This is a genomic window from Mesorhizobium sp. M0618 (genome assembly GCF_040320765.1).
Classification (GTDB): Bacteria; Pseudomonadota; Alphaproteobacteria; order Rhizobiales; family Rhizobiaceae; genus Mesorhizobium.
This window is the reverse complement of sequence record NZ_JAMYQH010000037.1, coordinates 1-57,671: the sequence shown is the minus strand read 5'-3', so window position 1 is coordinate 57,671 and position 57,671 is coordinate 1. Positions and strand designations below refer to the sequence as shown.

Below are 57,671 nucleotides of genomic sequence, written 5' to 3'. Positions count from 1 at the left end.
CCGACGAGGTCCTCCAGAGGAACATCGATTCAATACCTCAAGGTCGCGTGGCGACGCCGAAGGATATCGCAAGTCTGACGCTTTTCCTCGCGAGCGAGGAAGCCAGGCACATCACGGGGGTTGCTGTTCCAATAGATGGCGGCTTCACGGCAGGATAGGAGGAATTCTTGGGTAGTCGGCTATCAGGCAAAGTCGCCATCGTCACCGGTGGCAATCGAGGCATAGGGCGTGCAATTGCTGAGAGGCTCGCTGATGAAGACGCCATGGTTGTCGTCGGCGATTTTCTTGACAAGCGCTCCGCCGAGTCCGGCGGCGTCGAGAGGCTGACCTTTATGTCTCTTGACGTCAAAAAAGAGGTCTCAATACGCACATTCGTGGACGAGGTCCTGCAGAAGTTCGGCAGGATCGACATCCTGGTCAACAATGCCGGCGTAGTCATGCATAAGTCCATTGACGAACAGAGTGCCGAGGATTGGGACAGGCTTATGGCGGTCAACCTCCGCGGCCCGTTTTTGATGGCCAAGTATGTGGTCCCGGAAATGAGGCGTATCGGCTCGGGCACGATCGTCAACATCGGGTCGGTCGAGGGCTATATGGTCAACCCATGGCATACTGCCTACGCGGCCACCAAGGCCGGCGTGCACGGCCTTACGCTGGGACTGGCAGTTGACCTCGGGCCGGATGGTATTCGGTGCAATACCGTTTGCCCCGGTTGGATCGATACCGAGCTGAATCGGGCCTATGTCGAGATGCACCCGGACCGAAGCTTGATCGAGCGGGAATTGGGGCAACTTCACCCGGTGGGAAGGATTGGCGCTCCAAAGGAGATAGCCAATGCGGTCCTATGGCTGGCGAGTGAGGATTCCAGTTTCGTCAGCGGTGAAATGATCTCCGTCGACGGCGCGCGAACCAAGAAGATATCACTGCCCGCCATCTTGGACGAGGAGTATCGGGCCAAGCTGACGAAGGCATAGTGCCTCGGTCCGAAACCTGCACCCTGACGACTTCACCGTAGTAGATGAAGTCGCTTCCCGATGCTTCCATACGTCGCTCCCTCCGCCGCCTTCCCATCAAGCCGAAAGAGTTGTGGGTCAGATTCTTCGATTCTTCACCCATTCGAAATGGCTCTACCACGCCTCCTGCGTGTTTGGACCGGGACACCGCGAACAAGTGTGCGAGGACATCGCGCACAGTTTTGCATGCTATCGCCCCAAGGCATTGAGGTCGATGGTTTCTATTTTCTGTTGTCTGAACCAGGCGTCGAAGACGCGTCTGTGGCGGTTGGCCTGAAGGCGACGGACCTTCCTGCGAAGGCCCTGCACAAACGCATGGTGCGGCCAAGAATGGAGACGAAGCCATGATGCTGCACGCGACGCAGAAGATCGCCCTTGGCGTATTCGAATGGCTCGACAGTTTCGTGATACTGCCGCGGCGAGGCTTGGTAACGGTCGAGCGGGCCCGCCGCGGCCCATATTGTACATGACTAATTCGCCTGCGGCAAAAGCTCTAAGTTCCTTACCCAATGCTGTCTTCAGAACCGGAAGGCGACCGATCACCTATCGGAAAGACGACAGAGTCACGTCGGATTCCGTACATTTGTCTCACCATCATGCACGGCTAAAGCAAGCCGAAGTTTTATCAGCAGAGCTATCCTCCTGTTTTGAGCGGATGTTTTCGTTTGGCACGGTACATGCTTGGCTTTCTGCAACGGTGCCAAGAAGCGTGGTGATATTAATTGGGGGTAAAAAATGGATTTAGGGCTTGACGGCAAGGTGGCAATGCTCGCGGCCGCCTCCAGCGGCTTAGGTTTGGCCACAGCTGAGGAGTTAGCCAACGAAGGCTGCCGCCTGTCCATCTGTGGGCGGGATCCGGGGCGGCTAGAAAGAGCAGCGGATCGGTTGCGCAGCAAAGGCGCCGAAGTGCTGGCGCGCGCGACCGATGTAACTGACTACGCGGATGCAGCAGCTTGGGTCGCCGAAACAGCAGAGCATTTTCGGTGTATCGACATCTTGGTGACGAATTGCGGCGGCGTTTCTGCCGGGCCACCCTCGGCCATGACGCCTAAGGATTTCGACGATGCGTTTGACCGAGTGCTTTTACCTTCGATAAATTTGGTTACGGCTGCCTTGCCGTATCTGCGGCGCTCGCGGGCGGGGCGAATATTGATGCTCGCTTCAGAGGCTATTGTACGGACCCCAGTACATTTCGCGCTGTCGGGTGTCGCACGAGCAGGGCTAGTGCCCTACTGCCACACGCTCGTACAAGAATTGTCGGGGGAGAGCATCACCGTAAACGTACTCGCTCCTGGAGCACACAGCACCGCGATTCACGAAGCCAATCGCCTCGGCGACCACGCCGAAGCCATCCGTGCGCTCGAGGATAGGACCCCGGCCCGACGCCTCGGTGATCCCTCGGAATTCGCAGCAGTTGCTGCATTCTTGGCCAGCGCCCGCGCGGCCTATGTCAGCGGCGCCCTGATCGTCATCGATGGTGGGCTGAGTGCAACCGTCTGAACAATTCGTCGCACTGGAGCCGTCGCGTGAACGAAGCCAACGCAAACAGAACCGTCATCGATCTCGGCCGTTCAATCGCACATGCGTGTATTCGCGATCATCCTGAGCAGGAGCTCACTTTCCCGTCTGGTCTTCTGACGCTTGAAAATTACTCCGCCAACCGGCCGACGCCGCGCCTGACAGTGCGCGATCAATTCAAGGTAGTCGATCTTTCACAGCGCGCCTCGGGTTACTGGTATGAAATGAATTCCAAAGAGGTGGTTGACGCGGCTGAGGGAGTCGACGCGCGTCCTGAGTTTCAGCGCGCCTTTGGTTATGCCGAAACGGTTGATCTCTATCTCACGCGCGCCTGGATTGGCCTGCACGAGGCAATGTTCCGCGATATGGAAGCGCTAAGTACATTTATTGCCACACGGCTGGTGCCGCGGCACTTTACAGCTGAGGACCACGCCCTTCTGAGCGGGCCTTATGGACTCCTCAACATGTCCAGCATTGCTAACGTGGAGCGGGTCTCGGGGGATCCGGGTATCTGCGCTCTCGAGGCCTGCAACGCGGTAGAACAGCAGGAGGCGACCGCGAGAGGTATGATCCTCAACCCTCGCAGTGCTGTCCGAAAGCTTGAACCAAGTGGAGTTCACATCACTCGTACACGGCTTGTGCCGGAAAACCAATGCATTGAGGGCGACTTTGACCTTGGCACGCGTCTTTTCGGGGCAGGTCGCGCCACGGTGAAGATTGGAGAAGCCGGCAAAGCGACGGATGGTGGCCGAATTTACCGGCTTGAAGCTTCATTCAAGGAGCGCCTTGTCGTCAGCCTGCCGATGGCGGTTGTGAAGTTCGAGATGAGCCAGACTGGGACGACGGAGGAGCATCGCAATGTCTTCTTCTCCTATGGTGTGCTCATTGCGGGTGGCGCGTTCATCGCGCTTCAGGACAATGCGTTGATGCTACAGCTGGCGGCAATTTGCTCCGGTCTGGCCTCCTATGCAGTCTGTGGCTTAATCCCGGCCTACATCAGCAAGACGGCCAGGCCTGAAAACGCCACGAGTATATTCGCGATCGCCAACATCTCTCTAGGGTTTGGCGTAACATTTGGGAATTCACGGGCGGCTATCTTCAAAACAGCGTTGGGCCTTTCCAAGGTGTTTACTTTACTGTCGCAAGCATCGCCGCTCTTGCGATCTGCATCACGCTAATATTGCCTGCACAACGATGACCATGACTTGAACTAAGGCCAGAATCATAGCTGGATTGGGTAATATATCATGTCTGATACAACGCATAATTCTGCAATTGGCGCAGAAGGATACCAGGAGCTCTTCGGAGTTGATGGTAAGGTAGTCTGCATTTCAGGCTCGAGCCGCGGTCTAGGGAAGTCGCTCGCCACCTGCTTTGGACGGTTGGGTGCCAAGATAGTCCTTTCCTCGCACAATATTGAAGAGCTGACCGAAGCAGAGGCCGAACTTGCGGGCCAAGGGATCAACGTGACGGCTATCCGCGCTGATGTGCGGTCGCACGACGATTGCAAGGCACTAATCAGTAGCACGGTCGACCGGTTTGGGCAGATCGATGTGATGGTCTGCAACGCAGGTACCGACATCATTAAGCCAGCGCATTCATATGAAGAGCTGGAATGGGACGAAATTCTCGATACCAATCTGCGTGGCTACTACTATTGTGCCAAGTTTGCCGCCCAAGCAATGCTGGATCAAAGCGGCGGCAGCATCATCATGACTTCTTCGGTCGCCAGTTCGCTCGGCATACCGGGCCTGACTGTCTATGCTGCGAGCAAGGGTGGCGTCAATCAACTGACTCGCACCATGGCGGTAGAATGGGCCAACAAGGGTATTCGTGTAAACGCAGTCGCACCTGGATTCATCAACAACTTCATGGATGGGGTGCATCCTAATCTCGATAGCCCTTATCAGCGCCGCGCAATGGAACTCACTCCGATGCGACGCCGCGGCAATTTGTCCGAATATTTCGGGCCTTATATTTTCCTCGCGAGCCCAGCTGCATCGTTCGTAACAGGCGAGATTCTCTATGTCGATGGGGGCTACGCCGCGAGCTGATGCAGGATGCTTCGATGTTGTGGCGGTATTTGGAGGAGGCTAGGCAATGTTAGACACAATGCCAGACGAAATGAACTTCCTAGATTGCACCTTGCGCGACGGTGGCTACTACACAAATTGGGATTTCGCGCCGGAACTGGTGTCGGACTATGTCGCTACTATCAACACTCTCCCAGTGCGCATGGTCGAGCTGGGGCTCGCCGGAAAGCCTGAGAGCCACGGATATTTCGCCAGTGTGACGAGCTCTAAGGCCGAACAGGTGGCTGCTGGTCTCCTGGTCAAGGCATGCGTGATGATCGATGCCAAGGATGTGATTGCGAGCGAACTGCCTATACCCCTTGCCGTGCTCCGCCTGACAGAAGGACTAGTGCCAGGGCATATCACGACCGTCCGCGTGGCGGCGCATTACAGCAACTTGGCTGCTTGCCGGAACATTTGCGCTGAGTTGTCTCACAGGGGCTTCCGTGTGTTTTTGAATCTCATGCAGATCGATGCAGCAAATGCTGCAGAAGTTGAGATGTGCCTAAAGGAGGTAAAGCAGATCGACACCATCGACGTGCTTTATATTGCCGATTCCTTTGGCTCTATGAAGCCGACTCGCGTTCAGGAATTTATCGGCCGGTTTGCGGATCGAATTGAGCCTGACATTGGATTCCACGGCCATGACAACCGCGGATATGCACTGGTCAATTCAGTGGCCGCCGCGATGGCGGGAGCGACCTGGATAGACTGCACCATGGGCGGCATGGGCCGCGGGGCAGGAAATACGGCTAGTGAGCAGCTCCTACCGATTCTCACTCGCCTCGAAACATCCAAGGAACGGGCACTCCTCGAGCACGTCCTGCGTCACTTCGGTCCGCTTCGCAAACGGTATGGCTGGGGTAGCAGCGCGGCATATCAATTCGCGGGCTCAAACTTTATCCATCCGTCCTATGTTCAAAAGCTACGTGAAGGCGGGGCATTGTCTGACGCCGCGATTATCAGGCGCCTTTCGGACCTCCGCGCCGATGAACGGATGAGTTTTGCCAATGAAAAGCTGTCGGCGCTGATGGCGCAGGATATCGCCTGATCGCAGATATCTCCGTTGAGGTGCCCCTTTTTCCCAATTTGGAGGAAGCCATGACTCTCCCAAATGCGGTCGTGAAACCATCGGTCCTCCCGTCGGATCCGCGGTTTGCGTCAGGCCCTTGCCGTAAACATCCTGGTTGGAGCGTGCACCCAACTATGCTGCGCCATGTTGGACGAAGTCACCGGAGCTCCGAGGGAGCAGAAAGGCTAGGAGGGGTAATCAGGCGCATGGCCTCTTTGCTGGAGCTGCCTGATAGCTGGCTCTGCGGTATCGTGCCCGGTTCGGGCACTGGGGCCTGCAGCATGGCCTTGCAAAATCTACTCGGCCCTTTTCCAGTCGAGACATTCTTGTCAGACAGCTTCTCGCAGTATTGGGCAAATGAGATCGACACGTTGGCGCTTGCCCCCCAAAGCCGGCACATTTGTGCTTACGGAGATTTTCCGAGCACTAGCGGGATCGACCCCAATCACGACATCGTTCTAGTGCTAAACGGCACCAGCAGCGGCGTTTGTCCACCGGATCTTGACTGGATTCTTCCTGACCGTGCCGGGCTTGTGATCGCAGATGCCGTCTCGGCAGCATTTACCAGGCACATCGACTTCGATCGGATCGATGTTCTGTGCTGGTCGTGGCAGAAGGCGCTTGGCGGCGAAGGCGGCCACGGCATGATCGCGCTCTCGCCTCGAGCCCAGGCACGGCTGAAAGCCAGCGGCCGTAAGCCCGTAGCCAGGCTCATGAGACTGCACAACCCCGACGGATCTGTGAACAAAGCGTTCTTTGTCGGCCGGACGATCTCGACCCCCAGCATGTTCGCCGTCGAGGATATCCACTCTGCGCTCGACTGGGCCGAAGCGTGCGGCGGACTACCCGCGCTTCTGAACAGGGTTGCCAATAACTATGCTGTGATGGCCGACTGGGTAAACTCTACTCCTTGGATTGATTGGACTTGCACTAATCCGGCAGCACGCTCCACCTGTTCAATTACTCTTCGGCTTGTACGAGAGCAGCTCGCTGCCGGCGCGAAAGAGGATGACGGTAAAATCATTGCGGGGATGATCCGTCTGCTAGAAGCCGAAGACGCGGCTTTTGACATCTGGAGCTACGGTGACGCGCCACCGGGATTCCGGATATGGGCGGGGCCTACGGTTGAGGCAGATGACTTGTCGATTTTATGCGAGTGGCTGGCGTGGGCTTACAGCGAGACGTGCGAGGCCAGCATACCCCCGACGCAATAAGTGTGCGTGACAGAGAGCTTGTTCAGGGATGATGTCATGACCAATGATACTCAACAGAGGCGGCTGATCTACTCGAACATACTGCAAGTGTGTCCTTTCGTGTCCAACTGCCGGCAGGAGATTCTGCCCCAGCGCGCAAATGGGCCAGGAGTTGTCAGGATGCAACGCAGCGTTGACCCCACAGGACATGGCCTTTTCGCGATAAGGTCCGTCCGCAAGGGCGAAATCATTGGACGGTTCGGTGGCCGCCTTGTTCCAGCCGATTCTATCGATGCCTATGTGGCGAAGGTGGGCAGGTTCGGCCATCAGGCTCACCCGCGCTTGTACGTTTGCCCCGAAAACGCTGATGAGATCTCACGGATCGGAGCAATCAATCATAGCTGTGAACCGACTGTCGGCCTATCTGATGCACTCACGCTTGTGGCGATGCAACATATCGTTGCGAGCAAGGAGGGGCCCGTCGAGCTCCTGATTACGCAATGACCGGATCTCCGGCAGGCGGCTTTTCCGGCTGTAAGTGTGGCGCCCGACACTGCCGCGGCAAGATCACACGCGACGACTGGCGCATCAGACCGTTGCAAGAGGCTTATCAAGGCTACTTTGCGCCGTTCAAGACGCGTGCGGTTCAGCCAGGGACGGAGTCGGCCTGTGCTCTGACCACGGCCCTCGACAGCCCACCAACGCTCGAGCGTCCTCCTCAGACACTGGCAGATTGCTATGACGCGATACTTTTCGACGCGATGGGGGTCCTGATCAGCGAAAATGAAGCGCTCCCCGGTGCTGCTGATATCTTGGCCCGGCTTAATATGTCCGGTCAGCCATACTACATCGTGACGAATATCAGCAGTGGATCGGATGAAACGATATTCGCACGTCTCCGCTGCGCGGGACTTCCGATTCCGGCGGTCGACCGTATCGTGTCCGCGGGAGGTGTTGCGCGACATAGCGTGCTCGAAGAGCTGGCGGCCGGGCGGCTAGTTTCGTATGTGGGCAGTGCACACGCTGCGCACGAGATCTTCGGCAAGCATCCAAATCTTCATTGCGCTGACACGGCCGAGACATTCGACACACTCGTAGTGCTCGATGATGAAGGTTTCGATTTTAAACGGGCTGCCGATCACATCCTGTCCACCTTTCAACGCAAACTGGTCGAGACGGGCGAAATGCCCGATATCATAGCGGTGAACGCGGACATCATTTATCCTAGCAAGAACGGCTCACTCGTCTTTGGACCAAGCATAATAGGGCCAATGCTTCAGGCAGGACTAGCGCCATTCGGAGCCCCTCCAATCTCAGTAGAGTTTATGGGCAAGCCAGGAAGAGCGATTTTCGAAGAGTGCGTCGCCCGGGCCGGTACCGACCGTCTTTTGATGATCGGCGATCAGGTTGATACTGATATCAAGGGCGCAAAGGCGGCCGGGCTCGACGCACTTCTGGTAACCACTGGCCTCAACAACCGCGGCGAGTTGCGTCAAGACGAGAACGGCGCTCCCGATTATGTCGCAAAGAACCTCGATCAGATCTTCGACGGCAGTTTGTTTCCACACCTTTAATCGGCGAAGCATTCCAGTACAACAGATCAGGTTTGGGCAGCTCGGAGCGAGAATCGCGGAGCGGACAAGGCAGGTCTTGGCGGCAGCGGTTGAACGCGGCAGCACGAGGGAAATGGCGATAATCGTTTCGACTATTTATTTCGGCGGTAGGGTTGTACTGATGAGAGATGTGCCACGACTAACCGAAGCATTTGTAAAACCTGACCCTGCGTTCGGTGTCTTCCTAGCCAGCCTTCTTGCCGTTCTGGCCTCGGGCTCTCCTCATTTCAGTCGTCGTTCCGCGGCGTCGCCCTAAGAGAGAAAAACTATGGGGCAAGTCGTGCCCATACTGAGCGGAACAGGAGAAAGGACGATGCCCCAACAGATGTGCCTGCGTGACGTCGGAATGCCAGGCGCTGCCCATGGCGAACAATAGCCGAGGGACACTTGGCCTTGGCCAAGCTATTTCGAACGCTGGACCCTGCTTCCGGTGGATGGAGCCGTAAGGTTCTTAGCGATTGGACGGAGATTGGGACAGGTTATGTGGGAGTCCGAGAGCTTCCAAAGTAATGGGCGTGCAGCCTCAACAAAAACGAGCAGATCCTTGGCACGATATGATCGCCGGCCTTGACCAGCACCTCGGCGACCGTCCCGTCGCGCTCGGCATGAGCGCCGTCTCCATCTTCATCGCTTCGATGGAAAGCAGCACATCACCGGCCTTCACAGCCTGACCGGCGGCAACCGAAAGCGCCGAGACGACGCCCGGCATCGGCGAGCACGGATTAAGTTGCCGTTTGGTCGATACGGCAATGATCGCTTCAGAGCCCCAAAGAACCAGCCATGCGCTGACGCCATTAGGCAGGCCGCTTTTGTGGACTGCCTTGCCGAAATGATCGGACCCGGCAGCGAGCACTCCAGCACCATGACCGCAAGGCCGGTATCGGAATGGCCGGCACGTTCGACCGCATCAAGTTGTACCGCTGGCACGGCAACGTCTATAGAGCGCGCGGTGAAATCGGCGATCTGCATCTCGACGCCGAGGCCGCAGACACCGTTTATCTGAGGGCATCAGTCGCACCGCTTGAGCCAAATCTCACTTTTTCTCCCTTTGTTTTATTTAGGATGCCCTCGATCTAAATAAGTATACTCCGAATAAGAATTGTCCGTGTAGAATTACTTAATATAATATAGCCATAATTATCCCTAATAGCGCTGTGCAAATTGCCAAAGAAAATACGATTCCGCGAATGCCGTTCTTCAAATCGTTTGCTCTTTTGTTGCCTGATGTCACTGATCATATTGCCTTTTCGAGTTCTGGGAGTATGAGGAAGAAGTCGCCGATGAGGACGTAGTCGGCGACCTCGAAGATCGGCGCCTCCCGTCCCTGTTGAAGGCGACAATGACCTTCCGATCCTTCTTGCCGGCAGGATGCTGGATGGCGCCGGATACGCCGCAGGCGATGTAGAGGGCGCCACCTTGCGGTCCGTGCCCTGTAATCACCCTCTTGGCGTCGGTCGACTGCACCGTCTGTATTGCGTTGCCGGGATAGATCGGACGCTTGAACGTGTCGGGCGTGACCACCTCGATGATCGCCGACAGCTGCATCACGTCGAGCAGGGCCGCGAGTCGCGGCATCACGTCTTGCCGAAGGTCGTCGCCGGCGCGATGGCCGTGTCGTAGCCGCCGGCGAGCGAAACGATGGTTGCCGCCAGCGGTTCGGCCAGCCGGTATTCCAGCTCGGCGGCTTCCGCGAGCAACACCTTGCGCACGCCCGCGAGTTTCGCGGCGGCGTCCGCGGCAGCCCTGGCGCCGTTACCGGCGACCAGCACGTCCACGTCCGCGCCGATCTTCGATGCCGCCGACAGCGCCTTGGCGGCCTGATCCGACAGAGTCTGGGTATCGTATTCGGCGATGAGGAGAATTGCCATTCTTCGCTTCCTTCAAATTCCTTGTGCCCGTGATCCTGTCCCGAAAGTCTGCACCTTTCGGGGGCACGGGCTTACAATACTCCGGCCTCGTTCTTGAGCTTGTCGACCAGTTTGGCGACGCTCTTCACCTTGACTCCCGCCTTGGGGCCGCCGGTGCTCAGGAGGTCAGCCTTTCAACCCATCGCCTCTCCGAAAGCATTCCCTCCAATGTTGAAAAATCTGGCTTGGTATTAATCAAGCCAGACGTTGCGTAGGCTGATTAAAGCTTTGCCGGCGGGGCGATGAGCCCGGCACCATCCAACAGCAGCTTTTGCTTCAAGATGCTCGTGGCCAGTAAAGCGCGGTAACGATCGACAACGCGTTCGCGATGAGCGGCATCATTGATCGCACTGAGCGCGCCGATCACAGAGGTAATCGCTTCGCTCGCGGTCCGAAGTTCCGCAAGCAATTCGGTATTTTCGGCCAGTCGAGCGACGTCGCTACGTGTAACCTGGGCGATTCCGACCGGCGATTTAGATCCATTGGAGATGTATCCGCCCGGAAGATCACCCTTGAGGTTGGTGACCAAACGATAGCGTATCGCATCGACCAGCTGGTCGACAGCCTGCTTGGTGCCGGCGACCCGGGTCGGCGGCCGCATGCGGGAGAAGCTCCAGCTTGTCGGCATGCTTCGGCAGCAGCGAAAGATAGGGCTTCATCGGGCCGGTCACGCCTTCGGCACCCTTGAAGATATCCGCGTCGATGGCGGCATGCCGGACCTTGCCCGACGAGAGCACTTCGTCGAGCGCGGCAACGTCAACGAGTTCGCCGCGATCGTAGTTGAGAAGCACGGCTCGATCGTTGAGCGCGGTGAGGACGCTGCGATCGATCAGCCCGGCATTTGAGAAGGCGCCCGTGGCCAGATCCTGCCGGCCGAGGCCGAGATGCACGGAGAGTACATCCGCGCCGCTGGCGGCGGCGACAGGCGTTTCCGCATAGTCGTAACCTTCGGCAAGGATATTGTCGCGATGCGCCGGACGGGCATAAATCACAACATTCATATGGAAGGCTTTGGCGATCCGGCCTAGTTCCCGGCCGATATCGCCATAGCCGAGGATCGCTATCCGTTTGCCTTCGAGCTTTTCGGTCGGATATTCTGCAAGGTTCTTGCCGGTGTCGAAGTCGCCTTTCACGACCCTGTCGTGCAGCGCGTCGACCGGAAGGTCGGGCATGACCTTGAGCAGAGCTTTGATAGCCATCTGCGCCGTCGCGCGGCTGTTGATGCCGGGGGTGTTCATGAGTGGTGCTTCTCCGTGCTCCCCGTTTGTCCCGCCCCATGAGGTGGACCCCATGTTGCCGGTTCCAGTGCCGATGCGCACGCCGCCGAGACGGAACTTTGCGCCGGCGGGAATGAAGGTGGCGGCGGCGATGACCGCATCGTATCGGCCGTCGCCGGCTTCGGCGAGAATTTCATCGGCGGTACTGAGGTGCGGCTGGTAGAAGAAATGAATCCGGCCGTCGTCGGCCGTATTCGCCGCCTTGATCGAGGTCTCGTGGAAAACCCCGCCCTTCTCGCCGATATAGGCGGCAAGCTCGCTATGATCGAGGCGCCCATCAGCACCGAAGCGCAGGCCGATGGCGTCGGCAATCAGCACTTTGACAGTCCCTTCACGCACGCCTTCGCCGGCATCGGCGCTGGACAGGGCATAGTCGACCTTGCTCCCGTGCCGTTCCAGCTCTTCCTCCAGCACTACGATCTTGGCGCGGAGATAGGCGTATTTCAGGTTTTCGAGCAGCGCCGTGATGTCGGACGGCTCACGAATGCCGCCGACCCAGGCGCGATAATCGCCGGGCATCCCGGGGAAGGCGTTGACATAGCGGGCGGCATCGAGACCCCTCTCGTGCTCGCCGTTCGGATGGGTGATGCCCTCGTAGCCGAGCAACTGCTTCGAGCGCGCGATAATGCGGGCGTGCAGGTCCGACGATGAGATGGCACCGTCATTGACCTTCAGGAGCGTGACGGCGGCGCCGCGTCGCTCTTCCTCGCTGACGACGAGGCTGAACAATGGGTTGCGGTCGACCCATTCGTTGACGACCTCGCGATTGGCGGCCGAGCGCTTGTTGAGCTCGATAACGGAACCGATACGCCGCTCGGTCTGCAAGAGGCCGAACGTCGTTTCGGCAAAGGCGAGTGCGCTGTAGGTGTTGATGACGCCGCCGAGCATCCGATCTTCCTGCGCGTCGTAGAACGGGCCGGCATCGACGGACCGCTTGCTGCTGAGCGGCTGTTTGGGATCGAGCGGCGGCGCGATTTTCAGCTGGCGCGGAATGGCCCAGCATGGATTGCTCTGGTTGCGCTCGATGAGGGCGAGGGCCGCCGGCGTGAAGGCAGCGACGAAATAGCCGGAGACGCCGCCGATCGCCTTCTGGAACGGCATGAAGAGGCAGCACTTGGCCATGACTGCCCGTACAGTCTCGGGCGACCATGGCATCGCACCGAGCATGGAGGTGGCGTCAAAGACGGCGTGCCGGTTTTCCGGATCACCGTCCAGCCAGGTCAAGAGTTCGTGGATTTCCTCGTTGGTGTAGGAGTTCGCGCCCGTCGTCTCGTGACCGACGCCGACGAAGACAGAAATGCCGAGGTCGGCAAGAGTCTTGGCAGATGGGATCTCGCCTTCCTTCCGAGCGAAATGGATGCGGCTCTCGTCGCCCTTCTCGGCAAAGCGGTGCATTTTGATGAGCTGGGTCGCCCACGACTGGCGGAAGAAGCCCGAGGTGTCGGCATCGCCTGCCTTCGGGGCGCGGCGTGTCGACGTAAACGCGCTGGTTCGGGTCATTCGCGTTCAGGAGATGCTGGACGCAGACCGTATAACCGCTATGGCCGCCACCAAGGCCCACGGCGATGCGGTTCGACTTCGGGAACTCGAAGTAGCGATGGATCGCCCGCATCATGTCCAGAAGGATCTTGTCGGCCGGATAACCGCGATGCATGCTCCGCGACAGTTCCGCCGTGGTGAACGCTCCGACGTCTTTTCCGGTGTCGTCGAATTTGCGATAGGTGCTCTCGATCCAGCGATCAAACTCGTAGCGGCGCAGCCGGCTGTCGACCTCGTCGGTCGTCGCGTCGGTTATAGGTCCCACGCCAAAGAATGGGTTCAATGGGATGGAAGGCGCGCCAACCCTCGTCTCTTCGAGTGCAGACTCGCGATGAGCAAGCAATTGGCTGTCTGAAATCAATGAAGATCCTCCTTATCGGCCTGGGCAGCGAAGCAGTGCCGAGCCGTGGGACATATAGTGTTGAAATCAATTGTCGCGTGGGCTACGAGATCGAACTATCCGATATCGCCCCTCCCGGACCGTTAGGTAAACCGCTCAAGCCTGACTACCGGTAAAATGCCCCGCTTACACCCCCACTCGATTAACTCCTTGAAACGTCGGGACGCGACCCATTTGTGCCGCTTGCCGAGCGACGGCGCAGGCAATCTCTAGCGCGTCTAGCGGCATAGGCACCAGCTCCATCAGATCTGTTGCATGTGTTTCCAGGAATCCGGCCGCCGCGGCGGACGAAATGGACATCAGCATCGGCGGCTGGAAGGCGAACAGTTGGCAGGGACGAAAGCCGCGCGCGCTCCTCCCCAAAGCTGCTCGGCTCATAAGTGGCTGCTATCTTCTGCGCGAGATCCGGGATCGAAAATGCGATAGCTCCCGACAACTCGTAGCAGCGGCCGGCATGGCTAGCCGGATCGCCCAGCACAGCAAGCGCCGCTTCGGCCAGATCCGCTCTTGCGACTGCGGAAATCCGACCCTCGCCAAATGGCGTGGCAATCACCCCGCCGCGCGGCGCGGCGAGAGCGCCAATCAGTTCTGCATAGAGACCGTTGCGAAGGATGGTCCAGCACATGCGGCTTGCCCGAAGCTAGCGCTCGGTCCAGCGATGAGCCAGGGCAAAGCCGAGATGATCGCTAGCACAGGTGACTCGTATAAACGACGTGCTTCACCCGCTGCGCGCGGGCAGCAGCCAGAACGACACCATGCCGACGCATCACGCTATCGTCTTCGGCAGAGCCGGCCGAAGTCAGCAACATGGTCTCAACCCCGGCGAAGTCAAGCGCTTCAGGTCTGTCGAAGTCTATGTGCCGGTCAGCAGTGGCTGCTCTGCTGCCGGTGAGAATCGCAATGCACTTCTGCCGCGCCCGTGCCACGATCTGCGATGCCAACTGGCCCGAGGCTCCGGTGATGAGGATCATGGCACTTCCTTTCATGGATGTGTGGTGCTCAAGGCGCTCCAAGGTTATCGATGAAGACTCAGATCATTTTTCGTTGGCCCGCCGGAGACCCGCTCCGACGTCTTCAGCTTCTGCTAACAGACGATGTCGCAGTCGGTTTCGCTGAGCCAGCCTGCTGGTCTTCCGGCTGAGCTTTCGGGCGGTTGTCGCGGCAGAAGCGGCTCAGGCAAATCCGCAGCCATTAAGTAAAGCCACGGCCACCACGCGCAAGAACGTTCGCGGGCGCAAGGCATTCAGGACGACCTTTCCAGCACTACCGCGCGTCCCGGGCGCACTTTAAGACGAATTCGCCCTTTGCCCCAACATCTCCTCACCGGAAATAGATTAACCCGCAGGTCGCAGAGATAGCCGGCCCCATCACATCCTGGACCAAAGCTTGCCGCCGGTCGCCCAGTTGTTAGGCTCATACTCATCGAACACCACATGGATTTGTTCTGGCCTTAAGTTCATCTTGTCACAGAACAGCTTTGTGATCTCAGCCACCAATTGTGCTTTCTTATCGTCATCAGACTTGAACGTTTCGATATGGATTACGGGCATGGCTTGCTCCTTCGTTGCTCTCTGCCGAGCAGGTTGATAACAGAACATTGCCTCGACGATCTCCAAACCAAGGCCGGGCCCGGTGGAAGCGAGATTTGACCGTCTGTGATGCGAATTGCGCTCTATCATGATCACGTCGAGAGCGTCCTCGATCGTGTCCATCGGACATGACGTTCGCGCCTTCATTGACAAAAGCGTCGCTCAGTTGGAACGCAACGGTGCCGTTATCCCCCGCGATCAAGATTTTGCGATACATGAGCTCTTGTCCCCCCCCCTCGTTCCTCCGAGGTCCAGAAGCCGATTAGTTTAATCTCCGTATTTTCGAAAAGCGGCACGCTATCCCGAGCAACCGCTCGCCTCCTGTCCTTCATTTCCTCGGTCGGTCCGTAGTGCCGCAGTCGTAGATCATTGGCGTAGCCTTGCCTTCGTGAGTTTTGCCGCATGGCCGTTGATTCACGCGATTGGGAGTCGAACCAGGTCCTAACTCAGGAGACGTTCGTCAAAAGGATAGTTCGAAAGCAACTCGTAGCCGTCGGACGTAAGGAGCAATTGCTCCTCAAGCTTCACTCCGTCTCGTTCGCCGACGGCGCCAATATAGCTTTCAACACATATTACCATGCCTGCTTCGAGTGTCGCGTCGTACGCTACCGCACCACGGAATGATGGTTTGACTTGCGGATATTCATCGCACATCCCAACTCCGTGGATAACGCAGGGGTAAGCCTGCTCCCGAAATTCGTCGGGCACTGGCCAAGCTGAAGCTTGCAGATCCTTCATGCTGACGCCTGGTCGGATAAGCTTCATGTTGGTCTGCAATTCGTCATACGCCAGTTGGTACAGTTGGCGCTGGCGCGCACTAGGCGGGTTCTTTCCGTAGTAGAATGTCCGTGAAACATCACAGAAATACCCAAATGGCCCGACCATATCGGTGTCAAATCCCACCAGGTCTCCCTCCTCGATGACTCGTTGGGTGGCTTCCTGGAGCCACGGATTAATTCGCGGCCCGGAAGCTAACATTCGTCCCTCATGCCAGCCGCCCTGGTTGGCGAGGTTGGTGTAGTTGAGAAGTCCCCAAAGCTGCACTTCCGTTACGCCTGGCCCCATGCTCTCCTGCATGTGCGCAATGCCGTGCTCGGCGACGGCGCAGGCCCAGCGAATACACGCTATCTCGTCATCCGATTTAATGACCCGCGCCCCTTCCACGATGTCCACCGCATCAATTACCTCTAGACCGCGCTGCAGCAAAGCCTGGGTTATGCTCGGGTTCACATACTCCACCGCCACTTTGCGATTGGCGGTACCGATTTCGCTTAGGAACCCAACGATGTCGTCGGCGAGGAGCCTGGCGCCGTCCGCCACTTCGTTGCCTCCTTCAAAAAACGAAATAGGCCTTCCGTGCCTTACACGGTCTGCAGAGCACGCGTTGCCAATACCCTGATGAAGGGTGATTGGCCCATCAAGAGGCAAAAAGAGGTATGTGACGGGAATATGCGACTGAAACAAAGGGTATGCATTGTAGTCCACCGCATAGCGAATGGTAATGGGGCTCACCAGGACACACATTGCGACATCAGCTTGGCGCATTGCCGCTCTTAACCGCTCTTTCCGGTATCCATCGAGCCTTTTAAAGTCGATATCCGGCATTGGTCGAAACTGCCGCAAGTCGCTCCAGTTGTCGTGGAGTACGAGTTCATCCGGACCTCGTGATCCCAATTTGGAATTCGTCATAGAGCCCTCGTACTCGTTGCAGCTATGCTGCTGATTAGCCCCGCAGAAATGCTACGGTCGTGAGCTATAGGCAGCGGCGCACCGCACTTCAAATGAGTATTAGTTGGCCGGCCGCATAACCAGGAGTCATGACCATGTCCAAGGGGCGTAAAAGGCTGCGCGAGGCCGTTATCGATGTCCAGCGCCATAACTTCAGGCTTGCCATCGAATAACTCCTTGGACGCTTCCAAACCGGCGGTATGAAGGCCAAGATCATTAGGCACGGCTGCCGGACATACCCGCTCCGACGTCTTCGACGCCTGCAAGCAGACAATGTCGTCGTCGGTTTCACTGAGCCACTTCAGGAGCACGGGAAGCCGGCCATTGACGCCATTCACATTGAAGGTTGCGATGCGCCTCATTTCGACCGTTTCATCTTTGGATCGGCCAAACGAGATCGCCCGACCGACCGCTCGGTGCTTGAGGTGGCCGGGTCAAGAACGTCCGCGACGGCATCCTTCTTCGCGCGAGGAAGGAGCGTCATGACGAGAATGAAGGCCGAAAGCACCAGGCACACTCCGTTGGTGATGATAAGGGGCCATTCGTTCTTCAGAATTCCGAAGATCAGCCAGAACGCAAGTCCCAGCACGTAGATGCCGTACATCGGTGCTGAAATGCTGCTCGTGTCCCGGGTTTTGATGATCTTCCAGACTTGCGGGGTAAAGCTGGTCATCGAGCATAGAGCTGCGAAGTAGCCAATAACCGTGACCCAATCCATGTGCGAGATTGCCTGCTGGATTTTCCGTTTAACCCTTTCGCGTTGTTGTCGGCAAGGGCGGCTCAGGCAAGTCGACGGCCCCCAAGTAAAAAGCGCTCAACGGCACTGCGACATTCCGCTCGGCGTGACTTCGTTCCCCTCCGCGCGCGCAAGGCATCCTGAGCCATCCGAGCCTGACGAAACGGATGTGTTATCCTTTATTGAGCCCTAGTACGTCGTGCTTGCAATGCCTGCCAAGCTGCGATGTAGGAATACTAGACGGCGCCTGATCGAACTTCAAATGAGTATTAGTAGTGGGCCGGATAACCAAGGGTCATGACCATGTTTACGGATCAGTTTCACCTCGGTCGGAGCCGGCCCCAACGCCATATCTGTCTCTGATCTCTCCTGAGGCCTGGCTGCCATGGAATCGCCATCGACGTCCAACGCGGTCATGACTTCAGCTTGTCCGCCGCATGACTTTTTGGACGCTTGCGAACAGGCCGTATGCCGGCATAGATCACCAAGCAGGCCGCCGGAATTAACCGCCAAGCCTCATCACTTTTACTGGGCAATTTAAACTATGACGGATTCCAAGAAGGTGGTTATCGTTACTGGCGCGACGTCGGGAATAGGGGAGGCCGTTGTAGAGGCCTTCGCCGCGACAGGGGCGTCACTCGTCTTGGTCGGCCGGGATCGGGAGCGGGGCAAAAGAGCCTTGGAGTCGGTTCAGAAACTCGATTGTCCGGCCGAATTGATGCTCGGCGATGTCGCTGACTCGGCCTTCGCCGACCACGTGGTTAATTCCAGCGTAGAGCGGTTCGGAAAGGTCGACGTCCTGGTGAATAGCGCCGGGATCATCCGGCGTGGAAGCGCCGTCGATACCACGGATGACGATTGGCGCCAGACTTTCGACGCCAATGTCAGCGGTGTGTTCTACTTCAGCCGCGCCGCGGTGAAGGCCATGAGGAAAAGCGGCGGCGGCAGCATTGTCAACATAGCCTCGAATGTGGGGTTGGTTGGCTGTCCCGGGCTGGCTGCCTATTGCGCGTCGAAGGGCGCCGTCGTTCTGTTGACACGAGCCATGGCGCTCGATCACGCCAAAGAGCAAATCAGCATCAATGCGGTCTGCCCTGGCGCCGTGGATACGCCCATGCTTGTGTCGGCCCACAGCCAGCCGGTTACTGCCGACGAGGTCCTCCAGAGGAACATCGATTCAATACCTCAAGGTCGCGTGGCGACGCCGAAGGATATCGCAAGTCTGACGCTTTTCCTCGCGAGCGAGGAAGCCAGGCACATCACGGGGGTTGCTGTTCCAATAGATGGCGGCTTCACGGCAGGATAGGAGGAATTCTTGGGTAGTCGGCTATCAGGCAAAGTCGCCATCGTCACCGGTGGCAATCGAGGCATAGGGCGTGCAATTGCTGAGAGGCTCGCTGATGAAGACGCCATGGTTGTCGTCGGCGATTTTCTTGACAAGCGCTCCGCCGAGTCCGGCGGCGTCGAGAGGCTGACCTTTATGTCTCTTGACGTCAAAAAAGAGGTCTCAATACGCACATTCGTGGACGAGGTCCTGCAGAAGTTCGGCAGGATCGACATCCTGGTCAACAATGCCGGCGTAGTCATGCATAAGTCCATTGACGAACAGAGTGCCGAGGATTGGGACAGGCTTATGGCGGTCAACCTCCGCGGCCCGTTTTTGATGGCCAAGTATGTGGTCCCGGAAATGAGGCGTATCGGCTCGGGCACGATCGTCAACATCGGGTCGGTCGAGGGCTATATGGTCAACCCATGGCATACTGCCTACGCGGCCACCAAGGCCGGCGTGCACGGCCTTACGCTGGGACTGGCAGTTGACCTCGGGCCGGATGGTATTCGGTGCAATACCGTTTGCCCCGGTTGGATCGATACCGAGCTGAATCGGGCCTATGTCGAGATGCACCCGGACCGAAGCTTGATCGAGCGGGAATTGGGGCAACTTCACCCGGTGGGAAGGATTGGCGCTCCAAAGGAGATAGCCAATGCGGTCCTATGGCTGGCGAGTGAGGATTCCAGTTTCGTCAGCGGTGAAATGATCTCCGTCGACGGCGCGCGAACCAAGAAGATATCACTGCCCGCCATCTTGGACGAGGAGTATCGGGCCAAGCTGACGAAGCCGCAGCCATAGTGGTGCGTTGGCGACTTCGAACGGGTTGCGACAGGGGCGCTAGCTCGCCAGGATCATCCTGGCCCGCCCTTGAGCCGCACGATGGTGTCGACCCTCGCGCTCTTGCAGGCGCAGGTCGCTCCGCATCGGCTGTGGCGTGAAACAGACAGACGTCAGCCGAACCGCCATCAATGAGAGCCAAGACTAAGCCAAAGCCGCTGTTCCTCGGGATCGACACCGGCGGCACCTACACCGATGCCGTGCTGTGGTCTGAAACCGAAGGCCCGCAGCACGGGCCGAACAAGGGCAAGGTGCTGGCCAAAGCCAAGGCGCTGACCACCAGGCACGATCTCGCCGTAGGCATTTCCGGAGCGGTCGACGCTGTGCTGCAGAAGGCCCGCACCGATCCAGCCGCTATAAAACTGGTGTCGATGTCAACGACGCTGGCCACAAATGCGCTGGTCGAGGGCCAGGGCGGTCGGGTGGCGCTGGTCATGATCGGCTTCTCCGAGGCCGATCTCGCCCGCGACGGGCTCAAGGCGGCGCTTGGCACCGATCCGGTGGTGTTCTGCCCCGGTGGCCACGATGTCCACGGCAACACCGCTGGGCTCGACCTGTCCGGTCTCGAAGCGGCCTTGCCGGAACTCGGCGCGTCGGTATCGGGTTTTGCCGTCTGCTCCTATTTCGCCACCCGCAATCCGGCGCATGAGGTGGCCGCCCTCAAGCTGATCCGCGAGAAGACCGGTCTGCCGGTCACCGCCAGCTACGAGTTGTCGGCCAAGCTTGGCGGTCCGCGCCGGGCGCTGACGACGCTGCTGAACGCCAGGCTGATCTCGATGATCGACCGGCTGGTGGCGGCGACCGAAGGCTTTCTCAAGCGGCGCAAAATCGCAGCACCCCTGATGGTGGTGCGCGGGGACGGCGCGCTGGTCTCGGCGGCGTTTGCCCGCCAACGGCCGATCGAGACCATCCTCTCCGGCCCGGCCGCCAGCCTGGTCGGCGCCCGCCACATGACCGGGCTCGACAACGCCGTCGTGTCCGACATTGGCGGCACCACCACCGATGTCGCCGTGCTCGACAAGGGCCGGCCGCGGCTCGACGTGGAAGGGGCCACCGTCGGCGGCTTCCGCACCATGGTCGAGGCCGTCGCCATGCGCACTTTCGGCCTTGGCGGCGATTCGGAAGTGAAGCTGGAGGACGGCGCGCTCATCCCGAATATTTTGCTCGGGCCACGCCGGCTCGTGCCGCTGGCGCTGGCCGGCATGGCGCATGGCGGAGCGGTGACCGTCGAACTGGAACGTCAGCTGCGCGCGCCCAACCCCGGCCGCATGGACGGCCGCTTCGCGGTGCGCACCGGCGTGCCGGACAGGCTTGCCGCCGGCCTCACCGCTCCGGAAGCGCGGCTCTACGAGGCGATCGGTGCTGTGGCCGTCGCTCTCGACAAACTGCTCACCTCGAATGCCCAGAATGCGACGCTCGACCGGCTGGTGTCGCGCGGGCTGGTGCATGTCGCCGGGTTCACGCCGTCAGACGCCGCCCATGTGCTGGGCAAGCAGGCGAACTGGGATCCGATCGCGGCTCGTCTCGGCGCAGAACTGTTCGCCCGCAAGCGTGACGGTCGCGGCCAGCCCATAGCTCCTTCGCCGGAAGCACTGTCGGAACGGGTGCTGGTAACCCTGACGCGCTGGTCGGCCGAATACATCTTGGAGACTGCCTTTGCCGAAGACGGGCTCGACGGCGCGGCGACGGTGGCCCACGCGCTGGTGCAGCGTGCCGTCGACGGCCATCCCGGCATCGCCCGCCTGGGCGTCGCGCTCGACCGTCCGGTCATCGGCCTCGGCGCCTCGGCGCCGCTGCACTATGCCGGCCTAGCCGAACTGGTCGGCAATGACTGCGTGGTGCCGGAGGATACCGACGTCGCCAATGCGCTCGGCGCCGTTGTCGGCCAAGTGCGGGTGTCGGCCGAAGCACAGGTCAGCCAACCCAAGGAAGGGCTGTTCCGGCTTGCTTCTGGCGGAAAGGTTCGCGATTTCCTCGATGAGGCTGCGGCGATCGCAGCGGCCGAGGCCGATGTCCGCGCCATCGTTGCAGAGCGCGCCAGGGATGCAGGCACCGACAGCGCCGAGATCGACGTCACCACCGAATTCCGCGTCTCCACGGTCGAAAGCCAGCGCTTATTCATCGAGGCACATGTGGTGGCGGTCGCCTCGGGAAGGCCAAGGATTGCGGTTTAGACGTAACCATTCGGCCAGGGCCGCGGTGGCTATGATTTCGGGCGACGGTTTTCTGCGGTGTGGTTTCGGCGGTGCGTGACCCACAGCCCTGCGCTCGTCGAGGATATGCCGAAGGTGGTCGATGCCGACTTCGGTGAAGACGACGATAGGTCGCGTAGAGCGTGGAGCATTCTGACTGAATTGAATGGATTGCCATCGAAGTAGCGACCACGTGCTGTGAGAAAATCTAGGTTTGAATATCACGCCGGGGGAAGATTGTTTGTCTACAGAGCGATACAGCGGCTTGGGACTTCCACTGTCATTGCTCATTCTTGATGGCTGAAACGGATGATGGATATGGTTGCCGGCGAACCGAATGACGTGCGATTGAAAAATGTCGACGGCCAGTGGATTGTCCAGGTCGTCGAAAATGGCAAAGTGGCTCGACATTTAATTCAACGCTCAACCCGTTGCCGAGAGCTACGCCGAACTCCAGCGAATGAGGCTCGGCCTGCCCGGAAAGCCACTAATTTGGGGAGGAGAACCCGGTGGATGAGCGCCCCAAGAGGCTTCGTGAAATACCAGACTTCACCATCAACGATGTTTTTGACCTACGCCGAGTACTCTGACCGCGGTATTGTCATTACCCTAGTTGATACACACGGAGTTCGCCTCCGGTCTCCACCTCACAGTCGTGACCTTAGAATTGCTTTGCGAGCGAATTGCCAACGCGCTGGAGCGCCAGTACGGCGAATAGCGACCTAAAGCCACTGCTTTCGTGGATCGACAATCTCCGTGATCACGCTATGCGGCGCCTCCTCGACTCTCGTTGGCCTACGGCGGACGCCCTGATTCCGCCTGGCCAGCGCTATCAGGCAACCGCCCAAGCAGCGCCGATAACCTCATGCGATGCCAATTCTCGCGTGCCGCCGTTAACGGTCGCGTTCGTCGAATGGCGTCGCCGCCGGCTCACCTTGCTACGGCGATCGCCGTAGCTCACATCTTGGTGATGCGCGGTGGAATGGTCCACGCTCAGACCGCGCTCGGCCACCGTCTCTCCAGATCGCGCAGGCTGAGATTGTAATGACGCAAAGTAGGCCGCCATTTATCTTCCACTAGCCTAGCTAGACCAATGAACCGACGGTTCGTATCGCGTTCAGACCGTAAGAGCGACGTTTACGAACCTGCGCCGCAAAGCGCACTAAACTGTTCGCGATGTCTTCCCACACACCCTCTTCGGGTTGACCGGGGGAGCTAGGGCTCACTTTTTGATATTGGCGTGCACCCAACAAAACGGTAGACGAACTGACCGCAACAATCCTTTAGTTTGGCCTTTGATCTAGCCGAGGCCGGGTCCGACCCAAGCCGGCGTCGTCGAGCGACACTGCTGCGGCGAGAGGCCGTTGAAAGTTCTGAAGCACTTTGCGAAGTGTGAAGGGGATAAAAACCCGCAGGCCATTGCGATATCGATGATGGGCATACTCGTGCCTTCGATCAGCCGCTTGGCATGGGCGACGCGGATCCTGAGGTAATGGCGGACCGGCGGCATGTGCACGTGTGCTGCAAACAACCGTTCCAGTTGGCGCCGCGACAGGCCGGCCCGTTGCGCAACTTCTGACATGGTCAGCGGGTACTCCACATGCTCTTCCATGAGCCGCATAGCCATCAGAAGTTTATCGCTTGCGCCGGCAAAGGCGAGACCCGACGGCCCGGTCTGGCGGTTGGAACCTGAGCGCTGACCCTCAACGGTGGCGTAGCGGCAAACCTCTTGTGCGGTTGACCCGCCGACATGGCCGGCGATCAGATCGACGGCCAGGTCGAAGGCCGCCAGTTCCCCCGCGCATGTCGAAAACTGCCCATCCTTGACAAAGAGAGCGTCGCGGATCTGCGGCTGGCGGAACACTTCTGAGAAGGCAGCCAGCCGGGACCAGTGAATCGTGCAGCGTGTGCCTGCCAGTAGACCGGTCTGCGCGAGAAGCCAGGACGCTGTTCCAACCGCGGATATCGGAACCCCGCGGCGTGCGATCGTGCGCAAGAAATTATTGAATTGTGGTGTCAGCCGTCGGCCCACCGGCTCGCCCGCGAAAACTGCGAGATGATGTGGCCCCCGGCCGCCTAAGCAGGAATTCAGTTCGTCTACCGTCACGTCAACGGCAACTGAAAGGCCGCTCGCCCCCTCGACAGGTCGTGCGTCGGATCCGGCGATCCGCCATCGGAACAGGGCCAGCTTGGATACCGTATTGGCGATGCGGAAAGGTTCGATGAAGGCGTGAAGCGCCAAGTGCGAGAATCCTGGCAATACCAGAACCACCAGCTCAATTGGCCGGCCGCCCTTTGCCGGATCGTCCGGCGTGCACAATGACTTCATGGCATTCATATTGGGAGGTGCGTTCATCAGGATTCGTCCATACCTTTCGCCAGGGGCTGACCGAGCTGTTGTCGAACCCGGAAAAGCCTGGGGGCGATTTCGGCTATTGCTGGGCGAGCGTTCGAGGATAGGTTTATCCGCCCTCCCGACCTGATCGACGATCTAGGCGAGGGTGGCGTCCACTGATGCTCGCTGTGTGGACGCCGCTCATCCGCAGTGTTACCCTAGCGCCTAAAGTACGGCGTCACCGATCACGAGTTCCCGACGTTTCATAAAGTCAAGAAGCTCTTCGTCGATTGCTTCGTCTATGGGTGGTGCTTCATATTCCTTCAGGGCCCGCACAGCTGCATCGCGCCCCCGAACGTTGGCGTCCTTAGCCCCGGCGACGGACCATTGCTCGAAGCTGTCGTGGTTCATCAAGTCAGGTACGAAAAAGGCCTGCTCGAAATTCTTCAGTGTATGTTCGGTACCAAGATAGTGACTGCCTGGCTCACTTTGTCGGATCGCATCGAGCGTTTCATCCATCTCGCGCATCACTATGCCTTGTCCAAACTTATAGAACATCACCATCTGCTCAGCATCGAGCATGAACTTGCTGTAGCTCTGGGTCAGGGCTGCCTCGAGGTAACCGGTGGACGAAAGCACAAAGTTCGCACCGGCGATAAGTGCGCCGTACATATTGCGGGCGGCCTCATAGCCTGCCTGGGCATCGACGAGCTTTGAACTTGTGTTGCTGCCACTACAGCGCCAAGGCAGTTTGTAGTGTCTGGCCAGTTGCCCCACCAACAAATTCATGTGGCAGATCTCGGGTGTCCCTGCCATTGGCGCACCACTTTTCATTGAGACGGTCGCCAACCACTGCCCATAAATGCAAGGCGCGCCCGGCCGGACCAGCTGTGCAAAGGCAACGCCAGCAAGTGCTTCGGCATTAAGCTGCGCGACTGCAGCCACAGTGCTGGCCGGGGTGCTGGCGCCACCAAGCACGAACGGGGCGAAAATCATGGCCTGGTTGTTTGCGGAGTAGACCTTGACCGCATCGAGCATGGTCTCGTCCCAAACGAGTGGCGAATTGCAGTTGGCAAGGGACACCATCACAGTGTTGTTGTTAACGAACTCGTCTCCGAAGACAATCTTGGCCATAGCGACCGTGTCTTCTGCCCTCTCGCATGAGGTCACCGCTCCCATAAATGGCTTGTCGGAGTACCGTATCAAACTGTAGTTCATGTGCAGGTGACGCTTCGGGACCGCAATATCCATCGGCTCGCAAAGAACTCCACCCGTCATATGCATTGCGGGGGCTTGGTAGGCGAGTTTTGCAAAATTGACGAAATCCTCAATTGTCGCACTCCGCCGCTTGCCCTCAAGGTCAAGGACATTCGGCGAACCGTACGCTGGGGTGAAGATGGTCTTTCGACCGCCGAGAGTCACGGTCTTGGCAGGATTCCGAGCGTGAACCGTGATGGTTTCAGGGGCCTTTGCCACAAGTTCCATTAGTTGATTTCTGTCGATCCTAACGCGTTGACCGGTTACGTCGGTACCGGCTGCTCGCCAAAGTTCGATGGCCTCCGCATCCCGGAATTCGATGCCTATCTCTTCAAGTATTTGCATCGAAATGTTGTGAAGCCTAAGCAACTCATCCGGGCTCAGCAAATCCATATAAGGCAGGCCCCGTTCCAGCGACGGCAAGTAAGTCACCGTTCGGTCAGAACGTAGCTTTTGCCGAGCGTCTCGGCCTCCAGATCTTGCCGCCATTTTAATAATCCCTGATTTTAAGCGAGAATATAGGGCAAAACAAACTCTGCAACTAACAATAAAAAGGAATGTAACTTATGAACTGAGGTTATGACCGTAACTCCAGCCAGCCCAAAGCCGCTCCTGAATGCCGAGCAAAGCAAGGATGCGCGACAATGCCGAGGTCGAGACCCGCGCTGTTGATGCAGGTTAGCGACCTGCTTTCATCTCGACCTGACAAGGCGTATAGCCACTCACCCCCCCAACATGCGGGCGCTCACTCCCAGCGCCAGACTCAAAGCCACATTGTCGGGGACCGTGCGGCGGGGCGAGGAGCGAACTCCTTAATAGACGGCCTTGGCTCCAGCGACTTCGAGTGTGGTCCCGGCGATGAATCGAGCCGCGTCCGAGCTCAGGAAATACACCGCATCAGCAATATTCTCCGGTTCGCCAAGTCGGCCGAGAGGATTTGACTTGCTGAGCTCGACTACCGCCGTGTCGGGATCAAACCCACGATGGATAAAGCCTGAGCGAAGCATAGGTGTATCTATCTCTCCGGGGCACACGGCATTGACCCTTATTCCATCCCCCGCATGGTCGCGGCCGAGGCACTTTGAAAATGTGGCTACGGCGGCTTTACTCGCGCAGTAAGCTGCGTGACTAGGCCCAGGGTAGATGCCCCAAGTTGAGGAGATGTTCACAATCGACCCGCCACCATTCTCCTTCATGAAGGCTATTGCCCGTCGGCAGGTGTAGAAAATTGCTTTCAGATTGATATCGAAGGTTATTTCCCAATCCTCGTCGCTCGTTTCGAGGATTGTACCGCGGGTGATGATGCCTGCATTGTTAACGAGGGCGTCCAGCCGACCGGTAAGGCTTATAGCGGTATCGATGAGATCCTCGCAATACGCCTTGCTTCTCAGATCTCCAACCTTGGCCAGAGCATTTTCCCCAGTTCGGTTGAGTTCGCCAGCCGTGTCAATCAAGCGCTTCGCGTTGGCGTCACCGGCGATTACAAAATATCCGTTAGCCACGAACCTTTTACAGATTGCTTGGCCCATTCCGCCAGCAGCTCCAGTTACGACTACGGTCTTCTTTTCAGGGTGCTTCATTGTTCAACCAACCAATTTCGGAGTTCGCGGCTCATAATTCTTTTAACTGTCTGCTGAGTATCTCGCAATAACGTGTAGGGGAGAAACTCGTCCACAAATAACAACAACTAGCCAAGTGCTTATAAGCGTAGTTTATTATAAACGCTTTAGTTACCTAAAGCCTGTCATGTACACCGCGCAAAAGCAAGGACGCGGTCACGATGCCCACATCAACTCCGTCTCCATTCACAACCACTAGCGGCATATTCCCGTGTCGATTTGACAAATCGAGCATTTCCTTGATCGGAGCATCAAGGTTGAGTCGCGGGGCGTCTGCTAAGGCCAAGCCCTTTCCGGCACTGGCAAATTCGGCGAGGGGCAACATCACCGACTCGGCTTTCAGAAGCTTCAATCGGCTGCTTCCCTGGACGAATTTTTCGACGTACGGGTCTTTGGGATTTCCGAGAATTTCATCCGCCGTGCCGATCTGAAGCATCCTTCCGTCTTTCATGACACCGATTTGGTGTCCCAGCCGAACTGCCTCATCCAAGTCGTGGGTGATGAAAAGCGTAGTTTTCCCCAACTTCGACGAAAGCTCTTTGAACTGGTCCTGTAATTCGCGTCGAATGAGCGGATCCAGCGCTGAAAACGGCTCATCCATCAACAAAATGGCGGGATCAGCAGCTAGAGCTCGGGCAAGCCCAACTCTCTGCTTCATTCCACCAGAAAGTTGGTCAGGGTACCGATCACCCCAACCCGCAAGTTGGACGAGCTCCAACTTCTCCTCCGCAACCTCATAGCGTTGTCGGACGCTTGCGTTTCGTAGCTCCAGACTCAGGGCGACATTGTCGCGGACCGTTCGATGGGGAAGAAGCGCTACATTCTGGAAAACCATCCCCATTGATCGGGCACGCAGCTCCCGCATCTCATTTTCGGACTTCAGATTGATATCCTCGCCGCCAACAATGATCTGGCCGGAGCTGGGTTTGATCAAACGATTCACATGTCGGACCAGCGTTGACTTTCCGCTGCCGGACAGTCCCATGACACAGAAGATCTCACCGGCCTCGACTTTAAGGGAGACACCGGCGACCGCCGCTACGCACCCATGTTTCTCCAGGAGTGCGGCCTTCGAAAGATCATCGCGTTGGACACTCGCAAGGTCGAAATTCGAACTCGTCCCGAAGACCTTCCAAACATCCCTAAATTCTATGGCGTGCGCTTTCAAAAGGTAGCTCCACTGTTGAGAGGTGTCGCCCGGCAGCGTAAAGCTTACCGGGCGAGCATGCTTTCCGCAGCCCGGCGTTACTTGGCGGCCTTCTTTGCTTCAGCTATCCACGTATTCCACTGATCGAGGTGGGCCTTCTTCCAGGCCTCGGCATGACCGTGGATGTCCTCGTTGGACTTTTCACCTTTGTGAATGAGAAGGTTCTCGACGTTGATATCTTGAATTGGGACCTCGACTTGCTCGAACCACTTATTGGCGACGGGGTTTTTCTCGAGGAAGGGTGTGTTGGCAATCACGTGCTGAGTGTTCACGGAAAATCCCAGGTTCCCAATGCCTGGAACAGTCGTGTTCGCGCCAGCCTGTTCGTCGGGCAACGCCGTGAAAGGAACCGTCAGCCAGACAACATCTTTTCCATGGACCAAAACCCCTTGTAGCCAGTTGGGTGTCCAGCTGTAATACAAGGCTGGACTGCCGGACTGAACCCGCTGGATGACGTCGGGAAGCAGAGCAAAATACTCACCCTGCTTATGCGTGACGGCATCCCGAAGGCCATATGCATCAAGGTTATGTTCAATGATGCGTTCGCATCCCCAGCCCGGATCACAGCCATACAGGTCTGCTTTACCGTCCCCATCCACATCGAACAGCTTGGCAATCTTCGGGTCCTTCAACTGATCGATCGTCTTTATGCCGTACTTATCAGCTGTGGCCTTGTCGATGGAGTATCCCTGGATTGAGTTCTTTACGAGCGTCCCAACCCGACGAAGCTTGGCATCGCCGCCAGCCTTCTCGGCAAACGCAATATGCAAGGGGTACCAGTGGGGCGTATAGTAGTCCGCGTCACCGTTCCCTACCGCTATATGGGCAAGTGGAACCTGGGTTGCGGCAGGTTCGTTAACTGTATAGCCCAGATCCTCGAGGCCTAGCTTAACGACGTAGGCTTCGAATAATTCTTCCGCCTGGCCAAGATATAGGGGCCTGACGGTCACGCCTTTTCCCGGAAGGTCCTCCGCTGCCGCGTATCCAGGAGACATGGCCAAAGTGCCAAGCACCGCGACAGCGGCGGCAACCCCCCAAAAATGCCCATTTATTCTAAACCGATCGCTCATAATCGCTCCCATTCTTGTTAGCTAGACGTTCGTTCCCGGCCACTTTCCAATCCTCCACGCTCCGCCGGAGAGGCCTGGAAGGTCTTGACGATACCGGTGAAGAGCGCGGCTGGACCCCGCTTGTGCCAGGCAATGTCGGCGTAGCGTCCGCGCTGAGACATCGCGGATTGAGTCAGGCGATCTAGAATGATTGCGAGAATGACGATGCCCATTCCGCCAGTCGCAGCCAGCCCGATGTCGAGGCGACCGATGCCACGCAAAACCATTTGGCCGAGTCCCCCAACCGCGATCATGGAGGCAACGACAACCATTGATAGTGACATCATCAACGTCTGGTTGACACCTGCCACTATGCTCGGAAGAGCCAGCGGCAGCTGAGCCTTGAACAGGATCTGACTGTTGGTAGCTCCAAAGGCACGCATGGCCTCGACGACTTCTTCGGAAACCTGCTGGATACCTAGTGTTGTCAGCCTGATAACGGGCGGAAGTGCAAAAACGATCGTGACAATCACGCCAGGCACGTTGCCGATACCAAACAACATGACCACGGGAACAAGATAGACGAATGATGGAATGGTCTGCATTGTGTCGAGGATTGGCCGGCAAATGGCAGCCGCTCGGTCACTTCGAGCAGCAATGATCCCCACGGGAATGCCAACAACCGTGCAGAAAAGAACGGCGGTAAAAACGAGAGACAGTGTCGTCATCGTTTCACCCCAAATGCCAAGAAAGCCAATGATCAGCAGCAGACCAGCGACTTGAGCTGCAAGCCGCCACCCGGCGATCTGCCAAGCTACCAATCCGAAGCATAAGATTATAACGACCGGCGGGATGCCATTGAGTGCGCTGTCAAATGCCCTCAGGAGCTGGTCAATGGGCCATTTCAAGCTCTGAAACAACGGGCGGTAATGTTCGACAACCCAACCCAACCCATTGTCGACCCATTTATCAAACGGTATGTGCCAGCTTTTGAACGGGTCTAAAACGTCTTCGAGCTTCACAAAACTTCCTTTCAGTCAGGGACCTATTGAGCGATAACCACGGAGCTCTGATGCGAGCCCGACTGTGTGTCATAGGTCAGCTGCCGTCGCATACATCTCCTGCCTACGGAATTAGTCTCTCCGTCGGACGGGGCCTTCAGTACGGCTTGAGAGGCTGCCGCGTCTTATGTCCAGGAACGCTAGCGGCGGGGGGGCTGCAAAACAACCGTATAAAAAGTGATGCAGCGCGGGACTAAATGTTATCAGGCGGATGTCAGGCCTGGATGGCGGGTGATATCTCGCTGTGTTCAACTAGTGCTGACTTGATATTTTCCGCAGCTGGCGTTGGAGGGACCGGATTGAGATCTGCGACCTGTGTAATCAGCCAATTGCGGAAGATCTGGACGTCGTCTCGCTCAATTGCGGTATCCGGAATGACCAAATGATGTTTTCGGCCGGTTAGATAGCTTTCACCCATAGGCCTTATCAAGGTGCCTTCATTGAGGTAATCACTTACCAAATGACGGAAGCCCAGCCCGATGCCGTAGCCCTTGATCACTGACTGGATCATCGTTGGGTAACTAGTGAACGTGATGGCGCGTTTGAAGTCGGACGAAACGCCGAACTGTCCAAGCCAGTGGGCCCAATTGAAGGGTGACCAAGGATAGGCGGACCAATGCTGATCGTCCATATCCAAGAGGACCTCGTTTACCAGGTCCTCCGGAGTGAGAATACCCGGGGAGTGTGTCTGATATGATTTACTGCAAACCGGGAAGACTTCCTCGCCGAAGAGCTCGGTGGCTGTGAACCCTGGGCGCGCCAGATACCCCATGACCACGGACACATCAAAACCGTCCGTCGCCGGCGCCGGGCTACGTTCGAGGGAGACCAAGTGCAGGTCGACCTCTGGGTTGTTTGCAACGAAATCTCCAATCCGATGGCTCGTAAACAGCGTTGCGAACGACATCGGCATGCCGACGGTCAACCGTCGGGCTTTCTGCCCTCTCTTCACGCTGTCAAAAGCCGCTGCAATATGCGCCAGGCTGAGGGTCGCAGCTTCAAATAACTCCTCGCCGGCGGAAGACAATGACACCTTCTGGTTTCCTCGGTTGAAAAGCTGGGTGTCGAGGTGGTCCTCCAGCGTCAAGATATGGCGGCTCACTGCCGCTTGTGTGACCGAAAGCTCATTGGCAGCCTTGGTAAAACTCAAATGCCGTGCGGCAGCTTCAAATGCGCGTAGCGCGCTCAACGGAAGCCGTCGATAATTTGACATGAGTCACCGTTACTCCAGCCCTGAGAAGAAGTAAAACCAGTGGCGCACCCGGATCATTTGGCCGAACCCACCGTGTATTTCGGAAAAATCGTCTTCGTAAACGCCCATGGCGAAAGCGCAAGTAAGCGCGACAAGCTATTCGTCAGGCCCAACGCCAGCCTAGAGCCTAACAAAGAGTTTGTCTACAATATGTCTCTTCCCTAGCACCGCCGCAACCCGTAATCGCCGATGAGCGTCATGCCGTCTTCACCGAGTTTCATCAACCGTATCGGCCCGAGAGGGCCCGCATGCTGAAAAGCTCATTGCTCGACACTCTGCGAAGTAAACTCCGAACGCCTCAAGACAGACGGTGGTTGACCGTAAGTCCTTCGGAAGACCCTCGCGAAGTGAGAGGCGTTCTCGAAGCCGGCCCCAATAGCGACCTCGATCAAAGGAGTGTCGACTTTCCTGAGGAAGTTGCTTTGCGCGCTCGAGCCGCACCCGTCGGTAGACAAGCGCGGGAGAGCTGTTCAACTCCCTGAAAAACAGGCGCTCGAGTTGTCGTCGGGAAACCCCCAATGCTGCGGCCAGCCTGGAAACCGACAGTGTGTTCTCGACGTTCTGCTCCATCAGGATCAGCGCAGCGCGGAGCCTTGGGTCGTGCGTCTCTACCGTCAGCGGCCGACGCGGTTGTACCCACTCGGCGTTCCGCACCTTGTCGATCTGCAGCACTTCGAGCGCGTTCCGCTCCGCTGCGTTCCCGATGTGCCGTCGCACCAATTCCGCCGCCAGATCGGCAGTGCTGCTGCCGCCCGCATGATCCCCGCGTGGTATCCAGGTTATAGATTCTGTCCGCCCGAACCCGCAGATCGGGAAAGCGCTCCCGGAAGTCGACGTAGTGAAGCCAGCTGACGCAGGTCTCGTGCGCCGCCATAAGACCTGCCTCAGCCAAAATGAACGTCCCGGTGCAGATACCGATCAATCGCGCCCCTTTGAATGCAGCATCCCGAGGATACCGCAGGGTTTCGTTGTCGACTGCCTGACCGTTGGTTAACCGTCCCCCGACAACTACGATGTAGTCAAACTCCATCGGGTCGAGGAATAACGACGTCGGCGAGACCTGGACGCCGCAGCTCGACGTGACAAGATGCCGGGTGTTCGACAGTACCTCCCAGTCAGCGTTGATCCGTCCTGATCTGTCGGTTTCATCGCTGGCAAGTCTAAGCGTGTCGATAAACATGGCGAAGGCGGTCAACGTGAAGGAGCGGGCCAGGATGAACCCGACCTTCAGCCGAACCGTCCGGGCCTGTCTGCGCCGTGGTGATGAGTGAAACACGATCATGCCTTCAGTCCGGTGGAGACCCGGGGAGTTGCCGTCCCCAAAGTCGCAGCACCGTGGTGATATCGTTTACCTATCTTGACTCATGATGTTTGTCTACAATATGTCTATCATCGTAAATTGAGGAACCGCAATGATCCTGAATGAACCTGCTGCCTCGACGGACCGCAAGGGCATTCTTGCTCAAACACTGGTGCATCGCATCCTCACGATGCAGCTTGAGCCGGGGGCGGTCCTCGACGAAGTCGCTCTCAGCGAGGAATTCGGCCTGTCCCGTCCGCCAGTCCGGGAACTCATGCGACAGATGGCGGGCGAGGGCTACGTCGATCTTGAGACCAACCGGGCGGCGCGCGTGTCCATCATGTCCTACCAGACGCTTCGCGATTTCCTGATCGTCGCTCCGATGATCTATGTTGGAACGACGAAGCTCGCAGCTGTCAACCACAAGGCTGGGGACCTCGAAATCCTCAAGCAGACTCAACAGAAGTTCCGGCAGTCCATTGCCGACGCCCACGTCGAAAACAGGGTGATCTTCAATCACCAGTTCCATCTGAACATCGGCAAGATGGCGCACAACCAGTATCTGCTTCCCAGTCTCAAGAAGCTTCTCATCGATCACGCCCGGATCGGGAAGATCTTCTATCGCCAAAACGGCGGCCCTCGGATCCAGAAGGACCAGGAAACCGCTGCGCGGCAGCACGATCAAATGATCGAGGCCATCGAAGCCCGCGATGCCGAGCGGGCGGGCGAACTGGTGCGCGCCCATCTCGAAGTTTTCCGAAGCGACGTGGCGCTCTACGCCGTGCCAAACGGCATGCAGGGCGAACTCGACGGGTAATCGTTGTCGGTGTCACTTGGGACACCAAGGAGAACAGAAATGCTCAACAAAGTCGACTACAAAACGCAGGCGAGTACACTCAAACTGCCGAACAGGATGATCGTGGATGGGGTGCAGATTGCGGCCCTATCGGGCAGAACCTTTGCAACCCTTAACCCGGCTACTGGTAAGGTTCTGGCGGAGCTGCCCGCTGGTTCGGCGGCCGATGTCGACAAGGCCGTCGCTGTCGCCCGGCAGGCGTTTGAGGACGGTCGGTGGTCCAAGCTGGCCCCGGCGAACCGGAAGAAAGTCCTTCTCAGGCTGGCGTCCGTCATCGAGGAAAACGCGCTCGAGCTGGCGCTGATGGAGAGCTTGGATAGCGGCAAGACCATCAGCGACTGCATCAACATCGATGTGCCCGAGACTATCAACAGCCTCAGGTGGCATGCCGAAGCAGTCGACAAAATATATGACCAGGTGTCACCTGCGAACGACGCCTCTCTCGGCCTGATCGTGCGCGAGCCCATCGGCGTCGTCGGCATCGTGCTCCCCTGGAACTTCCCTCTTCTGATGCTCGCGTGGAAGATCGGCCCTGCCCTGGCAGCAGGGTGCACGATCGTCGTCAAACCCGCTGAAGAGACGTCGCTCACCACCTTGCGGGTCGCAGAGCTCGCTCTCGATGCCGGGCTGCCGCCTGGGGTTTTCAACGTCGTGACCGGTGATGGTCCGGACGTCGGCGAACCGATCGGTCGCCATCCCGACATCGACGCGATTTCCTTCACAGGCTCCACCGACACTGGCCGTCGCTTCCTGAAGTACTCCTCCGAGAGCAATTTGAAGGAAGTGGTCCTTGAGATGGGTGGCAAAAATCCTTGCATCGTGATGGACGACGTTCCCGATCTTGACGCCGTGGCCTCCCACATCGGCAACGGCGCGTTCTGGAACATGGGCCAGAACTGCTCGGCCATCTCACGTGTCTTGGTCCACAAGGACGTGAAGGACCGCCTTCTCGAAAAACTGACGCAAGTGGCCAAGACCTGGACCGTGGGCGACCCGCTTGATCCGGAGACCCGCATCGGTCCGCTTATCTCGGCCACGCATTTCGAGAAGGTCAGCAGCTATCTGGAAGGCGATGGCAAGTTGGTGGCTGGCGGAAAGGTCTTCAACGGGACCACGATCGAGCCCACGATCATGGAATTCGACCGCCACGACAGCAAGCACGTCCGGGAAGAGATTTTCGGGCCGATTGTGTCTGTGATTGGGGTGGACTCCCTCGCGGAAGCGGTCTCGCTCGCCAACGAGACCGAATATGGCCTGGCGGCTTCCGTTTTTTCCGCCGACGGCACACGGGCGCTCCGGGCCGCACGGGCGATCCGGGCCGGGACCGTCACCGTGAACTGCTACGGGGAGGGGGACGCCGCCACTCCGTTTGGCGGTTACAAGCAATCGGGCTTCGGCGGGCGGGACAAGGCTTTCCACGCGCATGATCAATATTGCCAGACCAAAACCCTTTGGATCGACCTGAGCAGCTCAAACGAAGGTTTCTGAAATGTCATCATTTGCTTTCTCCGGTCTCAATCTCGCAATCACGGCTCCGTTCGACTCGAGCGGGCGTATTGATTTTGATCGCTTCCAGGAACTCATCGAGCGGTATCTGGCCGTGGGCGTCGACGGTATCGTGTTCAGCTCCGGCACGGGCATGCATGTTTATCTGTCGCCTGATGAATCGAGGTCCCTCATCGAACGTGGCGCGCGCATCGTCGCCGGACGGGCCAAGGTGATCGCCCAGGCCTCGGCATTGCTCACGGCCGACGTCGTCGAAAGGACGCAGTTTGCGAAGGACTCCGGTGCGGACGGTGTCATGATCCTTCCGCCCTTCTTCGAAGGTCCGTCGGACGACAACAGCGTCTTCGACTTCTACGCCGAAGTTGCCAAGGTCGGATTGCCCATCATTGGCTACAATGTGCCCCAGGCGGTCGGTGTACGCATAACGCCGGACCTGCTCCGCAGACTCTGCCAACTGCCCGAGTTCCGCGCCGTCAAGGACAGCAGTGGAGACTTGGTCGCGCAGGTCAGGCTGATCGGCACCGGCCTGGATGTCATCAACGGGGCCGACCCGCTCGTTCCGTTTTCCCTGTTCGCGGGTTGTTCTGGTCTGATCTGGGGCGGCGCGAACATTGCGCCACGCACCAGCGTGGCGATCGTCAGGGCCGCTCGGGAAAAGAGATGGGACGATGTGCAGTCGCTCTGGCTGCTGCTGGAGCCAATCATGTCCCTCCTTTGGGACGGCGACTATGTTCCAAGCGTGTATGCAGCCGCTGGACTCACAGGATATGGCTGCGGCAACGCGAGAAAACCGTTCCGTCCCCTTTCGACGGACCGCCTTGCGGCGCTTCGGACGGCGCTAGGCGCACTGGTTGAACAAGAAGCGGTATGATGACCAGTAAGAACTTTCGTGCGCGTCGCCTTCCCGCCCATGGCGTGGAGTCCGGCTGGGCGGCGTTGCTCCCTTCGAGGACGCCAACGCCCGAGCTGGATCAGGCCATCACCGTCGATGTCGTCGTCATCGGCGCGGGCTTCGCAGGGTTGGCCGCCGCTGTTCGGCTGGCCGATCTCGACCGGAACCTTTCCGTCGCCGTCATTGATGCCGACGTGGTCGGAAACGGGGCCAGTGGTCGGAACTCCGGCTTCCTCATTGATTTGCCCCATGACATCTCGTCGGGCAATTTCGGGGTGAACGCTGTTGCCAAAAGCCACAACGATATCCTGGTAGCGCGGACGGCCATCCAACATTACGCCCGCCTGGCGGAAGAGCATGGCTGGGACGAGGACGTCTTCGATCCGAGCGGCAAATACAGCGTGGCCATGACCGATGCCGGCACCGAGCACCTTGCAGCATACTCCATGACGCTCAAGTCGTTGGGCGAACCGAACCAGGTTCTAGGTGCTACGGACATCGCGGAAGTCACGGGCACGCGATGCTTCAAGTCCGGGCTCTTCACGCCCGGTGCGGTCATCGTGCAACCTACAGCGCTGGTGAGGGCCATTGCAGATTTGTTTCAGGAGCCCGTCAGGCTGTTTGAGCGGACGGCCGCGCTGTCCATACAAGCCTCGTCAAGCGGCTGCACTGTGAAGACTCCCAAGGGGGAAGTCAGGGCAGGGCGGGTGATCCTGGCGACAAACGGCCACGCGGAGAGCTTCGGGTTTGGAAGCGGTGAACTTCTCCACGTCTTCACTTACGCGTCGCTCACCGAGCCGTTCACTTCCTCCGCGCTGGGCGGATACCGCAAATGGGGAGCGACACCGGCCGCGCCGATGGGCACGACTGTACGGCGTATCAATGGGGCCGATGGTGACCGAATTCTTATACGCTCCCGCTACACCTACCACCCGAAGATCGAAGTCGGCGCCGCCTCGATCAAGAGTGCGGGCGACCTCCATGACCGCAAGTTCGCGGACCGCTTTCCTGATCATCGTCACTTGAAGATGCAGTATCGCTGGGCCGGCGCAATGGCGCTCACGCGGAATTCGGTGCCGCTGTTCGGCCAGGTGGCAGACGGCATCTTCGCGGCATGCGCGTGCAACGGCATAGGCGGGACCAAGTCCACCGCCGCGGGCATCGCGACGGCCGAACTCTTGGTTGGGCATCGGTCCAAACTCGGCGAAATATTCCGCTCGTTTGAGAAGCCCCAAGCATTGCCCCCGCGACCGTTCACCGACGTGGGCGCACGATTGAACCTAAAATTCAGAGAATGGCGCGCGGGACGCGAATAGGTCCTCTGAAGGCTGACTTCGCTTCGCGACGCCATGAGTGGGCCGTATCTCAACGGGAGAACAGCCGGCGTGCTGGAAGATGGGAAAGGAGACAAGAACATGGCTATTCTTCTGATTGCCGAACACGACAACGCGACGCTTTCCGACCAGACCGCCAAGGCGCTTTCGGCGGCGCTGCAGATCGGTTCGGACGTGCATGCGCTGGTTGCCGGCAAGGGCGCCAAGGGAGCTGCCTATGCCGCCGCCATGCCCAGGGGCGTCAGCAAGGTGCTGCTCGCCGAAGCCGACGAACTGACCGAAAGCCTTGCCGAACCACTGGCGACGCTAGTCGTCAGCATAGCCGGCGCCTATGACACATCATTGCGCCGGCGACCTCGTCGGGCAAGAATGTCGCGCCGCGCGTGGTCGCCGACTACGGCCTCGTCGGCGATCTTTTCGTTATCCTGCCCGAGCTCTCCAGATCGATTTGACCCGAAGGTACAATGTCTCAACTTCAGATTCTCACTCTAACCTGCGAAGACCGTCCCGGCATCGTCGCGGCCGTCGCAACCGAACTGGCTGTGCTCGGTGCCAACCTTGCTGAGAGCAGCCAATTCTGGGACCGCACCAGCAATCGCTTCTTCATGCGTCTGGCCGTTGAAGGAGACGATTCGCTTTCGATCGCTTCAATCGAGCGTGCGCTCAAACGGGCAATCGACCGCTTCGGTTTGTGTGTTCACACCGTCGATGCGCGCCGTAGGCCGAAGATCATCATAATGGTGTCGAAATTCGACCATGCAATGCTTCATCTGCTTTACCAAATCAAGGTCGGTTGGCTGAACGCGGACGTGGTCGCGATCGTCTCTAACCACGAAGACAGCCGTGGGGTCGCCGAGCGGGAGGGCCTCGCCTATCATTACTGGCCGGTATGCAAGGACAACAAGACCGAGCAGGAACAAAGGCTGCTAGGTCTCGTACATGAAACTGGCGCGGATCTCGTAATCCTGGCCCGATACATGCAAGTCCTGTCTGATGACCTGTCAACTCGCCTCATCGGCAAGATGATCAACATTCATCATTCCTTTCTGCCCTCCTTCAAGGGCGCAAAGCCCTATCATCAGGCGTATGAGCGCGGAGTGAAACTTATCGGAGCGACCGCGCATTACGTGACGCCCGACCTCGACGAAGGTCCAATCATAGATCAGGAGACTGAGCGCGTAACGCATGCGATGAGCGCGGAGGATTTCGTGGCGACCGGCCGCGACATCGAAAGCCGGGTCCTTGCACGGGCCGTCAAACTGCATCTGGAGAGGCGGATTATGCTCAACGGGAATAAAGCAATCGTATTCTCAGCTTAGCTGAGAACGCCGCGATGTGAAAATCTGTATCTTCGACCAATCACAAAGGAGAATCGACATGGCACGGCCCCCAATCCCCGGCAATCCAGGCCACACCCCGCCGGGCCCCCCCGACTGGGTGCCAGGCCCGCCAGATGGCGTTCCGGGTCGTCCGCCCGGCGTTCCGCCTGGCCCCAAGGACCCACCTCAGCTGCCGGATCGTCCAGTAGGATGACCTGGATAGGCTATGGCCATCTGAAAACAGGTATGCTCCCCCACTGGGAGCATACCTGCGTTGGACGACTGGATTTCGAACTCCGTGACCTGGCATTCTTCGCCCGAGACTCGCTGCGAATCGACGAAGACCAACTGAAACAGGGGGTGCTCAGCATCGAGTTCGAATGGCCGCTGGCATCCGGGGAAGTCTGCCAGCTTCGCGCAGTTTTCCCCGACAGCTATCCCTTCGTGCGCCCGCAAGTCGCCCTTCGAGGAAACCCGGAAACTTTTCCGCACAAGCATTGCTCACCGACCGACGGCAACCTTTGCCTGTTGGGCCGTGACACAGGACTGTGGTCCATCGAGTGGACGTTGGCGAAACTTCTGGAGAAGCAACTCGCCAACGCTCTGAATGGTACGGGCATGGAGGATCCACAGGGCGAACCGATGGAATTCTGGTGGAACGCCTTCGCCCAGGCATTCGATGGCTATGTCGACGGCAGCTATATGTTGATCGACACTGCCTGGAATGTAGGAGCTGAAACAGAGGGCACCTTGCGGGCGTCTTACTCCCTTCAAAAGATGGACGACAAAATTAGATTCCAGGGTGTGGTCGAGGAAATCAAGGCGAAGGACGGGTCCGTTCTAGCTGCCCGGAAATTTCCGCTTCCTCCCGGACTTCAATTGAAGAAGGTCACGGGCATATTTCCGTGGAGGCGCGTAGGTCGTTTCGCGCCGCCATCGCCCGAGGGTTGGCGGAAAGCGCAGGGCCAGCTTACCTTTGGAGGCCACGTGATCAATAGTGGCTCGCCCGCTATTTCGATGTCCGTCACGGTCCAGTCGACGGAACTCAGCCACCGCGTTGACGGCGACACCTGGCTATTTCCACTGCGTTACGGACCAGCAAAGTCGTTCCGGGCTGTGAAGCAAGGACAGAGAGGGACCAGCCCGTCCATGATCATAGTTCCCACGCTCCGCGCCGGGGCCACAGACATGGGCGCCCGAGTTCCATCGGTCGGCATCTTGAAGGATAAGGTGATTGCCATCTTCGGGATGGGAGCTATTGGTGCCCCAGTTGCGATCGAGCTTGCCCGCAACGGCTGTTCCCATCTCACCGTCATCGACCATGACATCGTCGAACCAGGAAACTCGATCCGATGGCCGCTTGGTGCGACGGCCTGGGGAATGCGAAAGACGACCGCCGTCAAGCACCACGTGGAATCCGAATACCCAAGCGTCGAGGTCGAGGCGATCCATCACACCGTAGGCATAGCCGCGGCGGCCGACGGGAACGGAAGAGACCATTCAGTTCTACCGCCGATTTTTGGGAAGGCGGACATCGTCATCGATGCAACGGCCTCTTCCGGAATCTCACGTTTGCTGGCCGATCACTGCAAGTCCGCCGGCAAACCGATGATCTCTCTTTTCGGGACGCTCTCGTTGAAGGGGGGCGTCGTTGCTGCCTATCAGCCGAAATCCGGCTGTCCAACCTGCCGCGAATTCGCCTATGCGAAAGGTTTGATCGAGAAAGCTCCTGGGTCAGGAGAAATCTCCGCGCTAAATCAGCCGGCTGGATGCGCCGAGTTGACCTTCACTGGGGCTTCATTCGATCTTCATGAATTATCGCTGGAAGCTGTCCGGTTGACCGTGGACATTCTCTCGCAGCCAGCCGATTTCAAGGAATCCTTGGTTCACACCCTCACATTGCATGACGGCATCAAGCGGGTGCCGCCGTCTTGGCGGGTGGATGGGTTGCCTCCCATGAAAGAATGCGGATGCAACCCATAGTGTGGGTGCCTCGGGCGATCATGCAGGACATGCAGATCGATGCCGACCTCTGGTATGATCGGGAAACGGGTGGGACCTTCATGGGATACTGGGCCGAAAGCAACGTTGCCGTCGTAACAGCAATGATCCCGGCCGGGCCCCGAGCATCTCACGAGCGAAGCAGCTTTCTCCCTGATCAAAGCTGGCAACAGGCGGAGATTGCGAAGCACTATGAGCATTCCGGGAGGTTGGACACGTATCTCGGGGACTGGCATACCCACCCCGATGCCGTTTCGAACCGCCTGAGCTGGACGGATCGAGTATGCCTGAAAACGATCATAAAAACCCCAACGGCGCGAAATCAAAGGCCCGTCATGATGCTCATGTGCGGCAAACCGGGTGAGTGGTCTTTGCACCCTTGGTTCTGCCAACTGCGGACCAAGTTATTTCTCTTTGAATTCCTGGATGAGAGAGAAGCGACTATCGAAACCTACACGAGTCCCTCTTCTGAAACAGGCGAGGAGATCGTAAGAGCTTAATCAAAATTCTGCCGACACAGGATTAGGGGAGATGAATTTTACGCATTGGGATTTGGGGCGGTGTTCTCGCAGAACGACCTCAGTATATTGGCCGGCTTGCGAAGCAGACAGTCCGCCTTCAGGTTACCAAGTCGATGCATTGGCATGTAGCCGTCAAGATGCAGGGGCTTGAAGGCAGCACTTATTCCAGCATCAGGAAATTGCCCGGGCCTCTACCCGAATTGCGCGAAGCTCTGTGTTCTGTTCCGCCCTGGTCAGGGATAGTTCGCCGCCGGGAACATCCACAGACGGGAATCGCCAGTACGAGGTGTTCATCTCCCATGCTTCCGAAAGACAAGGATGATGTCGTCCGTCCACTGGTGCTGAATGATGGACTCGCAGTCTGGTCTGACGGATTCGAGCTTCGGATCGGTAACAGCATCAGGCGGATCGATCAGGGATTAGCGAACAGCCATTTCGGCGTGGTCGCTTTGTCAGAGCCGTTCGAAAGGCTGGACGAACTACGAACTCGACGGAATCGCCGCTCGGTCTGTCAAACCGGAGCAACAGCTTCTACCCACCTGGCATAAGTCGCCCAAGCACTGCTACCAACACGCCTGACGATTTCCGACCTGATGACGTCGGTTATAGCTGAATAGGAATACAATGGTCGCGTTGCCGATCACCGGTCGAAATTGTCAAAGACCAACACTCGCACGGCCCGTCTTTTTGTGGGGTTCGGTGACCCAATTTCGGCCCGCCCGCTGCTCTCCACCAATGCGCTTCGCACTCTCGAACTGCTCCATTAGCACCTTCTTGTGTTGGGAGGCTGCCGTAGCATTTCGGACAAAAACGTCCGAGATCGCCGCGTAGCTACCGCTGGCGAGCTAATAATATGCGCGACCGTCGCGGCATTTGTAAGAAGGTCAGGCCGGCCCTACGATGGGGTCTACAGGCCGGGTGGCGCACAGCAAAGAGATGAAGGGAGTGAGTCAGGACAATGAGGAAGAACAATGAGGAAGGACATGCGAATTGTCTTCGAGACATTCCTGGAAAAGTTGTCGGTAAGTGTCGATGAGGGTGATTTTCGCGGAGCCTTGGCCGATGTCGCCTCAAGTCTGGATCTATTCACCTTTGCCTACTTCTCCTTACCGCCGCGGTCTAATGGCAAGCCCATGCTGATCTCGAATTATCCGGCGCTCTGGACAGCGCGCTATCTTGAGAACCGGTATCAGAATGTCGACCCGGTCATTTTACGTGCAAGCTATGGCGAATCCACATTTCGATGGGGATTTGACCTAAAGAGTTTTGATCTGTCCGTGCCTCAGCTTAGGTTTTTCGAGGAAGCAGCGCAGTTCGGCATCCGCTGCGGCGTGACGATCCCGATCATTGATGGCCGCGGCAATTTTGCGGCCATGACCTTTGCCGCTGACAAGCCCGATCCTGCATACTTTCGCGTGGCCGATCGCTACGAGCAAGGTCTTCCGTTTTTCGCGAGCTGTTTTCATACGTTCGTCCGCTGCAGACTATCGGGGGATCGAAGAGTTGGCGGGGTGTTGTTGACGCCGCGTGAATACGAGTGCCTCCAGTGGGCCGCGCGCGGCAAATCCGCCCGAGATACAGGCGGCATCCTGGAGATCTCGCGGCACACGGCTGAGTTCCATCTGGCAAACGTCCGCAAGAAGCTTGGCGTGACAACCACCCGACAGGCGATTACGCGTCTGGCGGTTTCAGGCTTTTCGCTTCCTGATGAGTCGGCTTGACCTCCGGAACTGCACAGGCTGCGCTTTCGCGAAGGATCGTCTCCAATGGCTAGGAAATGTTTCCCGCTATTGGAGGCCTTTGATGATCCAGCTTATCGCGCCTGAGTGCTACGACGACTTTGCTCACGGACTGAATGCAATGCATCGGCTTCGATTTCGCGTCTTCAAGGAACGCCTAGGCTGGGACGTGCAGGATAATGGCGGCTATGAAATCGATTCCTTTGACGCGCTCAGACCGCACTACCTGTTGTTGCGCGGTTTCGAGGGCCGGGTAGAGGGTTGCGTTCGCCTTCTGCCCTCAGCGGGCCCGACCATGATTCGCAATACTTTTCCGATGCTGTTGGAAGGAAGGGCTGCACCTGAGGATCCGAGCGTGTGGGAAAGCAGCCGTTTTGCGCTCGACATAGCTTCTTCTGGGAAAAAGGGGGCGGGCGGTATCGCTCTCGGCACATATGAGCTCTTCGCCGGCATGATCGAGTTCGGCCTCTCATGCCGGCTCAGCCACGTCGTCACGGTCACCGACTTGCGCATGGAGCGCATTCTTCGTCGCGCCGGCTGGCCCCTCGAGCGGATCGGCAAGCCCCACACGATCGGCGCGACACGCGCACTGGCGGGCTATCTCGAAGTGTCGACAGCAACACTCCATGCGGTGCGACAAAACAGCGGTATCGACAGTCCGGTGCTATGGGCGCCGGTGCTTCACCGGGGGGCGTGAATGTGACGCCCGGCAGGAGAGCACAGTCATGTCCACGTCTCTTTCGGCGGACGCCAATCTGCCCGACTGGTGGAATGATAGGTCATACGACTATGCCGCTGGGCTGACGCTGCGTGGCTGGGCTTGGGAGTTTTTGCGGCGCAATCCGGTATTCCAGCATGATGTGCTTGCTGCGCGCCGGCAGGCCAACAGTTTGCCGCATGGAACCATCGTCGAGGTGATCGCGTCGGCCGGCAACCTGTCGCACTGGGGTGTTTCGTTTCGCTGAATCTTACGGGCGCAGTGCGGCTGTGTTTTGGTGTCCCCGCCGGTGCCCAAGCGTGTTGCCTGTCATTGCGGAACGGCGGTTTGCATCATCGACGATATCGTCGTTTGAGCTGGCGGCATTGCCATGTCGTGCTGCAGTCCTGCGGATGCCCGACAACAGCCAGGAGGTTCTTCTTCGCGATGCGGAGCGCAGCCTCCAGCTTGCTGTTTCGGGAGCGGATGTCCTGCATCCTGTTTACCTGCGCACCGAGGCGATCTGGCCGGCAGCACTTTCGAAACATCGTCTGTTAGCGATGGAGTGCCTCAATGCCCTTTGTGCCTACGGAAAACTGCCCGCACGCTTGTTTCCGCCAGAAAGACGCGGGCCCCGATTGAACTTCGTTCTCCGCGCGCTCGATGGCGCGCTTGCCGGAGCATCACATCGCGAAATCGCCGAAGCGCTGGTCGGCCAAGCGCGCGTCCGGTCCGACTGGAAGGATCCTCAGGATCACCTGCGCGACCGTATCCGCCGCGCCGTCTCACGTGGCCGTGCGCTAATGAACGGCGAATATCTGAATTTCCTTCTTTGAAGAGCATGAGACCCGCGCTGTGCGTCAGCCGGCGAACAGTTCCTTGTAGCCGGTCGTCACCATCCAATTAGCACGGTCGATATGGCTGCGGAGGGCCTTTTTGGCGCGGACCGGTTCAATGGACGGGACAATGCCGAGAATGCGATTCGCCATCTCCTCCTCGCTGGCATTGTCGGCACAGGCATCCAGGATACGCAGATAGATCGTGAAATGCTGCCTGTCGTAGCTCGTAAGGCTCTCCGACCAGGGGACTTCGTCGGCAATCGGCGTGATCGATTTGGGCTGTAACATCGCTGATTATATCTCCGCAAAAAGGCCTCCGCGAAGCCCTCCGCCGGCGGATTGAGACACTCAATGTGGACTACATATTTTAGTTGATAAACTCAAGCTGCCTAATCCGCTCGCTATTCTCCATGGATATGCGCAGGTTGGTCGGACGTAATGTGCAGAGGATCAGGCTAAGGAAGCGTCTGACGCAGGAGCAGCTTGCGGAGATTTCCGGGTTCAGCCAGCAGTACATCAGCGGCTTGGAGAAAGGACGAAGAAATCCGACGATCATCACGATCTATGAACTGGCAATGGCCCTCGACGTCAGCCACACGGATCTGGTTCGGCCCGACAAACAGGCCTGACCCACCCGACTTCCAAGTAATTGCTACGGGCCCGCGCCCCTCGCGGCGCGCGCCGGCTGCTCGTGAACTGCGGCCGGTCTTCTTCGGCAGGCTTCAGCGATCTTGCCCCGTTCGGCATCGCGCCGCTGGCGCGGGGCAGCCTGTCGGCTGCTACTGGCAAGTACCTGGTCGGGCGCAGCCGGAACGCCCACTCAACAACGGCTTCTTCAAGTAACCCGACAATCGGCTGCTATCCGGATGGCCATTGCATAAAGTCCAGAACGTTCCTCCGATTCGGACACGTCCCTCAAGTTACAAGGCCCACCCCTAATGATCCGGTCGACTGGCCCGTGCAGCGCCGGCGTGGAAAAGGGCGCCCGAGGCGCCCTTCATTTTAGATAGGCTGTCAGCAGCCCGCCTTCGCGTTGCGCATCAGAAGCGGTAGGTGACACCTGCGCCTATCAACCAGGGATCGAGCTCCGCCTTTCCAGTCAGCTTCGCGCCGTCGACCGTTACGTCGAAGTCTGGCTTGAGGAACAGCTTCTTCACGTCGAAGTTAACACCCCAGTGCTGATCCACCATGTAGTCGAATCCGACCTGCAACGCCGTGCCGAACGTATTCTTAACCTTGAGAGCATCGGCGCTGCCGGCACCCTGGTTATAGAAGATCGTGTAGTTCACGCCGGCGCCTACATAGGGCTTGAACGCGCCGAAATCGGTAAAATGATACTGCAATGTGAGGGTGGGCGGCAGCAGCCAAACCTTGCCAATATTGCCCAGCGCGCCGATCGCTCCTTGGCCCTCGATGTTGGCGTAGGTGGTGCCGAGGATAAGCTCGGCGGCGATGTTGCCCGTGAAGAAATAGGAGATATCGAGTTCCGGCGTCACAGTGTCCGAATAGGAGAGACCGGAGCCGGGCACTGCATTGACGTAGCCCGAATCCTCAATGACGACCCCCAACGCACGCAGGCGGATCTGCCAAGGGCTTGGCCGTTCCGGGACCGAGGCTCCTGCCTGCGGGACGCTCGGGGCTTGCACAAGGTCGGCCGCAACGGCTTGCTGTCCCACCACCATGAGGACGACGGCCGCTGTTGCTCCCCGCGCCACGCCCGTTTGCTTTCTAGCCATGATATCTCTCCTTGCTCTTCAGAAATGATCGATTGCACTATGAAAAACCCTGTTGGAATTGCTTGAGATTAACGGAGCATCTGCGTGACTGTGCACACATATTTGCACCGTGCTCGTGATCAGCAATCTGTACTCACTATTGAAATGTTGCTCGTGTTGGCACCGGTCATCTATCGACCGATATCGGTTTGCCAGCCGATCGAACTGCGAAGGAATTGTACCCAGGGCAATGAACGCGATCCGCTCCCGGTTGTCCTTGCCGTAGCCGTGCCCGCCCGCACGGCCGGATAGCCGAGAGCTTCGCGGCCATTTTACGCGCCTGGCCCGGATGGACGCGGTCGTCCCGCTTCGTGGTGGCGAGCAGGATAGGCGGATAGGGCTGTCCCGGCGCCGCGGCGTGATAGGCGGAGATTTCTTTCAGGAAAGTCCAATCGTCCGGCTTGTCAGGATCGCCATATTTCCAGCTCGCACCCGCCAAAAGCTTGGTGTAGCGATGCATGTCGGTAAGTGGGATTGTGCTAAACAGTGCGCCGAAACGATCAGGATAGCGTGTCAGCATATTGGCGATTAGGAGGCCGCCATTTGAGGCGCCCTCGGCGGCAATCCGCCTCGGCCGCGTAATGCCCCTTCGCACCAGGTCGGTGGCAACAGCGGCGAAATCGTCATGGGCGAGCCGTTTACCCTGTCTGCCCGCGGCGTCGTGCCAACGGCTGCCGAACTCGCCGCCGCCCCGGATGTTGGCGACCACGCACGTGCCGCCGCGTTCTAACCACAGCTTGCCGATCGAGGAGTTGTAGTAGGGCAGGACCGATACGCCGAACCCACCGTAGGCGGTGAGATAAACCGGGGCATCTCCGTTCCCGCTCGCCGGGCCGACCTGCGTATAGGGGATCATCTCCCCATCGGTCGAGATTGCCTCGTGGCGCGTGACCACCAGTCCGGATGCCTCGAAATGCTCCGGGCTGCGCCTCAGGATCACTGGGGCGCTGAGAGGTGGCGCGGTATTGAGGTCGATCAGAAAAAGCTGCGGCGGCGTGATCGGGTCTTGAGCCGAAACGAGGACCTCTCCATTGGTCTGGTGACGTTCCGCATCGAATGGCCAGAGGTGAACAGTCCCTTCGGCGGGCACGGTGTCCAGGGCTCGGCGCGTCCATTCCTGGCGGTCGGGAGTGAACATCTCCAAACGCGGATCGAGTTTGACGAGGTAGGAGATAATGAGCTTCCCGTCATTCCAGAAGAATGACTGCAAGGAGCGCCTGTCGCCTGATTCAAAGAGGGCGGCAAGACTGGGCTCGCCGGCGATGAAGGAGGAAAGCGAGATGCCGATCAGCGCGTCCGCGGCATGGGTCATCCCTCCCACTGTCCATGGCTTGCGCGGCTTTACCGCCAGCCAGTCGCCGAAGCTATTCCACCAGGCGTCCCGAGGAAGGTCGATCTCGATCTTCGGCCCGCTCCTGTCGCCGATCTGGACCATCTTCTCAAGGAAGGTCGACTGCTCGATGAGCCAGAGGCGCTCGCTCCCGGCAGTGCGGTCCAAATGACCAGATACGCCGAGGGATTCGGAACCGGTCTCGAAGATTACCGGCGCGGTGAGCGGATTCGCGCCACGCTTCCACAGCCGCACGGTGCGCGCGTAGCCGGAGCGGGTGGCCATGCCATCACCAAACGCACTAGAAAGCAGGAGCGTGTCAGGGTCGAGCCAATTAACCCCGCCCTTGGCATCCGCGAGGTTGAAACCGTCGGCGACGAAGCTAAGAGACTTCAGATCGAATTCGCGATGCACGACCGCATCGCTTCCGCCGCGCGACAGGCGCAGAACGGCTCTTTCCCGTCTCTCCGGCTCGATCGACGTGCCGGCCCAGATCCAGTCCTCTCCGTCGCTAACGGCGACGGCGTCCAGATCGAGCAGTGCCTCCCATTGGGGCTCCGCCTTCATGTAGGCGGCAAGGGTGCTCCGGCGCCACAGTCCGCGCCGGTTGCGGGCATCTTGCCAGAAATTGTAGAGGTAATGACCGTGGCGCTTGATCTGGGGAGTTTTGTCCGGACGGTCGAAAATCGCTGTGAGGGCCGCGCGGTCGCGCTGGAATTGCGTTCCACCGAAGAGCCCCAGTGTCCTGGCCGACTGGCTGGCGGTCCAGTCAAGTGCCCGTTCGCCTTCTATATCTTCAAGCCAAAGATAGGGATCATCGTCGGGAGCATTCAGAGTTGGACGGAAATCGAACGCGGTCATGTCCGTACAACCTGAAGAATGACAGCGCAAAGGCTTCCTTCCGCTCGGGACAGCTCAGTGTTTGCGGCGGCGACCGCATGCTCGGCGAGCGTGATCATGGGATGAGGTCTTCTCAGTTGGTGCGGCGCGGCAGTGCGTTTGCGCATAGGACTTGCATGTGTCGTGCCAACCAGGAAAATCTTTTCAGAACAATACGATCACTTTGACAGCGCTGTGTCTTATGTCCGACATCGTCGTAGTTCCGACAATGACTGAGACGGTAGGCGCCTGATCGATCTGGTGTAAGCGCGGAGACAATCCCATCTGGCGCGGCATCAGATGATGGGTGAGAGATGATGACACTGAAGGAGCGAGGAGCTTGCGGTGTCAATTTCTATGTCTGCGCCTATGTCTGATGATAGAAGTTTCCATGTTCTTGAGGCGATTCCGAACCGGAGGCAAGCCCGCAGCGTCTGCGGCGCTGGTCGGCGCAAGCGAAGGCACGGCTCTGATCGAGGCGACGCTGAAGCCGGGCGCGAATGTGTCGGCGATCGCGCGAGAGGCTGGAGTGCCGACCTCGCAGCTGTTCGGCTGGCGGCGCAAGGCGATCAAGAGCGGTGCGGTGACGCCGCAGCGGGATGCGGATCGAATTGGCTTTGTCGAGGTCACCCAAGCGGCGTCTTCAACGGTGGAGATCTGTTTGGGCGATGTGGTCATTCGGGCTGGCGCCGATGTCGGCCAGGATCATTTGGCCAGGATTATTCGCGCGGTCCGCCAGGCATGATCCCGTCCGGCGTGAAGGTGTTGGTCGCCAGCCATCCGGTCGATTTTAGAAAAGGTCCCGACGGCCTTCTGGCACTGGTGCGCGATGCCAGGTCGGACCCGTTCAACGGCGCGCTTTACGTCTACCGCGCCAAAAGAGCTGACAGGGTAAAGATCATTTGGTGGGACGGGTCTGGGGTATGCCTTTACCCTCGTCATTGAGGGCAACGACATGCTCCCGGCGACCGCGCGTTCGGCACTGTTGCCGTTGGTGCGCCAACTGAGCGGACTTGATGCCGAGATCAGGCAGAGCGATCAGGCTATTCTGGCCCTCGCCAAGACTGATGAAATGGCACGCCGTCACCTTGATCAGCGGGCGCCGTCCAGACATGACTATTTTGTATTGCTCGACGGACTGCCTCTGTCGTCGTGGCGCTGCCGTGTAGAACCTGGCCCATAGTGCCTCCTTCCATTCGGAAGAAAATAATGCACCATCAAAGCTCGGGACCAAACACCTAGAGTGCCATTCAGCTTTTTTTATTTCATTGTAGACACTCCAGCTGAAATGACGCCCTTGACCCTGCCGCTCTGAGCGCAGCACCCCGTGGCAGGCGGCGCTTCCATCGTTCACTTCGCGGCAAAGGCCGATGGCGCCCCAGGAAGTGATGAGGGCAGCGCAACCAAAAACGTTTGCCTCGCGGCTTCGGTCCTGCCCTTGACTAGTTGGCGGCGATGTACAGGGATTTCCCGAGAGCCTACGTCGACCGGGCAAAGGCCTGCAACTGCTGAGTGAGAGGAGGGACGCTTGGACGAACACGATCCGAAGGAAGAGCTGATCGAGACGATTTTTCGCAACGGCACAATCACCGTCGTCGGCATTCTGCTTGCCTTTTCGCTCGGCTTCGTCACGCATTGGGCGGCGAACCCCATGCCATGGCGGCTCTACGACCTGTTCGCCGTTGTGCCGATCCTGGTCGGCATCACGTTGCAGTTGCGGGCGCTGTCCCTGCTACTCGACATGAGTTCGTTGCGCCGACCCATCTACGAACGCGCCAACCGCATCTTCATGGCCGGCCTTATCCTGACCGCGTGCGGCGTCGGGCTGGCCATCCTGCTCGATGTCTTCGCAATGTCGATGAAGGGCACGCTGCCCGGCGCTTGACGGCCTGTCCCTGCGCTTTGGAGCTGCCGCAATCGGCCGACGCGACGCGTCAGATCCGAGGGTTCCTAGTGCTTTCCCCCAAGCAGCGTCAGCCTTCATCCCGAAGAACGCTTTCTCTAGATTGCATAGCGGATGTTTAGAGCGTGGGCTTGCCGGAAATTCCGTCTCGGTGGCATAACCCGCATAGCCTTTAGGGTGTTGCCAGGAAGACCGATTCGCGGGCGTGGATGGATAAATGCATTGCGTCAGGAAGAGGCTCGGCAGGTTGCGTCGTGCGCGCATTGCCGAACTGGAGCGCGATCTCGTGGCGATTACACCTCAGGGGCGCCATCGGCGTTTCGAAGCCGGACATGAACTTCGCAATGCGAAGTGCCGCCTGAAGCGTCTCGAGGAATGCACCGCTGAAATACCGGAGAAATGTGGCCGTTAGCGCAAGCTTCGCCGCTCTCAATCTTTGCCACGCGGTCGGCTGGTCGGCGGGCAACAGTTGCCGATCGTGCGGGTACTCTGTCCGGCAGAGACGCAAGGTTCTGCACTGTCCGTTCAGGAAGACTTCGTGCTGGTCTCCGCAAAAGAAGTATTCTGGTGCAGAAGGTGCCCGATTAGCTATCGGAAAAAGGCGACATCGACGTGCAAATCGGGCGCCGCAGTGAGGTGTCCCCCCCAATGTCGGATTTTCGACAGGATCGTAAATCCGCCAACCCATTGTTTAATAAAATTTCCTTCTCTGGCACGGCCCATGCATGGGACTCTGCGAACGCATCAGCGAGACGTCGTCCATGATCATGCGCACCGAAAATGCCGTCGCCGCAGTGAAAACCGCGCTCTCGCCTGCCATCAAACCGCCGAAAGGCCGGCGCGTCATGGTCGAGGCAGGCGATTGCGCCGGCTTCAAACACCTTAGTGGGCCTGGAAAGCTCCTCGCGTGACGGCGAGGGGGGCATCCAGACGGGCGGAAAGGACAAACGTCGTTGCCCCACGTCGCCGGCATGACCCGTCGATTGTCACCGCGCTGGAATGCGCGGGTCCACATGCGAAGACCCGAACGCGCAGGACAAATTCTCGCAAGCCCGGTCGGGACTGGGGCTCGAAGTCCGTGAGCGGAGGCTAATGGCTATGGCCGATATTCGCCGCGAACAAGCCGCCTAGTGGGAAGACGCTATAGGAGGAAGCAGGTGGAGTTATCTTGCGTTGGGATCGGTGCTGGCCCGTCCAATTTGAGCCTTGCGTGTCAGATACACGAGCAAGTTGGGAAAGGGGCAGTGTTCCTGGATCGGCAGGTCGACTTCCGCTGGCATCCAGGCATCGCATTCGATTCCTCGGAGCTCCAGGTCAGCCACTTCAAGGACCTGGTCACTCTGGTGAATCCGCGATCAGCCTACACTTTCGTAAACTTCCTGCACGAGAACGGGCGTCTGTATCACTTCCTGAACGCACAGTTCGAAGCCGTGCTCAGAGTGGAGTTCGAACAATATCTGAACTGGGTCTTCCACAGGAACCCACTTGTGCGTGGCGGCGAGACAGTGCGCGAAATCCGCTTTGACGGCGAGTTTCGGGTGCGGACGGATAAGGCGGTTCTCGGCGCCAGAAACGTGGTGGTCGGCATTGGCAAGCAGGCGCAAATTCCGCCTCAATTTCAGGGCTGGATTGGACGCAACCTGTTCCACTCATCGGTTTTACTGCACATCCACCCTGAGGTGCGGAGAAAGCATGTCTGCGTGGTCGGCGGAGGCCAGTCGGGAGCCGAGGTGATGTTGCACCTTGTCGGCCTGCCGAACGAACGGCGGCCTGCCTCGATCACTTGGGTCTCGCAGCGCGAAAACTATCTGCCTCTGGACAACAGCCCGTTCACAAACGAGTTGTTCATGCCCTGCTTTTCGGATCGCTTCGCGGCGATGAGCGAGTCGCAGCGTAAGCTGCTCCTGCGGCGTTTCGTGCTTGCTTCGGACGGCATTTCGGAAAGCACGTTGCGCGCGATCTATCAGGCGCTGTACCGCCACGCATTTTTCGAGCCATACCGATGCGACATCACACTGCGGCCGGGCTGCACCGTCTCGCACTGCATCAACGCCGGACCGGGTCACAGGCTGACCCTGCAGCATGGCATGGACGAGGTCGAAGAAGTCACGGCTGACATCGTCATCCTGGCCACCGGTTACGAGAACGCGGTCCCAAGCTTGTTGGAACCGATCATGGGCCGCTTGGAGCAGATCGACAATGAATTAGCTATTCGCGAGGATTTTTCGGTGAGCTGGGACGGACCGTGTGACAGACGCATCTTCGTACAAAATGCGAGCCTCGGGCAGCGCGGCCTGGCCGATCCGAACCTAAGCTTGCTGGCCTGGCGCGCGCGTCGCATCCTCGATAGCCTACTTGGGCGCGCGCCATGCGCGAACCCCGAGCATCCTGGCTTCATCACTCATACCTCGATCGAGAGCTGGCCCGACCACGCAGCCGAAGAAATGGGCAGTGGAATATGACTCGTATGCTTTTGATCATCGGCGGTGGCATCCTAGGAATGATGCCCGCCTGCGCTGCGGCGAACCCCGGAGGCTTCTCCGATATGATCGTGACCGACCAAGCCCTTCGACCAAGCGGCGCATCGCATCACTCTGGGGGCGTGCATTTCCCCTACGGTTGCCAAGGCCGTACCAAGTCGCTCACTCGAAAGACCGCCGTGGTCTTGGCGGCCATGGCTGGGTCGGCAGGTAGCGGATGGTGCCGGCCTTTGGCGATTCGTGTCGTGGTTGAACCGGGTGAAGCGATTGATCCGGCCCAGTTTGCGGAACGCCTAGACCCGGCTGAGCCTGACATAGGCAGTCTCGCGCCGAGCTTCTGCGGACAATATCCGCCGGAGCGGAACGCACTTAGCATCGCCTCCCTCATCACGTGAGTCCGTCTCTGTGGACCCGCAACTTGATCAGCGCCCGACCGCCCTAATTGGCATGTCCAACCAAACCAGTGTTTCCAACAGGAGGCTTTTCGCATGTTGACTGATGCACAAAGAGAAAAGTGGCAGAAGGACGGATACGTCAGGCTCGAAAGGTTCTTCGATCCAGCGGCTCAGGAAGATATCTCTACCTTTGTCGAAGATATGTCACGCTGGGCCGTCAGCGATGATAAATGGCTCATGTGGTTCGAGAAGTCGACGGACAATCGAAAGATCACCTCCAAGATGGAGAATTTTCTCGACTTCCATGGTCCATTGCGTCGTTTGCTCTTAGAAGATCAGCGCATAAAGTCAGCGGTCGAGGAGTTGCTTGGCGAAGATTCGCGCAGGCTCAAGGAGTTGCTGATTTTCCACTACCCTGACAGCGGCGGCTATCTCCCGCATCAGGATATTTATCACATTCCACACAAACTCCCGGATCGGATGGTCCATGCGGTGGTTGCCATAGGCATCGACGACTCCGACGAGGAAAACGGCGGGCTTTTCTTCAGCCCCGGCAACCACAAGAAGGGGGTGTTTCCCATGGATGCCGGTGGGGTGATCGACCCTCAAGTTGCCGAAAAGTTCTCCTGGGAACCCGTAGTATGGAAGTCTGGCGACATCTTCATCTTCGACGATTACGCGCCGCACTACTCACGACCGAACAAAAGCAATCGTTCTCGGCGGACACTCTACTTGGTGTTCCAGCGTGCTTCAACCGGCGGGCCAACCCGCGCTGAATATAACGTGCTTAAGCGCGCCCTTAACCCGCCCGAGGGCAAAGTGGCGGATCTCGACAATCTCAAGCCCCCAAATGGCATCTTCTATCGCGATTGAGCTCACGCAGCCAGGCGGAGGCATGCACACGAAACTGATCGACCGCTCAAAATGCGCGGACGGTATGGACGTCTGATTTGCGGGCTCGCGGAGCATCGACCGCAGCCTGTTACGACGCTTTGGCACGTGGATTGCGGAGGTGGTCGCAGGCGGTCTTCTGTGCGCCTACAGCCCGACTAGTGCCCCCCTTGGTTGCCCGCTTGCCGGTCCAGAGCTGCACTATCCTGGTCGCGCCGCCAACGGGTGGGGCTGCCGTTTCTCTCCACGAATTGCACGGGAGGCTGTTGCGTTGGCAGCCGAAGGTCCCACTGCTTCAACAGCTTAGGTTGGTTGTCATGCGCAAATACACGTTTTCTCGAACGGAACTGTCGCGGGCGTTTGGTATCGACACGGCCACGCTTGGAACAGGCAGCGCTCGCACAGGGTTTTCATTCGGAAAGGTTGGACCCGGCGTCACATCCGAGCCCCATCGGCACGACGAAATCGAGGCGTTCGTGATCCTGTCAGGATCGGGCAATGTCACCACCGACCGGGGGGAAATCTCGGTCGAGGCGGGCGATGTCGTTCTGTTCCATCCTTTTGAAGCGCATGTGCTGCGCAATGACGGAAACAAAGACCTAGATTTCGTCGCTGTCTACTGGCGAGACGGCGAGGCCGCCCTTGATGCCGCTGCAAAGACCACAACTCCACGCGGCCCAATCTTCGTCTTCTCCACGCCGCCAACGCCAAATGGCGATCTGCATCTGGGGCATCTTTCTGGCCCTTATTTCGGCGCTGACGTCTATACTCGTTTCCTGCGCATGAAAGGAGTGGAGGCCTATCACCTGACCGGAAGCGACGATTACCAGAGCTACGTCGCGACACGCGCCGATGCCGATCAATCGACGCCTGCCAATGTGGCGCGCTACTACGCCGACGAGATTCGCGCCACGCTTGCACATCTCGATTGTGAGATCCACAGCTTCCAAGCCACAATGGGCGATGACGGTTACGGCGAGTTCCAAACCGCGTGTTTCCGGAGTCTTCTGAGCAGCGCGGCGGTAGATTTGCGCCAGAGCCCTGCGCTTTTTGATGCTGTGACAGGCCACTATCTTTACGAGCCGGATGTTGGCGGCCTCTGCCCCGATTGCGGCGGCTCCGCCGCTGGCAACATCTGCGAGGAATGCGGTGCCCCAAACCTTTGCCACGACTTAGGTGCAGCGCGGTCACGGCAGTCTGCCGAGGCGCCGGTGGTCGGCTCCCTCCGCCGTCCGGAACTTGCCATGGACCAATGCTACGACAATATCGACCGGCATCTAAGGGCGTCGGGCGTCCCGCTACGGATCTTGGATCTCTTCGCACGCGTACGCCGACGCGGGAAATTTTCAGTGCCCATTACCCACCCCTCGGACTGGGGCCTGCCGGCGGAAGGGTTCCCGGGGCAAGTGATCTGGGTCTGGCCGGAGATGGCCTTCGGTTTTCTTTACAACATCCAGGCGCTCGGCCGCTCGATGGGTCGCAACTGGAAGGCGGAGATGCCCGGCAACGACTGGCAGATTGTCCATTTCTTCGGCTTCGACAATTCGTTCTACCACGCGCTACTATACCCCGCTCTTTACGCCGAGGTCTTCTCCCACTGGAAGCCACGCATCCGCTATCACGTCAACGAGTTCTACCTGCTCGACGGCAAGAAGTTCTCAACCAGCTGCCGCCATGCGGTCTGGGGCAAGGAGGTTCTGAGCCCAAAGACAGTCGACGTCGTGCGCCTTCATTTGGGCCTGACACGCCCGGAAGGTGAGCGGACGGATTTCACGCTGGACGCGCTGCGCCGCACCGAGAACGAGGTGTTCCAAAGCATCTGGCTGAACTGGCTTGAGGCGTTGAACCAGGAAATCAAGCAGGATTTTGCCGGCCGTGTACCCGATGCAGGCGACTGGAGCCCGGTCGACCGCGCCTTCTTTGCTCGCATAGAGATCTATCGCGCTGCGATGGAGCGCGCCTATTCTGACGAAGGCTTCTCGGTTCGGCGCGCGGCCACTCAGGTCTGCGAATTCGTGCGCGATTGCGTGATCTACCGCGGGGCGCGAGACTTTGCGGCGGCGCGACGTTTCTATCCCGCCCGCAATCGGACTTCGCTAGCCCTTCAGACGACGGCCGCTGCGATCCTGGCACCGACACTCGCTCCGCTGATGCCCCGCTTCGCCAGAACGCTGGCGCGAGGCATCGATGGCGCCTCAACCGAAACATGGCCCCGGTCCGTCCAGCGCCTTGCGCCCGGGACGCGCTTTGATCTCGGACCCGTGTTGGTGTTCTACGCCAAATCCGGCAATCCTCATCTCGATGACGAGGAAACACTATGAGCCCAAAGGTGCACCAGTGAGCTGTCCCCATCTCGACCAGATCTGCGCGGCAATCAAAGCCGACGATGCCAAATATCTTGACTCGCTGTCACTGGCGAGGGAAGCCGCTCTGAATGGCAGAGACTAGATTAGCTGACCTGAACCAACGCGTCGTCAAACAACCCTGGCCCGCCCCTTCAAGGACCGCTCGGCCGATCGCTTCCCAGCCCTTGCTGTTCGTGCCGAACCAACCTCTTCGGCATCGGGATTTCCGTCCTCCAGCCGGCCAAGGCTGTCATTCGGTTCGACCCGCTTGGTCAACCTGGCGCGCCCTGGACCGTGCGCCGATCACCAATGTGGATGCGAATGTGATGGTTCCTTCGATTCTGTCCGAGCGTGTACCGGCGCGGCAGTCAGCCGAAGAACAGCTGAGCTACTGATATCGGAATGTAGCAGGTCCAAATTCTGCCCCTGAAGCCGGATATTGCTCAATCAGCGTTGACGATGGCTTGGGTGCACAAGCTTCCAACCAGACCGCGCAACGACAGCCCGTCGCCTGAGGATAGTCGGCGAGGGCCGCCAAATCGCAAGCGTATCCTCCGTCGCATGCGCGCCGTCTTCGCCGAAAATGCAGACGCTTGTCTCGTCGAGAGATACATCCAGCTATTTTAGGGGGCTCATCAGGGTTGCGTGTTTGCTCGGGTGCGGACCGCCCCTCAGTTCCAATCGAGGAGCGATTCTACAATTCACATGTTTGGAGATCGCTCGCTAGGTAACCCGTCTGTGAACCCTGCAAGCCGATGCTTCAGATGCCGCCCATACAGAGGTATTTCGGTAGTGTGCTGAGAGTTCTGCAAATTCGCTGAGAGAGGGCGGTCATGGCAGGCTGGTGATGTTCAACGTCACCGATTCCCGCGA

Annotated in this window: 46 protein-coding genes and 7 pseudogenes (1 of these 53 running past the window's edge); 32 read left to right on the top strand and 21 right to left on the bottom strand. The window is 58.5% G+C overall.

All coding sequences use genetic code 11. The features are described from left to right. The 8 genes from NKJ04_RS29225 to NKJ04_RS29190 form a co-directional block, all read left to right on the top strand. Positions 1 to 158, top strand: the 3' portion of a protein-coding gene (locus NKJ04_RS29225) for an SDR family NAD(P)-dependent oxidoreductase (RefSeq protein ID WP_352678879.1). It extends 604 nt beyond the left edge of the window; the window shows 158 of its 762 coding nt (coding positions 605–762); its start codon lies beyond the left edge, outside the window; it ends in the stop codon at positions 156 to 158. A 9-nt stretch (positions 159 to 167) separates the two neighbouring features. Then, positions 168 to 974: an SDR family NAD(P)-dependent oxidoreductase gene (locus NKJ04_RS29220; protein ID WP_352678877.1), complete on the top strand. Its 807-nt coding sequence runs from the start codon at positions 168 to 170 to the stop codon at positions 972 to 974. 774 nt (positions 975 to 1,748) lie between these two features. After that, positions 1,749 to 2,513, top strand: coding sequence for an SDR family oxidoreductase (locus tag NKJ04_RS29215; protein WP_352678875.1), 765 nt, complete (start codon positions 1,749 to 1,751; stop codon positions 2,511 to 2,513). A 26-nt stretch (positions 2,514 to 2,539) separates the two neighbouring features. Then, positions 2,540 to 3,709: a family 3 encapsulin nanocompartment shell protein gene (locus NKJ04_RS29210; RefSeq protein WP_352678873.1), complete on the top strand. Its 1,170-nt coding sequence runs from the start codon at positions 2,540 to 2,542 to the stop codon at positions 3,707 to 3,709. Positions 3,710 to 3,778: 69 nt separating this feature from the next. Continuing rightward, positions 3,779 to 4,585, top strand: coding sequence for an SDR family NAD(P)-dependent oxidoreductase (locus tag NKJ04_RS29205; protein WP_352678871.1), 807 nt, complete (start codon positions 3,779 to 3,781; stop codon positions 4,583 to 4,585). 46 nt (positions 4,586 to 4,631) lie between these two features. Then, on the top strand, positions 4,632 to 5,654 hold the full coding sequence (locus tag NKJ04_RS29200) for a hydroxymethylglutaryl-CoA lyase-like TIM-barrel protein (protein WP_352678868.1): 1,023 nt from the start codon (positions 4,632 to 4,634) through the stop codon (positions 5,652 to 5,654). Positions 5,655 to 5,881: 227 nt separating this feature from the next. Further along, positions 5,882 to 6,889 carry a PLP-dependent aminotransferase family protein gene (locus NKJ04_RS29195; RefSeq protein ID WP_352678865.1) on the top strand — a complete coding sequence of 336 codons (1,008 nt, stop codon included), beginning with the start codon at positions 5,882 to 5,884 and terminating at the stop codon, positions 6,887 to 6,889. A gap of 479 nt (positions 6,890 to 7,368) precedes the next feature. Next, a complete protein-coding gene (locus tag NKJ04_RS29190; protein WP_352678863.1) occupies positions 7,369 to 8,442 on the top strand; it encodes an HAD-IIA family hydrolase in 1,074 nt (357 codons plus the stop codon). Positions 8,443 to 9,012: 570 nt separating this feature from the next. Here NKJ04_RS29190 and NKJ04_RS29185 read toward each other — a convergent pair. Continuing rightward, a pseudogene (locus tag NKJ04_RS29185) lies at positions 9,013 to 9,196 on the bottom strand (biotin/lipoyl-containing protein); the annotation flags it as partial. A gap of 170 nt (positions 9,197 to 9,366) precedes the next feature. Here NKJ04_RS29185 and NKJ04_RS29180 point away from each other — a divergent pair. Next, a complete protein-coding gene (locus NKJ04_RS29180) occupies positions 9,367 to 9,558 on the top strand; it encodes a hypothetical protein (RefSeq protein ID WP_352678858.1) in 192 nt (63 codons plus the stop codon). A gap of 157 nt (positions 9,559 to 9,715) precedes the next feature. On the opposite strand, the pseudogene NKJ04_RS29175 reads toward NKJ04_RS29180, so the two are convergent. The 8 genes and pseudogenes from NKJ04_RS29175 to NKJ04_RS29140 all read right to left on the bottom strand — a co-directional run bounded on the left by NKJ04_RS29175 (position 9,716) and on the right by NKJ04_RS29140 (position 17,639). Next, a pseudogene (locus NKJ04_RS29175) lies at positions 9,716 to 10,349 on the bottom strand (electron transfer flavoprotein subunit alpha). Between the two features lie 71 nt (positions 10,350 to 10,420). Further along, positions 10,421 to 10,498, bottom strand: a pseudogene (locus tag NKJ04_RS29170) (electron transfer flavoprotein subunit beta/FixA family protein); the annotation flags it as partial. A 110-nt stretch (positions 10,499 to 10,608) separates the two neighbouring features. Beyond that, positions 10,609 to 13,565, bottom strand: a pseudogene (locus NKJ04_RS29165) (NAD(P)-dependent oxidoreductase). Between the two features lie 725 nt (positions 13,566 to 14,290). Continuing rightward, the gene (locus NKJ04_RS29160) at positions 14,291 to 14,575 is read right to left on the bottom strand and encodes a Rossmann-fold NAD(P)-binding domain-containing protein (protein WP_352678855.1); all 285 of its coding nucleotides are present in this window, start codon (positions 14,573 to 14,575) and stop codon (positions 14,291 to 14,293) included. Positions 14,576 to 14,971: 396 nt separating this feature from the next. Beyond that, positions 14,972 to 15,316: a tautomerase family protein gene (locus tag NKJ04_RS29155; protein WP_352678853.1), complete on the bottom strand. Its 345-nt coding sequence runs from the start codon at positions 15,314 to 15,316 to the stop codon at positions 14,972 to 14,974. A gap of 318 nt (positions 15,317 to 15,634) precedes the next feature. Continuing rightward, positions 15,635 to 16,882 (bottom strand): M24 family metallopeptidase, encoded by a 1,248-nt coding sequence (locus tag NKJ04_RS29150; RefSeq protein WP_352678850.1) that lies wholly within the window; start codon positions 16,880 to 16,882, stop codon positions 15,635 to 15,637. Next, the gene (locus tag NKJ04_RS33750) at positions 16,879 to 17,283 is read right to left on the bottom strand and encodes a hypothetical protein (protein ID WP_502897980.1); all 405 of its coding nucleotides are present in this window, start codon (positions 17,281 to 17,283) and stop codon (positions 16,879 to 16,881) included. Before NKJ04_RS33750 ends, NKJ04_RS29150 begins: the two co-directional genes overlap by 4 nt. Then, complete coding sequence (locus NKJ04_RS29140) at positions 17,280 to 17,639, bottom strand: SemiSWEET family sugar transporter (protein ID WP_352678848.1); 360 nt, start codon at positions 17,637 to 17,639, stop codon at positions 17,280 to 17,282. Before NKJ04_RS29140 ends, NKJ04_RS33750 begins: the two co-directional genes overlap by 4 nt. Positions 17,640 to 18,201: 562 nt before the next feature. Between NKJ04_RS29140 and NKJ04_RS29135 the strand changes: the two genes are divergently transcribed. From NKJ04_RS29135 to NKJ04_RS29125, 3 genes are all read left to right on the top strand, one after another. Then, positions 18,202 to 18,963: an SDR family NAD(P)-dependent oxidoreductase gene (locus tag NKJ04_RS29135; RefSeq protein WP_352678845.1), complete on the top strand. Its 762-nt coding sequence runs from the start codon at positions 18,202 to 18,204 to the stop codon at positions 18,961 to 18,963. Between the two features lie 9 nt (positions 18,964 to 18,972). Next, positions 18,973 to 19,785 (top strand): SDR family NAD(P)-dependent oxidoreductase, encoded by an 813-nt coding sequence (locus tag NKJ04_RS29130; RefSeq protein ID WP_352678843.1) that lies wholly within the window; start codon positions 18,973 to 18,975, stop codon positions 19,783 to 19,785. Between the two features lie 170 nt (positions 19,786 to 19,955). Continuing rightward, entirely contained in the window at positions 19,956 to 21,998 is a 2,043-nt protein-coding gene (locus tag NKJ04_RS29125; RefSeq protein ID WP_352678840.1) for a hydantoinase/oxoprolinase N-terminal domain-containing protein, read from the top strand. A 1,318-nt stretch (positions 21,999 to 23,316) separates the two neighbouring features. Here the strand turns inward: NKJ04_RS29125 and NKJ04_RS29120 are convergent. The 8 genes and pseudogenes from NKJ04_RS29120 to NKJ04_RS29085 all read right to left on the bottom strand — a co-directional run bounded on the left by NKJ04_RS29120 (position 23,317) and on the right by NKJ04_RS29085 (position 33,078). Further along, positions 23,317 to 24,372: a GlxA family transcriptional regulator gene (locus tag NKJ04_RS29120; RefSeq protein ID WP_352678838.1), complete on the bottom strand. Its 1,056-nt coding sequence runs from the start codon at positions 24,370 to 24,372 to the stop codon at positions 23,317 to 23,319. Positions 24,373 to 24,576: 204 nt separating this feature from the next. Continuing rightward, positions 24,577 to 26,097 carry a trimethylamine methyltransferase family protein gene (locus tag NKJ04_RS29115; protein WP_352678835.1) on the bottom strand — a complete coding sequence of 507 codons (1,521 nt, stop codon included), beginning with the start codon at positions 26,095 to 26,097 and terminating at the stop codon, positions 24,577 to 24,579. Positions 26,098 to 26,420: 323 nt separating this feature from the next. Further along, a complete protein-coding gene (locus tag NKJ04_RS29110; protein ID WP_352678833.1) occupies positions 26,421 to 27,188 on the bottom strand; it encodes an SDR family NAD(P)-dependent oxidoreductase in 768 nt (255 codons plus the stop codon). Between the two features lie 154 nt (positions 27,189 to 27,342). Beyond that, positions 27,343 to 28,395: a quaternary amine ABC transporter ATP-binding protein gene (locus NKJ04_RS29105; protein WP_352594511.1), complete on the bottom strand. Its 1,053-nt coding sequence runs from the start codon at positions 28,393 to 28,395 to the stop codon at positions 27,343 to 27,345. 77 nt (positions 28,396 to 28,472) lie between these two features. Beyond that, positions 28,473 to 29,504 (bottom strand): glycine betaine/L-proline ABC transporter substrate-binding protein ProX, encoded by a 1,032-nt coding sequence (gene proX / locus NKJ04_RS29100; RefSeq protein WP_352678830.1) that lies wholly within the window; start codon positions 29,502 to 29,504, stop codon positions 28,473 to 28,475. Positions 29,505 to 29,521: 17 nt separating this feature from the next. Continuing rightward, complete coding sequence (locus NKJ04_RS29095; protein ID WP_352559055.1) at positions 29,522 to 30,505, bottom strand: ABC transporter permease; 984 nt, start codon at positions 30,503 to 30,505, stop codon at positions 29,522 to 29,524. Positions 30,506 to 30,758: 253 nt separating this feature from the next. Beyond that, positions 30,759 to 31,757: a LysR substrate-binding domain-containing protein gene (locus NKJ04_RS29090; RefSeq protein ID WP_352678828.1), complete on the bottom strand. Its 999-nt coding sequence runs from the start codon at positions 31,755 to 31,757 to the stop codon at positions 30,759 to 30,761. Positions 31,758 to 32,056: 299 nt separating this feature from the next. Then, positions 32,057 to 33,078, bottom strand: a pseudogene (locus tag NKJ04_RS29085) (GlxA family transcriptional regulator). 130 nt (positions 33,079 to 33,208) lie between these two features. Here NKJ04_RS29085 and NKJ04_RS29080 point away from each other — a divergent pair. The 12 genes and pseudogenes from NKJ04_RS29080 to NKJ04_RS29020 all read left to right on the top strand — a co-directional run bounded on the left by NKJ04_RS29080 (position 33,209) and on the right by NKJ04_RS29020 (position 44,797). After that, positions 33,209 to 33,913, top strand: a complete 705-nt coding sequence (locus NKJ04_RS29080) for a GntR family transcriptional regulator (RefSeq protein ID WP_352678826.1) — start codon at positions 33,209 to 33,211, stop codon at positions 33,911 to 33,913. A gap of 39 nt (positions 33,914 to 33,952) precedes the next feature. Beyond that, positions 33,953 to 35,440 (top strand): aldehyde dehydrogenase, encoded by a 1,488-nt coding sequence (locus NKJ04_RS29075; protein WP_352678823.1) that lies wholly within the window; start codon positions 33,953 to 33,955, stop codon positions 35,438 to 35,440. Between the two features lies 1 nt (position 35,441). Next, a complete protein-coding gene (locus NKJ04_RS29070; protein WP_352678820.1) occupies positions 35,442 to 36,329 on the top strand; it encodes a dihydrodipicolinate synthase family protein in 888 nt (295 codons plus the stop codon). Beyond that, complete coding sequence (locus NKJ04_RS29065; RefSeq protein ID WP_352678817.1) at positions 36,329 to 37,666, top strand: NAD(P)/FAD-dependent oxidoreductase; 1,338 nt, start codon at positions 36,329 to 36,331, stop codon at positions 37,664 to 37,666. Before NKJ04_RS29070 ends, NKJ04_RS29065 begins: the two co-directional genes overlap by 1 nt. 99 nt (positions 37,667 to 37,765) lie before the next feature. Then, a pseudogene (locus tag NKJ04_RS29060) lies at positions 37,766 to 38,076 on the top strand (adenine nucleotide alpha hydrolase family protein); the annotation flags it as partial. A gap of 72 nt (positions 38,077 to 38,148) precedes the next feature. Continuing rightward, positions 38,149 to 39,003: a formyltetrahydrofolate deformylase gene (gene purU / locus NKJ04_RS29055; protein WP_352678814.1), complete on the top strand. Its 855-nt coding sequence runs from the start codon at positions 38,149 to 38,151 to the stop codon at positions 39,001 to 39,003. A gap of 210 nt (positions 39,004 to 39,213) precedes the next feature. Further along, on the top strand, positions 39,214 to 40,986 hold the full coding sequence (locus NKJ04_RS29050; RefSeq protein WP_352678811.1) for a ThiF family adenylyltransferase: 1,773 nt from the start codon (positions 39,214 to 39,216) through the stop codon (positions 40,984 to 40,986). A 20-nt stretch (positions 40,987 to 41,006) separates the two neighbouring features. Then, positions 41,007 to 41,504 carry a Mov34/MPN/PAD-1 family protein gene (locus NKJ04_RS29045; RefSeq protein ID WP_352678809.1) on the top strand — a complete coding sequence of 166 codons (498 nt, stop codon included), beginning with the start codon at positions 41,007 to 41,009 and terminating at the stop codon, positions 41,502 to 41,504. A gap of 1,004 nt (positions 41,505 to 42,508) precedes the next feature. After that, entirely contained in the window at positions 42,509 to 43,246 is a 738-nt protein-coding gene (locus NKJ04_RS29035; protein WP_502897982.1) for a helix-turn-helix transcriptional regulator, read from the top strand. Between the two features lie 82 nt (positions 43,247 to 43,328). Next, entirely contained in the window at positions 43,329 to 43,961 is a 633-nt protein-coding gene (locus tag NKJ04_RS29030; protein WP_352678801.1) for an acyl-homoserine-lactone synthase, read from the top strand. 28 nt (positions 43,962 to 43,989) lie between these two features. Continuing rightward, on the top strand, positions 43,990 to 44,229 hold the full coding sequence (locus tag NKJ04_RS29025) for a transcriptional regulator domain-containing protein (protein WP_352678799.1): 240 nt from the start codon (positions 43,990 to 43,992) through the stop codon (positions 44,227 to 44,229). Positions 44,230 to 44,374: 145 nt separating this feature from the next. Next, positions 44,375 to 44,797: a DUF2285 domain-containing protein gene (locus tag NKJ04_RS29020; RefSeq protein ID WP_352678795.1), complete on the top strand. Its 423-nt coding sequence runs from the start codon at positions 44,375 to 44,377 to the stop codon at positions 44,795 to 44,797. A 24-nt stretch (positions 44,798 to 44,821) separates the two neighbouring features. Here the strand turns inward: NKJ04_RS29020 and NKJ04_RS29015 are convergent, their stop codons facing one another. After that, entirely contained in the window at positions 44,822 to 45,088 is a 267-nt protein-coding gene (locus NKJ04_RS29015; protein ID WP_352678792.1) for a DNA -binding domain-containing protein, read from the bottom strand. 122 nt (positions 45,089 to 45,210) lie between these two features. On the opposite strand from NKJ04_RS29015, the gene NKJ04_RS29010 reads away from it, so the two are divergent. Then, on the top strand, positions 45,211 to 45,429 hold the full coding sequence (locus tag NKJ04_RS29010) for a helix-turn-helix transcriptional regulator (RefSeq protein WP_352678790.1): 219 nt from the start codon (positions 45,211 to 45,213) through the stop codon (positions 45,427 to 45,429). A 411-nt stretch (positions 45,430 to 45,840) separates the two neighbouring features. Here NKJ04_RS29010 and NKJ04_RS29005 read toward each other — a convergent pair whose 3' ends face one another. Both NKJ04_RS29005 and NKJ04_RS29000 read right to left on the bottom strand, forming a co-directional pair. Continuing rightward, complete coding sequence (locus NKJ04_RS29005; RefSeq protein ID WP_352678788.1) at positions 45,841 to 46,536, bottom strand: OmpW/AlkL family protein; 696 nt, start codon at positions 46,534 to 46,536, stop codon at positions 45,841 to 45,843. Positions 46,537 to 46,706: 170 nt separating this feature from the next. After that, positions 46,707 to 48,766, bottom strand: a pseudogene (locus tag NKJ04_RS29000) (prolyl oligopeptidase family serine peptidase). Between the two features lie 409 nt (positions 48,767 to 49,175). Here NKJ04_RS29000 and NKJ04_RS28995 point away from each other — a divergent pair. From NKJ04_RS28995 to NKJ04_RS28985, 3 genes are all read left to right on the top strand, one after another. Next, on the top strand, positions 49,176 to 49,529 hold the full coding sequence (locus tag NKJ04_RS28995) for a transposase (RefSeq protein ID WP_352678786.1): 354 nt from the start codon (positions 49,176 to 49,178) through the stop codon (positions 49,527 to 49,529). Continuing rightward, the gene (tnpB, locus tag NKJ04_RS28990) at positions 49,526 to 49,729 is read left to right on the top strand and encodes an IS66 family insertion sequence element accessory protein TnpB (RefSeq protein ID WP_352678784.1); all 204 of its coding nucleotides are present in this window, start codon (positions 49,526 to 49,528) and stop codon (positions 49,727 to 49,729) included. The genes NKJ04_RS28995 and tnpB overlap by 4 nt, the downstream gene beginning before the upstream one ends. A 583-nt stretch (positions 49,730 to 50,312) precedes the next feature. Next, positions 50,313 to 50,669 (top strand): hypothetical protein, encoded by a 357-nt coding sequence (locus NKJ04_RS28985; RefSeq protein WP_023736366.1) that lies wholly within the window; start codon positions 50,313 to 50,315, stop codon positions 50,667 to 50,669. 190 nt (positions 50,670 to 50,859) lie between these two features. Here NKJ04_RS28985 and NKJ04_RS28980 read toward each other — a convergent pair whose 3' ends face one another. After that, complete coding sequence (locus tag NKJ04_RS28980; protein WP_352678782.1) at positions 50,860 to 51,153, bottom strand: hypothetical protein; 294 nt, start codon at positions 51,151 to 51,153, stop codon at positions 50,860 to 50,862. A 295-nt stretch (positions 51,154 to 51,448) separates the two neighbouring features. On the opposite strand from NKJ04_RS28980, the gene NKJ04_RS28975 reads away from it, so the two are divergent. The 4 genes from NKJ04_RS28975 (at position 51,449) to NKJ04_RS28960 (ending at position 56,774) form a co-directional block, all read left to right on the top strand. Continuing rightward, a complete protein-coding gene (locus tag NKJ04_RS28975; protein WP_352552306.1) occupies positions 51,449 to 51,598 on the top strand; it encodes an iron-sulfur cluster assembly accessory protein in 150 nt (49 codons plus the stop codon). 219 nt (positions 51,599 to 51,817) lie between these two features. Further along, entirely contained in the window at positions 51,818 to 53,149 is a 1,332-nt protein-coding gene (locus NKJ04_RS28970) for a lysine N(6)-hydroxylase/L-ornithine N(5)-oxygenase family protein (RefSeq protein ID WP_352678779.1), read from the top strand. 506 nt (positions 53,150 to 53,655) lie between these two features. Further along, the gene (locus NKJ04_RS28965) at positions 53,656 to 54,435 is read left to right on the top strand and encodes a phytanoyl-CoA dioxygenase family protein (RefSeq protein ID WP_352678777.1); all 780 of its coding nucleotides are present in this window, start codon (positions 53,656 to 53,658) and stop codon (positions 54,433 to 54,435) included. A gap of 335 nt (positions 54,436 to 54,770) precedes the next feature. Beyond that, positions 54,771 to 56,774, top strand: coding sequence for a class I tRNA ligase family protein (locus NKJ04_RS28960; protein WP_352678775.1), 2,004 nt, complete (start codon positions 54,771 to 54,773; stop codon positions 56,772 to 56,774). Positions 56,775 to 57,671: the final 897 nt, after the last annotated feature.

What these genes read in the sequence shown, in the direction of transcription:
- NKJ04_RS29215 (WP_352678875.1), top strand. Translation starts at nt 1,749, where the DNA reads ATGGATTTAGGGCTTGACGGCAAGGTGGCAATGCTCGCGGCCGCCTCC.
- NKJ04_RS29205 (WP_352678871.1), top strand. Translation starts at nt 3,779, where the DNA reads ATGTCTGATACAACGCATAATTCTGCAATTGGCGCAGAAGGATACCAG.
- NKJ04_RS29200 (WP_352678868.1), top strand. Translation starts at nt 4,632, where the DNA reads ATGTTAGACACAATGCCAGACGAAATGAACTTCCTAGATTGCACCTTG.
- NKJ04_RS29195 (WP_352678865.1), top strand. Translation starts at nt 5,882, where the DNA reads ATGGCCTCTTTGCTGGAGCTGCCTGATAGCTGGCTCTGCGGTATCGTG.
- NKJ04_RS29190 (WP_352678863.1), top strand. Translation starts at nt 7,369, where the DNA reads ATGACCGGATCTCCGGCAGGCGGCTTTTCCGGCTGTAAGTGTGGCGCC.
- NKJ04_RS29180 (WP_352678858.1), top strand. Translation starts at nt 9,367, where the DNA reads ATGGCCGGCACGTTCGACCGCATCAAGTTGTACCGCTGGCACGGCAAC.
- NKJ04_RS29160 (WP_352678855.1), bottom strand. Translation starts at nt 14,575, where the DNA reads ATGATCCTCATCACCGGAGCCTCGGGCCAGTTGGCATCGCAGATCGTG.
- NKJ04_RS29155 (WP_352678853.1), bottom strand. Translation starts at nt 15,316, where the DNA reads ATGGACACGATCGAGGACGCTCTCGACGTGATCATGATAGAGCGCAAT.
- NKJ04_RS29150 (WP_352678850.1), bottom strand. Translation starts at nt 16,882, where the DNA reads ATGACGAATTCCAAATTGGGATCACGAGGTCCGGATGAACTCGTACTC.
- NKJ04_RS33750 (WP_502897980.1), bottom strand. Translation starts at nt 17,283, where the DNA reads ATGAGGCGCATCGCAACCTTCAATGTGAATGGCGTCAATGGCCGGCTT.
- NKJ04_RS29140 (WP_352678848.1), bottom strand. Translation starts at nt 17,639, where the DNA reads ATGGATTGGGTCACGGTTATTGGCTACTTCGCAGCTCTATGCTCGATG.
- NKJ04_RS29135 (WP_352678845.1), top strand. Translation starts at nt 18,202, where the DNA reads ATGACGGATTCCAAGAAGGTGGTTATCGTTACTGGCGCGACGTCGGGA.
- NKJ04_RS29125 (WP_352678840.1), top strand. Translation starts at nt 19,956, where the DNA reads ATGAGAGCCAAGACTAAGCCAAAGCCGCTGTTCCTCGGGATCGACACC.
- NKJ04_RS29120 (WP_352678838.1), bottom strand. Translation starts at nt 24,372, where the DNA reads ATGAACGCACCTCCCAATATGAATGCCATGAAGTCATTGTGCACGCCG.
- NKJ04_RS29115 (WP_352678835.1), bottom strand. Translation starts at nt 26,097, where the DNA reads ATGGCGGCAAGATCTGGAGGCCGAGACGCTCGGCAAAAGCTACGTTCT.
- NKJ04_RS29110 (WP_352678833.1), bottom strand. Translation starts at nt 27,188, where the DNA reads ATGAAGCACCCTGAAAAGAAGACCGTAGTCGTAACTGGAGCTGCTGGC.
- proX (WP_352678830.1), bottom strand. Translation starts at nt 29,504, where the DNA reads ATGAGCGATCGGTTTAGAATAAATGGGCATTTTTGGGGGGTTGCCGCC.
- NKJ04_RS29090 (WP_352678828.1), bottom strand. Translation starts at nt 31,757, where the DNA reads ATGTCAAATTATCGACGGCTTCCGTTGAGCGCGCTACGCGCATTTGAA.
- NKJ04_RS29080 (WP_352678826.1), top strand. Translation starts at nt 33,209, where the DNA reads ATGATCCTGAATGAACCTGCTGCCTCGACGGACCGCAAGGGCATTCTT.
- NKJ04_RS29075 (WP_352678823.1), top strand. Translation starts at nt 33,953, where the DNA reads ATGCTCAACAAAGTCGACTACAAAACGCAGGCGAGTACACTCAAACTG.
- NKJ04_RS29070 (WP_352678820.1), top strand. Translation starts at nt 35,442, where the DNA reads ATGTCATCATTTGCTTTCTCCGGTCTCAATCTCGCAATCACGGCTCCG.
- NKJ04_RS29065 (WP_352678817.1), top strand. Translation starts at nt 36,329, where the DNA reads ATGACCAGTAAGAACTTTCGTGCGCGTCGCCTTCCCGCCCATGGCGTG.
- purU (WP_352678814.1), top strand. Translation starts at nt 38,149, where the DNA reads ATGTCTCAACTTCAGATTCTCACTCTAACCTGCGAAGACCGTCCCGGC.
- NKJ04_RS29050 (WP_352678811.1), top strand. Translation starts at nt 39,214, where the DNA reads ATGACCTGGATAGGCTATGGCCATCTGAAAACAGGTATGCTCCCCCAC.
- NKJ04_RS29045 (WP_352678809.1), top strand. Translation starts at nt 41,007, where the DNA reads ATGCAGGACATGCAGATCGATGCCGACCTCTGGTATGATCGGGAAACG.
- NKJ04_RS29035 (WP_502897982.1), top strand. Translation starts at nt 42,509, where the DNA reads ATGCGAATTGTCTTCGAGACATTCCTGGAAAAGTTGTCGGTAAGTGTC.
- NKJ04_RS29030 (WP_352678801.1), top strand. Translation starts at nt 43,329, where the DNA reads ATGATCCAGCTTATCGCGCCTGAGTGCTACGACGACTTTGCTCACGGA.
- NKJ04_RS29025 (WP_352678799.1), top strand. Translation starts at nt 43,990, where the DNA reads ATGTCCACGTCTCTTTCGGCGGACGCCAATCTGCCCGACTGGTGGAAT.
- NKJ04_RS29020 (WP_352678795.1), top strand. Translation starts at nt 44,375, where the DNA reads ATGCCCGACAACAGCCAGGAGGTTCTTCTTCGCGATGCGGAGCGCAGC.
- NKJ04_RS29015 (WP_352678792.1), bottom strand. Translation starts at nt 45,088, where the DNA reads ATGTTACAGCCCAAATCGATCACGCCGATTGCCGACGAAGTCCCCTGG.
- NKJ04_RS29010 (WP_352678790.1), top strand. Translation starts at nt 45,211, where the DNA reads ATGGATATGCGCAGGTTGGTCGGACGTAATGTGCAGAGGATCAGGCTA.
- NKJ04_RS29005 (WP_352678788.1), bottom strand. Translation starts at nt 46,536, where the DNA reads ATGGCTAGAAAGCAAACGGGCGTGGCGCGGGGAGCAACAGCGGCCGTC.
- NKJ04_RS28995 (WP_352678786.1), top strand. Translation starts at nt 49,176, where the DNA reads ATGTTCTTGAGGCGATTCCGAACCGGAGGCAAGCCCGCAGCGTCTGCG.
- tnpB (WP_352678784.1), top strand. Translation starts at nt 49,526, where the DNA reads ATGATCCCGTCCGGCGTGAAGGTGTTGGTCGCCAGCCATCCGGTCGAT.
- NKJ04_RS28975 (WP_352552306.1), top strand. Translation starts at nt 51,449, where the DNA reads ATGATCATGCGCACCGAAAATGCCGTCGCCGCAGTGAAAACCGCGCTC.
- NKJ04_RS28965 (WP_352678777.1), top strand. Translation starts at nt 53,656, where the DNA reads ATGTTGACTGATGCACAAAGAGAAAAGTGGCAGAAGGACGGATACGTC.
- NKJ04_RS28960 (WP_352678775.1), top strand. Translation starts at nt 54,771, where the DNA reads ATGCGCAAATACACGTTTTCTCGAACGGAACTGTCGCGGGCGTTTGGT.